This is a genomic window from Bacillus sp. ChL18 (genome assembly GCF_026241425.1).
GTDB classification, from domain to species: Bacteria; Bacillota; Bacilli; order Bacillales; family Bacillaceae; genus Bacillus; species Bacillus velezensis.
Map to the genome: position 1 here is coordinate 979237 of NZ_JAPHWE010000002.1, position 57671 is coordinate 1036907.

General features: G+C 46.5%; 57 protein-coding genes, 1 tRNA gene and 3 pseudogenes (2 of these 61 only partly in view). 33 read left to right on the forward strand and 28 right to left on the reverse strand.

Going from position 1 to position 57671, the window contains the following annotated elements; translation table 11 throughout:
- The 5 genes and pseudogenes from OQ477_RS15945 to OQ477_RS15965 all read left to right on the forward strand — a co-directional run.
- Positions 1 to 120, forward strand: partial view of a polyprenyl synthetase family protein gene (locus OQ477_RS15945; protein ID WP_265973234.1) — the 3' end only. 756 nt of this gene lie to the left of the window's left edge; the window shows 120 of its 876 coding nt (coding positions 757–876); the start codon falls outside the window, past its left edge; the stop codon is at positions 118 to 120.
- 18 nt (positions 121 to 138) lie between these two features.
- The gene (gene comX / locus OQ477_RS15950; protein ID WP_095273329.1) at positions 139 to 315 is read left to right on the forward strand and encodes a competence pheromone ComX; all 177 of its coding nucleotides are present in this window, start codon (positions 139 to 141) and stop codon (positions 313 to 315) included.
- 22 nt (positions 316 to 337) lie between these two features.
- Positions 338 to 2644: pseudogene (locus tag OQ477_RS15955) on the forward strand (sensor histidine kinase).
- Positions 2645 to 2724: 80 nt separating this feature from the next.
- Complete coding sequence (locus tag OQ477_RS15960) at positions 2725 to 3369, forward strand: response regulator transcription factor (protein WP_003152052.1); 645 nt, start codon at positions 2725 to 2727, stop codon at positions 3367 to 3369.
- Positions 3370 to 3390: 21 nt separating this feature from the next.
- Positions 3391 to 3774 (forward strand): hotdog fold thioesterase, encoded by a 384-nt coding sequence (locus OQ477_RS15965; protein ID WP_265973156.1) that lies wholly within the window; start codon positions 3391 to 3393, stop codon positions 3772 to 3774.
- Positions 3775 to 3813: 39 nt separating this feature from the next.
- On the opposite strand, the gene mnhG is transcribed toward OQ477_RS15965, so the two are convergent.
- Genes mnhG through OQ477_RS16000 form a run of 7 tightly spaced genes read right to left on the reverse strand, consistent with a single transcriptional unit; the run spans position 3814 to position 9583 of the window.
- Entirely contained in the window at positions 3814 to 4188 is a 375-nt protein-coding gene (gene mnhG / locus OQ477_RS15970; protein WP_123117416.1) for a monovalent cation/H(+) antiporter subunit G, read from the reverse strand.
- Positions 4172 to 4456: a Na(+)/H(+) antiporter subunit F1 gene (locus OQ477_RS15975; protein WP_012118311.1), complete on the reverse strand. Its 285-nt coding sequence runs from the start codon at positions 4454 to 4456 to the stop codon at positions 4172 to 4174. Before OQ477_RS15975 ends, mnhG begins: the two co-directional genes overlap by 17 nt.
- Positions 4456 to 4932: a Na+/H+ antiporter subunit E gene (locus OQ477_RS15980; RefSeq protein WP_007408672.1), complete on the reverse strand. Its 477-nt coding sequence runs from the start codon at positions 4930 to 4932 to the stop codon at positions 4456 to 4458. Before OQ477_RS15980 ends, OQ477_RS15975 begins: the two co-directional genes overlap by 1 nt.
- A 5-nt stretch (positions 4933 to 4937) precedes the next feature.
- Positions 4938 to 6419, reverse strand: a complete 1482-nt coding sequence (locus OQ477_RS15985) for a Na+/H+ antiporter subunit D (protein ID WP_038459658.1) — start codon at positions 6417 to 6419, stop codon at positions 4938 to 4940.
- On the reverse strand, positions 6412 to 6753 hold the full coding sequence (locus OQ477_RS15990) for a Na(+)/H(+) antiporter subunit C (protein ID WP_032876807.1): 342 nt from the start codon (positions 6751 to 6753) through the stop codon (positions 6412 to 6414). Before OQ477_RS15990 ends, OQ477_RS15985 begins: the two co-directional genes overlap by 8 nt.
- Entirely contained in the window at positions 6753 to 7184 is a 432-nt protein-coding gene (locus OQ477_RS15995) for a Na(+)/H(+) antiporter subunit B (protein WP_007613424.1), read from the reverse strand. The genes OQ477_RS15990 and OQ477_RS15995 overlap by 1 nt, the downstream gene beginning before the upstream one ends.
- Positions 7181 to 9583 carry a Na+/H+ antiporter subunit A gene (locus OQ477_RS16000; protein ID WP_265973157.1) on the reverse strand — a complete coding sequence of 801 codons (2403 nt, stop codon included), beginning with the start codon at positions 9581 to 9583 and terminating at the stop codon, positions 7181 to 7183. The genes OQ477_RS15995 and OQ477_RS16000 overlap by 4 nt, the downstream gene beginning before the upstream one ends.
- A 243-nt stretch (positions 9584 to 9826) precedes the next feature.
- Between OQ477_RS16000 and OQ477_RS16005 the strand changes: the two genes are divergently transcribed.
- Entirely contained in the window at positions 9827 to 10045 is a 219-nt protein-coding gene (locus tag OQ477_RS16005; RefSeq protein ID WP_265973158.1) for a hypothetical protein, read from the forward strand.
- A gap of 44 nt (positions 10046 to 10089) precedes the next feature.
- On the opposite strand, the gene nupQ is transcribed toward OQ477_RS16005, so the two are convergent.
- The 6 genes from nupQ to malK form a co-directional block, all read right to left on the reverse strand.
- Positions 10090 to 11049, reverse strand: coding sequence for a guanosine ABC transporter permease NupQ (nupQ, locus tag OQ477_RS16010; RefSeq protein ID WP_003152071.1), 960 nt, complete (start codon positions 11047 to 11049; stop codon positions 10090 to 10092).
- A complete protein-coding gene (locus OQ477_RS16015) occupies positions 11050 to 12096 on the reverse strand; it encodes an ABC transporter permease (RefSeq protein ID WP_012118308.1) in 1047 nt (348 codons plus the stop codon).
- Positions 12089 to 13621, reverse strand: a complete 1533-nt coding sequence (locus tag OQ477_RS16020; RefSeq protein ID WP_265973159.1) for an ABC transporter ATP-binding protein — start codon at positions 13619 to 13621, stop codon at positions 12089 to 12091. Before OQ477_RS16020 ends, OQ477_RS16015 begins: the two co-directional genes overlap by 8 nt.
- Positions 13622 to 13764: 143 nt before the next feature.
- Complete coding sequence (locus OQ477_RS16025) at positions 13765 to 14838, reverse strand: BMP family lipoprotein (protein WP_007408665.1); 1074 nt, start codon at positions 14836 to 14838, stop codon at positions 13765 to 13767.
- Between the two features lie 401 nt (positions 14839 to 15239).
- Complete coding sequence (locus OQ477_RS16030; RefSeq protein WP_029326021.1) at positions 15240 to 15947, reverse strand: response regulator; 708 nt, start codon at positions 15945 to 15947, stop codon at positions 15240 to 15242.
- Positions 15940 to 17541 carry a malate sensor histidine kinase MalK gene (gene malK, locus OQ477_RS16035; protein ID WP_029326022.1) on the reverse strand — a complete coding sequence of 534 codons (1602 nt, stop codon included), beginning with the start codon at positions 17539 to 17541 and terminating at the stop codon, positions 15940 to 15942. Before malK ends, OQ477_RS16030 begins: the two co-directional genes overlap by 8 nt.
- Before the next feature lie 174 nt (positions 17542 to 17715).
- On the opposite strand from malK, the gene OQ477_RS16040 reads away from it, so the two are divergent.
- Positions 17716 to 18273, forward strand: coding sequence for a YufK family protein (locus tag OQ477_RS16040; protein WP_007408662.1), 558 nt, complete (start codon positions 17716 to 17718; stop codon positions 18271 to 18273).
- A gap of 14 nt (positions 18274 to 18287) precedes the next feature.
- Here OQ477_RS16040 and OQ477_RS16045 read toward each other — a convergent pair whose 3' ends face one another.
- From OQ477_RS16045 to OQ477_RS16055, 3 genes are all read right to left on the reverse strand, one after another.
- On the reverse strand, positions 18288 to 18701 hold the full coding sequence (locus OQ477_RS16045; RefSeq protein WP_014305710.1) for a thiol-disulfide oxidoreductase DCC family protein: 414 nt from the start codon (positions 18699 to 18701) through the stop codon (positions 18288 to 18290).
- Between the two features lie 21 nt (positions 18702 to 18722).
- On the reverse strand, positions 18723 to 20597 hold the full coding sequence (locus tag OQ477_RS16050) for a transglycosylase domain-containing protein (protein WP_012118304.1): 1875 nt from the start codon (positions 20595 to 20597) through the stop codon (positions 18723 to 18725).
- 89 nt (positions 20598 to 20686) lie between these two features.
- On the reverse strand, positions 20687 to 21931 hold the full coding sequence (locus OQ477_RS16055) for a multidrug efflux MFS transporter (RefSeq protein WP_076983608.1): 1245 nt from the start codon (positions 21929 to 21931) through the stop codon (positions 20687 to 20689).
- A gap of 151 nt (positions 21932 to 22082) precedes the next feature.
- Between OQ477_RS16055 and kapD the strand changes: the two genes are divergently transcribed.
- A complete protein-coding gene (gene kapD / locus OQ477_RS16060) occupies positions 22083 to 22700 on the forward strand; it encodes a 3'-5' exonuclease KapD (protein ID WP_003152084.1) in 618 nt (205 codons plus the stop codon).
- 24 nt (positions 22701 to 22724) lie between these two features.
- Here kapD and OQ477_RS16065 read toward each other — a convergent pair whose 3' ends face one another.
- From OQ477_RS16065 to OQ477_RS16075, 3 genes and pseudogenes are all read right to left on the reverse strand, one after another.
- Positions 22725 to 23111 carry a kinase-associated lipoprotein B gene (locus tag OQ477_RS16065; RefSeq protein ID WP_015240473.1) on the reverse strand — a complete coding sequence of 129 codons (387 nt, stop codon included), beginning with the start codon at positions 23109 to 23111 and terminating at the stop codon, positions 22725 to 22727.
- 47 nt (positions 23112 to 23158) lie between these two features.
- Positions 23159 to 24442, reverse strand: coding sequence for a sensor histidine kinase (locus OQ477_RS16070; RefSeq protein WP_265973160.1), 1284 nt, complete (start codon positions 24440 to 24442; stop codon positions 23159 to 23161).
- 122 nt (positions 24443 to 24564) lie between these two features.
- Positions 24565 to 25728, reverse strand: a pseudogene (locus OQ477_RS16075) (MalY/PatB family protein).
- Between the two features lie 86 nt (positions 25729 to 25814).
- On the opposite strand from OQ477_RS16075, the gene OQ477_RS16080 reads away from it, so the two are divergent.
- Positions 25815 to 26075, forward strand: coding sequence for a DUF1871 family protein (locus OQ477_RS16080; RefSeq protein WP_182071950.1), 261 nt, complete (start codon positions 25815 to 25817; stop codon positions 26073 to 26075).
- Between the two features lie 24 nt (positions 26076 to 26099).
- Here the strand turns inward: OQ477_RS16080 and OQ477_RS16085 are convergent, their stop codons facing one another.
- The gene (locus OQ477_RS16085) at positions 26100 to 26921 is read right to left on the reverse strand and encodes an alpha/beta fold hydrolase (protein ID WP_265973161.1); all 822 of its coding nucleotides are present in this window, start codon (positions 26919 to 26921) and stop codon (positions 26100 to 26102) included.
- A 152-nt stretch (positions 26922 to 27073) separates the two neighbouring features.
- Between OQ477_RS16085 and OQ477_RS16090 the strand changes: the two genes are divergently transcribed.
- From OQ477_RS16090 to yugI, 3 genes are all read left to right on the forward strand, one after another.
- Positions 27074 to 27574: an Lrp/AsnC family transcriptional regulator gene (locus OQ477_RS16090; RefSeq protein WP_003152098.1), complete on the forward strand. Its 501-nt coding sequence runs from the start codon at positions 27074 to 27076 to the stop codon at positions 27572 to 27574.
- The gene (locus tag OQ477_RS16095) at positions 27575 to 28744 is read left to right on the forward strand and encodes an aminotransferase (protein WP_029973792.1); all 1170 of its coding nucleotides are present in this window, start codon (positions 27575 to 27577) and stop codon (positions 28742 to 28744) included.
- A gap of 196 nt (positions 28745 to 28940) precedes the next feature.
- Positions 28941 to 29333 (forward strand): S1 domain-containing post-transcriptional regulator GSP13, encoded by a 393-nt coding sequence (gene yugI, locus OQ477_RS16100; RefSeq protein WP_007408653.1) that lies wholly within the window; start codon positions 28941 to 28943, stop codon positions 29331 to 29333.
- Positions 29334 to 29384: 51 nt separating this feature from the next.
- Here yugI and OQ477_RS16105 read toward each other — a convergent pair whose 3' ends face one another.
- A complete protein-coding gene (locus tag OQ477_RS16105; protein ID WP_003152104.1) occupies positions 29385 to 29621 on the reverse strand; it encodes a DUF378 domain-containing protein in 237 nt (78 codons plus the stop codon).
- Positions 29622 to 29851: 230 nt separating this feature from the next.
- Between OQ477_RS16105 and OQ477_RS16110 the strand changes: the two genes are divergently transcribed.
- Positions 29852 to 31015 carry an iron-containing alcohol dehydrogenase gene (locus OQ477_RS16110; protein WP_265973162.1) on the forward strand — a complete coding sequence of 388 codons (1164 nt, stop codon included), beginning with the start codon at positions 29852 to 29854 and terminating at the stop codon, positions 31013 to 31015.
- 86 nt (positions 31016 to 31101) lie between these two features.
- On the forward strand, positions 31102 to 32274 hold the full coding sequence (locus OQ477_RS16115) for an iron-containing alcohol dehydrogenase (protein ID WP_265973163.1): 1173 nt from the start codon (positions 31102 to 31104) through the stop codon (positions 32272 to 32274).
- A 307-nt stretch (positions 32275 to 32581) separates the two neighbouring features.
- Here OQ477_RS16115 and ycaC read toward each other — a convergent pair whose 3' ends face one another.
- Both ycaC and OQ477_RS16125 read right to left on the reverse strand, forming a co-directional pair.
- Positions 32582 to 33226, reverse strand: a complete 645-nt coding sequence (gene ycaC / locus OQ477_RS16120; RefSeq protein WP_265973165.1) for an isochorismate family cysteine hydrolase YcaC — start codon at positions 33224 to 33226, stop codon at positions 32582 to 32584.
- 124 nt (positions 33227 to 33350) lie between these two features.
- On the reverse strand, positions 33351 to 33917 hold the full coding sequence (locus OQ477_RS16125) for an NADPH-dependent FMN reductase (protein ID WP_045208727.1): 567 nt from the start codon (positions 33915 to 33917) through the stop codon (positions 33351 to 33353).
- A gap of 390 nt (positions 33918 to 34307) precedes the next feature.
- On the opposite strand from OQ477_RS16125, the gene OQ477_RS16130 reads away from it, so the two are divergent.
- Genes OQ477_RS16130 through OQ477_RS16140 form a run of 3 tightly spaced genes read left to right on the forward strand, consistent with a single transcriptional unit; the run spans position 34308 to position 36507 of the window.
- On the forward strand, positions 34308 to 35660 hold the full coding sequence (locus OQ477_RS16130; protein ID WP_265973166.1) for a glucose-6-phosphate isomerase: 1353 nt from the start codon (positions 34308 to 34310) through the stop codon (positions 35658 to 35660).
- A gap of 21 nt (positions 35661 to 35681) precedes the next feature.
- On the forward strand, positions 35682 to 36080 hold the full coding sequence (locus OQ477_RS16135; protein WP_323054515.1) for a transporter: 399 nt from the start codon (positions 35682 to 35684) through the stop codon (positions 36078 to 36080).
- Between the two features lie 22 nt (positions 36081 to 36102).
- The gene (locus OQ477_RS16140; RefSeq protein ID WP_265973167.1) at positions 36103 to 36507 is read left to right on the forward strand and encodes a YugN-like family protein; all 405 of its coding nucleotides are present in this window, start codon (positions 36103 to 36105) and stop codon (positions 36505 to 36507) included.
- On the opposite strand, the gene OQ477_RS16145 is transcribed toward OQ477_RS16140, so the two are convergent.
- Both OQ477_RS16145 and OQ477_RS16150 read right to left on the reverse strand, forming a co-directional pair.
- On the reverse strand, positions 36504 to 37490 hold the full coding sequence (locus tag OQ477_RS16145; protein ID WP_007408644.1) for a potassium channel family protein: 987 nt from the start codon (positions 37488 to 37490) through the stop codon (positions 36504 to 36506). The genes OQ477_RS16140 and OQ477_RS16145 overlap by 4 nt on opposite strands.
- The gene (locus OQ477_RS16150) at positions 37487 to 37741 is read right to left on the reverse strand and encodes an Atypical membrane-integrating protein (protein WP_015418086.1); all 255 of its coding nucleotides are present in this window, start codon (positions 37739 to 37741) and stop codon (positions 37487 to 37489) included. Before OQ477_RS16150 ends, OQ477_RS16145 begins: the two co-directional genes overlap by 4 nt.
- Before the next feature lie 132 nt (positions 37742 to 37873).
- Between OQ477_RS16150 and OQ477_RS16155 the strand changes: the two genes are divergently transcribed.
- The 7 genes from OQ477_RS16155 to OQ477_RS16185 all read left to right on the forward strand — a co-directional run bounded on the left by OQ477_RS16155 (position 37874) and on the right by OQ477_RS16185 (position 43786).
- Positions 37874 to 38137 carry a hypothetical protein gene (locus OQ477_RS16155; RefSeq protein ID WP_015418085.1) on the forward strand — a complete coding sequence of 88 codons (264 nt, stop codon included), beginning with the start codon at positions 37874 to 37876 and terminating at the stop codon, positions 38135 to 38137.
- A 46-nt stretch (positions 38138 to 38183) separates the two neighbouring features.
- Positions 38184 to 38861, forward strand: a complete 678-nt coding sequence (locus OQ477_RS16160; RefSeq protein WP_003152125.1) for a zinc metallopeptidase — start codon at positions 38184 to 38186, stop codon at positions 38859 to 38861.
- A 42-nt stretch (positions 38862 to 38903) separates the two neighbouring features.
- Positions 38904 to 40193: a hemolysin family protein gene (locus tag OQ477_RS16165; RefSeq protein WP_038459629.1), complete on the forward strand. Its 1290-nt coding sequence runs from the start codon at positions 38904 to 38906 to the stop codon at positions 40191 to 40193.
- Between the two features lie 89 nt (positions 40194 to 40282).
- Positions 40283 to 41941: a glycoside hydrolase family 13 protein gene (locus OQ477_RS16170; RefSeq protein ID WP_265973171.1), complete on the forward strand. Its 1659-nt coding sequence runs from the start codon at positions 40283 to 40285 to the stop codon at positions 41939 to 41941.
- A gap of 121 nt (positions 41942 to 42062) precedes the next feature.
- On the forward strand, positions 42063 to 42485 hold the full coding sequence (locus tag OQ477_RS16175) for a secondary thiamine-phosphate synthase enzyme YjbQ (protein ID WP_017419405.1): 423 nt from the start codon (positions 42063 to 42065) through the stop codon (positions 42483 to 42485).
- On the forward strand, positions 42478 to 43509 hold the full coding sequence (locus OQ477_RS16180; RefSeq protein WP_265973173.1) for an NAD(P)H-dependent flavin oxidoreductase: 1032 nt from the start codon (positions 42478 to 42480) through the stop codon (positions 43507 to 43509). The genes OQ477_RS16175 and OQ477_RS16180 overlap by 8 nt, the downstream gene beginning before the upstream one ends.
- A gap of 25 nt (positions 43510 to 43534) precedes the next feature.
- Positions 43535 to 43786, forward strand: coding sequence for a hypothetical protein (locus OQ477_RS16185; protein ID WP_007408636.1), 252 nt, complete (start codon positions 43535 to 43537; stop codon positions 43784 to 43786).
- Positions 43787 to 43803: 17 nt separating this feature from the next.
- On the opposite strand, the gene OQ477_RS16190 is transcribed toward OQ477_RS16185, so the two are convergent.
- A complete protein-coding gene (locus tag OQ477_RS16190) occupies positions 43804 to 44541 on the reverse strand; it encodes a protein-glutamine gamma-glutamyltransferase (RefSeq protein WP_007408635.1) in 738 nt (245 codons plus the stop codon).
- Positions 44542 to 44684: 143 nt separating this feature from the next.
- On the opposite strand from OQ477_RS16190, the pseudogene OQ477_RS21080 reads away from it, so the two are divergent.
- The 6 genes and pseudogenes from OQ477_RS21080 to OQ477_RS16215 all read left to right on the forward strand — a co-directional run.
- Positions 44685 to 45725 (forward strand): annotated as a pseudogene (locus tag OQ477_RS21080) (cache domain-containing protein); the annotation flags it as partial.
- Between the two features lie 117 nt (positions 45726 to 45842).
- Entirely contained in the window at positions 45843 to 46670 is an 828-nt protein-coding gene (locus tag OQ477_RS21085) for a methyl-accepting chemotaxis protein (RefSeq protein WP_370530897.1), read from the forward strand.
- A gap of 183 nt (positions 46671 to 46853) precedes the next feature.
- Positions 46854 to 48842, forward strand: coding sequence for a methyl-accepting chemotaxis protein (locus tag OQ477_RS16200; RefSeq protein ID WP_045208719.1), 1989 nt, complete (start codon positions 46854 to 46856; stop codon positions 48840 to 48842).
- A gap of 127 nt (positions 48843 to 48969) precedes the next feature.
- Positions 48970 to 50955: a methyl-accepting chemotaxis protein gene (locus OQ477_RS16205; protein ID WP_265973177.1), complete on the forward strand. Its 1986-nt coding sequence runs from the start codon at positions 48970 to 48972 to the stop codon at positions 50953 to 50955.
- A gap of 115 nt (positions 50956 to 51070) precedes the next feature.
- Entirely contained in the window at positions 51071 to 53077 is a 2007-nt protein-coding gene (locus OQ477_RS16210) for a methyl-accepting chemotaxis protein (RefSeq protein ID WP_265973179.1), read from the forward strand.
- 65 nt (positions 53078 to 53142) lie between these two features.
- A complete protein-coding gene (locus tag OQ477_RS16215) occupies positions 53143 to 53667 on the forward strand; it encodes a type 1 glutamine amidotransferase domain-containing protein (protein ID WP_265973235.1) in 525 nt (174 codons plus the stop codon).
- Between the two features lie 31 nt (positions 53668 to 53698).
- Here OQ477_RS16215 and OQ477_RS16220 read toward each other — a convergent pair whose 3' ends face one another.
- Entirely contained in the window at positions 53699 to 54685 is a 987-nt protein-coding gene (locus OQ477_RS16220) for a Gfo/Idh/MocA family protein (protein WP_265973181.1), read from the reverse strand.
- A gap of 179 nt (positions 54686 to 54864) precedes the next feature.
- Here OQ477_RS16220 and OQ477_RS16225 point away from each other — a divergent pair, with 179 nt between their 5' ends.
- The 3 genes from OQ477_RS16225 to OQ477_RS16235 all read left to right on the forward strand — a co-directional run bounded on the left by OQ477_RS16225 (position 54865) and on the right by OQ477_RS16235 (position 57147).
- Positions 54865 to 56025: an AI-2E family transporter gene (locus OQ477_RS16225; protein WP_007613339.1), complete on the forward strand. Its 1161-nt coding sequence runs from the start codon at positions 54865 to 54867 to the stop codon at positions 56023 to 56025.
- Positions 56026 to 56116: 91 nt separating this feature from the next.
- Positions 56117 to 56947: an undecaprenyl-diphosphate phosphatase gene (locus tag OQ477_RS16230; protein WP_045209168.1), complete on the forward strand. Its 831-nt coding sequence runs from the start codon at positions 56117 to 56119 to the stop codon at positions 56945 to 56947.
- 127 nt (positions 56948 to 57074) lie between these two features.
- Positions 57075 to 57147, forward strand: a tRNA-Ala gene (locus OQ477_RS16235).
- A 175-nt stretch (positions 57148 to 57322) separates the two neighbouring features.
- Here the strand turns inward: OQ477_RS16235 and OQ477_RS16240 are convergent.
- A protein-coding gene (locus tag OQ477_RS16240) for a site-specific integrase (protein WP_265973182.1) crosses the window boundary here: on the reverse strand, positions 57323 to 57671 show its end. The gene runs 803 nt beyond the window's last position; 349 of the gene's 1152 nt are visible here — the last part of the coding sequence; its start codon lies beyond the right edge, outside the window — the gene reads right to left on this strand; the stop codon is at positions 57323 to 57325.

Consider the following 57671-nt stretch of genomic DNA (forward strand, 5'->3'; position numbering starts at 1 on the left):
TTTGAAGAATTGCTTTGTGAAGCAGGAATCAGACAATATGTTTTAATGTTAATTAAAATATATGAAAATGAAATTAATAACGAAATAGAAAAGTTGAACATAAGAATTAATCTATGGTGAGAATTATGGGGGAGTAATATGAAGAAACAAGACATTGTGAATTATCTTATAGAAAATCCAAGAGTTATCCATCAATTGGAAGAGGGGGAAGTTTGCTTGATCGGAATTCCGCATTCACTTATTCCTGCAATTATAGAGATATTCAGTAACAGCACTTATAAGAAAAAACCTGAATTTACATTTTGGGATCAATAATTTTTAAGAGAGTTGTGATCCATTGAGCTATTTTTATAAGCACCTTTCAATCGCACTGTTGATATTTAGTTTTTTCTATATTGCCCATATTATATACTTTACCCAGAATGGAATTTTAGTCGGAACCTATGTTGTTGAAACATCAAAACATGAGCTTGAAGTTGTTAAAATTACAAAATCCTCTTATGGGAGATACTTGAATTTAAAAGAAGGGGACAAAATTCTAGAGATAAATGGACACATGCCTTCTTCTCAAAATGTTAAAAATGGGTATTTAGCAAAGGCTAATAACTTAAAGGTTGAGAGAGGTAATCATGAAATTCAATTGCATGGTTCAGAGGATTTGTCTTTAAACAGTTCAGTCAGTTTCTTTATTTATATTGTCCCTTGTATATTATTTGCACTAAGCTTATTATGTATTTTCTATATATACAAAGTCAATCGTATAAAAAATACAGTTTCTGCTTATATTTTAATCTGCTTCTTAATTTTTATATCGATGGCTTATTTAAGTGCAGGCGGTGTAACAAGAGGATACGAGATAAATAGATACGTTAATCTTTTCACTTTTTTAAATGTGCCTGTATTATACCTGCATTTTTTGCATCAGTATTTTAAAGAATTAAAAATAAAATTTTCTGCAAAGAGTATTGTATATATTCTTTATTGTTTACCTGTCCTTAATATTGTTGCAGAATTTTTTAGATATCGATATGATTTATACTTTGTTAGAAATATGAATTTATTAACATTTTTTATCGAGATAATAATAGTGTATATGTACATTATTTATTATGGCATTATTTATAGAAAGAGAGATCATGCTTATCTATTAAAAGTGTTACTAATATCTAACACAATAGCTTTTTTGCCATTTACTGTTCTTTATCTTCTTTCTGAAATTATTTTAGGACAGTATATTTACTCAGCTATAGTAACGGCTCCGTTTCTGCTCATTATTCCGTTGGCATTGGTTTATCAATTTGTTGTCAACAAGATTTATGATATAGACTTTTTGTTAGGAAGAATTAGATACTATAGTTTTTTGTCTATTGTTCCTACAATAGGGGTTGTATGGCTGTCTATCTTATATGAAAGTAAAGGGAATCACTTTAACACCATTCAAATCACTTTATATGTGTTTTTGATTTTTTTAGCAGTCTTTTACACTAAAGAGGTATTAGACTACAAATTCCGCCTGAAACGTTTTTCAGAAAAATATAATTATCAAGACAGCATTTATAAATATACACAGCTTCTTAAAAGCGTATCAGCTTTAAATCAAGTATTTATGAATTTGAAAAAGACTATTTTGGACGTCTTGCCTGTTAGTAAAGCTTATATATTTGAAATCAATTCTGACGGAGACATTCTGTATTTTGATAAACAGAACAGTGAACCGAACTGGCAGCCGTATAAAAAAGAATTTGTTAAAGTCACATCAGAGATTGGAAAGATTATTGAAGTAAATCAAGGTTTTCTGATGAAGATTGGAGAAAGAGGGGCAAACTCATACGTTCTGCTTTGTTTATCGAGCATTAATACTCCAAGACTGACAAGAGATGAGATATCTTGGTTAAAGACATTGTCTTTTTATACAAGTGTTTCGATGGAAAACATATTGCAGATCGAAGAACTCATGAATCATTTACAAGACCTGAAACAACAAGGCTCAAACCCAGTCTGGCTCAAAAAGCTGATGTTTACGATCGAGGAAAAGCAGCGTTCGGATTTGGCCCGTGATCTGCATGATTCGGTGCTGCAGGATTTAATTTCTTTGAAGCGCCAGTGTGAGCTGTTTCTGGCCGATTTTAAGAAAGAGGAGCCTTGCCAGTTAGAGGTGCAGGACAAGCTTCATCAGATGAATGAGCAGATGTCGGATGTCATTTTGATGACCCGGGAGACGTGCCATGAGCTGCGTCCTCAGCTGCTGTATGATTTGGGTCTGGTCAAGGCGGTATCCAAGCTTGCCGCGCAGCAGCAGGAGCGTGCGCCGTTTCATATCCGTCTGAATACGGGCCGGTTTACGGCGGCTCTGGATTTGGATACGCAGCTGAATTTGTACCGCATCATTCAGGAATTTCTTTCGAACGCCATGAAGCATTCATAGGCGAATGAGGTGCTGATTATGCTGATCAGCATTCAAAATAAAGTGATTCTGCATTATGAAGATGACGGTGTCGGATGCAATCAGGAAGAAGGCGGCGGGCAGTCGATGAGCATGGGTCTTTCGGGTATTAAGGAGCGCGTCCGGGCGCTTGACGGACGGATGAAAATCGACACAAGTGAAGGAAACGGTTTTAAAGTAGATATTGAAATGGAATTGTAACCAATTTATCACCAAATCGACTTGGCAGAAGCCAAGTCTTTTTAATAAAATGGAAATGAGTGAGTAAAAGGGAGGAAACCATGAAAAAGATACTAGTGATTGATGATCATCCGGCTGTCATGGAGGGCACCAAGACGATTCTGGAAACGGACACGAATCTTTCTGTCGATTGCCTCAGTCCTGATGCCAGTGAACAATTCGTTCTCCGGCATGATTTTTCAGCTTACGATCTCATATTAATGGATTTAAATCTGGGTGATGACATCAGCGGCATAGAGCTTTCCAAGAAAATCTTAAAAGAGAATCCTCTCTGTAAAATCATTGTCTACACAGGCTATGAGGTTGAAGATTATTTTGAAGAATCCATCCGCGCGGGCCTGCATGGCGCCATCAGCAAAACCGAATCTAAAGAGAAAATCATGCAATACATATATCACGTGCTCAACGGACAGATTTTAGTTGATTTCTCCTATTTCAAACAGCTGATGACCCAGCAAAAAACAAAAACGTCTTCTTCCCCTCAAAGTGAGCAGGATCGGTTAACCCCGAGAGAGCGCCATATTCTCCAAGAGGTCGAAAAAGGTTTGACCAATCAGGAAATCGCAGATGCGCTTCACTTAAGCAAGCGGTCGATTGAATACAGCCTGACATCCATTTTTAACAAGCTGAATGTCGGCTCCCGCACTGAAGCGGTGCTGATCGCCAAGTCAGATAACGTACTATAAATCTTGAAGGGAGAATGACCTATGGATCTGAACAATACATTGCTCGGCGCACTCGGTATTGAAATCACTGAAAACACGCCGGAGAGATGCGTGGCGGTGATGCCGGTGGATAAGAGGACGGTGCAGCCTTTCGGATATCTGCATGGGGGCGCGTCAGCAGCGCTGGCGGAGACTGTTGCAAGTGTGGGGGCCCAGCATTTTATCGACCGGTCGAAACAGGCGTGTGTCGGGCTTGAGATTAATGCCAATCATTTAAAATCCGTGAAAGAGGGCGGGACGGTCACAGCGATTGCGAAACCCGTTCACACAGGCAGGGCAACCATTGTGTACGAGATTAACATTTTCGATGAAAGGGAAAGGCTGATCTGTGTTTCCCGCTGCACGCTGGCTGTTATAACAAAATAAACAAACAGCCGGAACCCTGAATCGTCCGGCTGTTTGTTTTTACAAATATGAATCTTCTTTTCGTTTGATCACAAAGTTTCTGATCCCTTTGTAATCATCCTGAACGCTTCTTTTATCAAGCGCCGCTCCCGAATTGTACGCGGCCCTGCATATGAGGTGCGCTCCGACCGGCGCCGTCAGCAGGATAAAAATGATGCCGAGCAGTATTTTTACAGAAATTTCTCCGGTCAGCATCCACAAGTAGCCTAACACCCCGAGCAATATCAAATTAACGCCGAGTGTCGAGCCTTTTGAAGAGGCGTGGGCGCGCGTATACACATCAGGAAGCCTGAGTGTGCCGATAGACGCGACCAGGCAGATCAGCGCCCCCATCAGAATACAAACGGCGACGGCCCATTTAACGATTTCGATCATTTTCGATAATCTCTCCTTTCTCTAAAAACTTAGCGAAGGCAATCGTGCCGATAAACGATAAAATGCCGAGCAGCAGAATGATGTCCAAAAAGGCCGATGTGTTTAAGAGAATGGATACAAGCGCGGTCATGGCAATCAGATTAATGCCGATCCCATCAAGCGCGACGACCCGGTCCGGTATCGTAGGCCCTTTTATGACGCGAATGACGTACAGAAGAGTCGAAACCGCCATAATGCCGAGTGATAATTGCAGAATAAACGTAAACATCAGCGGCTCACCTCCTGAATGGCTTTCTCAAAAGAGACGCGGATGTCATGGATCGCTTTCTCCGCATCTTCAATGTCCATGGCGTGTATATAGAGAATCGACCGGTCATCGGAGATATCCATCACGAGCGTACCCGGTGTTAAAGTGATTAACAGCGAGAGCAGCGTGATCTCCCAATCCTCCGTCAATTCCGTCTTAAACGCGAAAATGCCCGGGCGGATGTTCAGTTTCGGCGATATAACGGTTTTCAGCACGCTGACATTGGCCAAATATAATTCCTTTATAAAGATCAGCGCCAGTTTGATGACTGACCATATTTTCCAAATGTAAAACGGCCGCGAGAAGAAGCGCCGGAAAAAAAACAGCGCCGCCAAGCCCGCGATAAATCCGGTCATAAAACCCGCCGCGCTGAGGCTGTTTGTGAGAAACATCCAGCAAACAGCGAGAAGAACATTTAATAATAGTTGAAAAGCCATGCCATCTACTCCTTCAAAACAGCTTCAATGTATTTTTCCGGATTCAGCAGATTCTCAGCCGTCTGATTGACATACGGTGAAACCCATTCGGTTCCGAGCCCGAACAGAAGCGACAAAAGGAGAAAAGCGGCTGCCGGATAAAGAAGTCCTTTTGCGGACCGTCCGCCTGCGCCCGGAATTTCTTTTTCTTCCCCCCAAAAAGCCGTCGTGAAAACCTTCAGCACCGAATAGAGCACAAGCAGGCTTGATAAGAGAATCAATACGGAAAACAATGTTTCCCCCTTATCGAACCCGCCTTCCGCGATCTTCAGCTTGCCCACAAATCCGCTGAACGGCGGGATGCCGGCCAAAGATATGGCTGAGATAAAGAACATCCATCCCAAAACGGGATAACGGGTGATCAGTCCGCCCATTTTATGCAGGCTGGCAGTGCCTGTCAATGCGATAAGCGTGCCGGCAAGCATAAACAGCGCTCCTTTAATCAGCATATCGTGAATCAAGTAATAAACCGCTCCTTGAATGGAGGCAGGCGTGTTCATGGCAATGCCGAACAAAATCACGCCGACGGCTGTAATAATATTGTAGATGACGATTTTCATGACATCCGAAAAGGCGATAGATCCGATTACGCCGAATAGCACCGTCAGCATCGCAAGCCACATCATCAATTGGTGGGTAAAGCCCGTATCGTGAATAAAAATCAGGGTGAATACTCTTAAAATGGCATACAGGCCGACTTTCGTCAAAAGAGACCCGAATAAAGCCGAAATCGCAGCCGGCGGGGCGTAATAAGAGCCCGGCATCCAGAAATACAGCGGGAATATCCCGCCCTTTAAACCGAATACGACGAGAAACAGGACGCCGATGACGGTGATCAGCCCGGTCTGGCCCGATTCGCTTATTTTTACGCTTAGATCAGCCATATTCAGCGTGCCCGTCACCGCGTATAAGTAACCGACACCGATGACAAAAAACGCGGATGACACAATGTTAAACACGATATACTTCAATGATTCTCTTAATTGAATTTTCGTTCCGCCAAGCACGATCAGCATGTAGGACGCGATAAGCAGAAGCTCAAAAAAGACGTACATGTTGAACAGGTCACCCGTCAAAAACGCTCCGCTTACGCCGGCCAGAAGAAACTGCACTCCTGAATAATAGAAAGCGCGCTCCCTTTTTTCTCCGATGGAGCGGAAGGAGTACAGGGTGACGAGCAGCCCGATTATGGCGGTTGTCAAAACAAGCAGTGCGGCAAGCTGATCCGCGGCGAGCACAATGCCGTACGGCGCTTTCCATCCGCCGAGTGTCAGCGTCTGAATCCCGTGTGTGAAAACCGTCTGAACGAGAGCGGCGCTGATGACGATGGAGACACAGGAAGCGGCAGTGCTGAATATCCGCATCAGCATCACGCGCCTGTTCATAAAAATCAGCAGCACTGCGGCAAGCAGCGGCACCAGGATAGGCAATATCACAAAGTTATTCATGTTGATCATTTCCCCTCATTCGATCCATTTCGTCCGTTTTCAGTTCCTGATAGGCGCGAAACGCCATCACAAGCAGGAAGGACGTGACGCCGAACGAAATAACAATCGCCGTCAGTATGAGTGCCTGCGGCAGCGGATCGACAAACGACGTGCTTTTTCCGCCCAGTATGGGAGGAGCGCCTTTTTTCAGTCCGCCCATGGTCAGAAGCAGCAAATGGACGCCGTGGCTTAAAAGCGCGGTGCCGATAATCACGCGCAGCAGGCTTTTAGAAAGCAGCAGGTAGGTTGCCGCCATAAACAAAATACCGGCAATGACAGACATTAAGATTTCCATTATTCTTCCTCTCCAATCGTTTGAATAATGGTCATCGTCACGCCGACAACAACGAGATATACACCCAAATCAAACAAAGTGGCCGTCGCAAGCTCCGTATTCCCAAGCACAGGGAGATGAAAATGGCCGAATGTATGGGTGAGAAAGGGTGCTCCGAATAAGAACGAACCTGCACCCGTTGCAATCGCGATAAGCAGACCCGCGCCCGCCACATAAATAAAATTGACGGGCAAAATCGATTTGACGGTTTTTAAATCAAAGGCCAAAAGCAACAGCACGATGGCCGAAGACGTAATCAGCCCGCCGACAAATCCTCCGCCGGGAGCGTTATGCCCCGATAAAAATAAATAGAAAGAGAAAAGCAGAATGATAAAAGATACAAGCTTCGTTGCCGTCTGAAGGATGATGTCGTTTGTTTTTTGCTGTCTCAACGCTCTTCTCCCTCCTCTTTTACTTTCGTTCTGATCATGCCGTAAATCCCGAGTGCGGCAATCGACAGCACCGTGATTTCAAACATCGTATCAAATCCCCTGAAATCAACGAGGATGACGTTGACGATATTGTTTCCTCCCCCGAGCTTATGGCTGTAAGCGGTGAAAAAGGAGGAGATGCTGTCTTTTGTTTTTTCGCTGGAAGACGCGATTCCGAGCATTGTCACGATGACGCCGACACCGAGAGAAATGATAAAATTCGTCATCCGGAATGTTCTTGTCTTCTTTTTCCGCCGCATTTTCGGCAGATGGTAAAAACAAAGAAGAAACAAGGCGACGGATATCGTCTCAATGACGAGCTGCGTGAGCGCCAGATCGGGCGCTCTGAAAATCACGAAAAACAGCGCGAGTGTGTACCCGACAACACCGAGTGAGATAATGGCCGTCAGCCGCGATTTGGCGAACACAGTCGCAATCGTTGCGCTCACCATAACGAGGGACAGCACGATTTCATACAGGCCGATTTCAGCCATTCCTTTCGATGTCATGGAAAAGCCGCCTTTCATGACGAACGCCGTTCCGATAAGAATGATAAACGCCGCAAAAATATACAGCAGATAATCCCGCAAAAATCCGGTCATGTAAGATGACGTCAGCTGGTAAGACCTTTTTTCCATACTGCCCCTCACCGCATCGTAGAGCCGGTTCAGCGTCAGTTTTTTCGGAAACAGACCGTACAGCCGCTCCCATTTAGACAGCGTTACGTAACCGATCGTGCCGACAATGATGATGCCGAGGGTCATCATTAGCTCAGCCGTCACCCCGTGCCACTGGGAAATATGAACATGAAATGTATCTCCGCCGGTTAACAGAGCCGGATAAATGGAGTTCATCGCCGGTTCAATCAGGCTGTAAGACAAAACGTTCGGTGCAAAAAACAGACTGACGGCGCAAGCGGCAAGGATGACCGGCGAAATCAGCATGCCGAGCGGTGCTTCATGCGGCGTCTTTTCAAGCTGATCAGGTTTGCGCGCGCCGCTGAACGTTCTGAAAAACAGCTTCATGCTGTAGATGAAAGTGAAGACGCTCCCGATCCATGCGAGAACGGGGAACAGCACGCCCCACGTATCCAGGCTGAAAATATCTGCATGAGCAATCCGCAGCATACTTGTAAAGAACATTTCTTTACTTAAAAAGCCGTTAAACGGAGGGAGGCCGGCCATGGAAAACGTTCCGATCAGTGAAACGGTGAACGTTACCGGCATAAGCGCCATCAGGCCGCCGAGCCTGCGGATGTCCCGTGTTCCCGTTTCATGGTCGATAATGCCGACCGCCATAAATAAACTTCCTTTAAAAGTAGCATGGTTAATTAAGTGAAACACAGCCGCGGTGACAGCCGCCGTAAAATATTCTGAATGCTGGTAATGAAGCGCGGCGGCTCCTGCGCCGAGCATCGATACAATCATACCGAGCTGACTGACTGTGGAAAATGCCAGAATCGCTTTTAAATCGGTTTGTTTAATCGCATTGAAGGAAGCCCATACCATCGTGATCAGACCGACTGAGGCAACCGTCCAAAACCAGACGGGTGAAAATGCAAAAACCGGACTGAATCTGGCAATCACATAAATGCCCGCTTTCACCATTGTAGCCGAGTGCAGATAGGCGCTGACAGGAGTCGGCGCCTCCATGGCATCAGGCAGCCAGATATAAAACGGAAATTGCGCTGATTTCGTAAAGGCTCCCAATAACAGGAGAACCATCGCCGGAATAAAGAACGGATGGCCTGCGATAATATGCACCTGGTTGACCATTTCCCTGATACTGAAAGAATCCGTCATCAGATACAGCAGGATAAAGCCGCCGAGCATGCACAGCCCGCCGCCGACGGTAATCAGCAGTGACTTTTCCGCACCGTAGCGTGATTTCTTCCGCTTATGCCAATACCCGATTAATAAGAAGGATGACAGGCTTGTCAGCTCCCAGAACATATAAAGAACGATAACGTTATCGACGAGCACAACGCCGAGCATCGCGCCCATAAACATCAGCAGGTACACATAAAAGGGGCCGAGCTTTTCTTTGTCCTTCGATAAGTAAAAAATACTGTAAAGCGTCACCAAAGAGCCGATGCCCGTAATCAATAAAGCGAATAACAGCCCGAGTCCGTCAATATAAACGGTATAGTTAATACCGAGTGACGGAATCCATTCGGCCGCATACCGGACGGTTTCTCCGGCCATTGTGACAGGGAGCTTGCTGATAAAGTAAACAAACAGCACAACGGGCACTATCAGCACAAACCAGCCTGTATGGACTTGTTTTACCCGTTTATAAAGAAAGGGAACGATAAATGCAAATAAAAAAGGCGCCAAAATCGCGAAATGTAACAGCTGCAACAGAAGACCTCCTTTGCTTGTTTTTTCATCAAGCAACTGCTTTATGTAAGAGTGAATCAATCAATTCACGGTCATAGGACCCAGTACAAATTATATCGCACTTTTTTTTACCCTGCTACGGCATAATGTATTCCTTTCTGTTATTTTGTGGTCTTTTGAACCTAAAATAAATTTATCAAATATCCTGATCTTTGTATATACATTTATCTTTCAGATCAAGCTTTTAAAAAAGGAGCTGATCAGATGAAGAGAAAGGCGGCGGCCTGTATTGGAATATTTTGTTCTATTATCGCAGGAACATTCATAGCGGAAGATTTCTGCAAAGGGAGGCAGCAGACGGAGGCGGATAAATGGGAGCGTTTTTTTCTCGGTGCGGAATACGCGGAAGATAAACTGAGTGCGGCTGAATCAATGCAAACACCGTTTCAGCCGCGTGAGTATATCAGAATCGTATATAGATGAAAAGAGTTCCGGCACCGGGGTGCGGAACTCTTTTTTTGTGGCAATCAGCGTTTTCCTTTAATGTAAGGGATGCCGTTGGCCTTAGGCGCATCCGCGCGGCCGATGAAGCCGGCAAGCGCGAGAATGGTCAGAATGTAAGGAGCCATCAGCATGTATACATTCGGAATATCTTTGAACAGAGGCAAAAGCGAGCCGATAATGCTCAAACTCTGCGCAAACCCGAAGAACAGCGCCGCCCCGAGCGCGCCGATCGGATGCCATTTGCCGAAAACCAGCGCGGCGAGAGCGATAAAGCCTTGCCCGGAAATGGTGGAGTGCGTGAAATCAAGCGCGATCGTGGAAGCATACACACCGCCGCCGAGCCCGCCGAACAGTCCGCTGATCATGACGCCGATATAGCGCATGCCGAACACGTTGATTCCCATCGTATCGGCCGCCATCGGATGTTCCCCGACAGAACGGATGCGGAGGCCGAACGGCGTTTTGAATAAAATAAACCAGGAAACAAAGGCCAGTACGATGGCTAAAATCGACGTATAATATACGTCGGAAAAGAAAATCTTTCCTAAAACCGGAATATCGCTTAACCCGGGAATGTTCGTTTTGTAAAAGGGCTCCGGGATTTTATCAGTCTGGGCCTTTCCGTAGATCAGCTTGACGATAAACAGTGTCGCTCCTAACGCGAGCATATTGATCGCCACACCGGTTACCGTCTGATCGGCGCGGAAAGAAACCGCGGCGGCCGCGTGGATCAGTGAGAACAGTCCGCCGGCAATCATAGCCGCAGCCAAGGCGAGCCACGGAGCGGCGGCGCCAAGCTCGCGTCCGAAAAATAAGTTGAACATGACGCTTGTAAAGGCGCCGATAATCATCAGTCCTTCAAGACCGATGTTGACAACTCCAGATCTTTCAGAAAACACACCGCCGAGAGCAGTTAAAATAAGCGGAGCCGCATATACGAGTGTTGCCGGGACAATAATGGATAAAATCTGCAGGAAGTCCACTTACTTCGCCCCCTTTTTCTTCAATTTATCAAGGATGAGACGGATGGCGTAGCTTGATGCCACAAACAAAATAATAATGGCAATGACGATGTCAACGACTTCAGAAGGCACGCCGGATTCAATCGGCATATTTAATGCTCCGACTTTAAGGCCGCCGAGAAGACATGCCGCCAAAACAACGCCGATTGCCGTGCTGCCGCCGAGAAGCGCAACCGCAATGCCATCGAAGCCGACGCCGGTAAAGGCGCCCTTAACCGCCGCGTATTGAAAGGTTCCGAGTCCTTCCATCGCGCCGGCAAGCCCTGCGAAGGCGCCGGAAATCATCATGGCGTACATCATATTTTTTCTGACGCTCATTCCGGCGTATTGCGCGGCGTGCTGGTTAAAGCCGACAGCCCGGAATTCAAATCCGCTTTTTGTTTTATGAATAATAAACCACATGAGGACTGCCGCAAACAGAGCGATCAGAATGCCCCAGTGAAGGCGGGAGTAATCTGTCAGCTGCTCTAAAAACGGCGAGCGGAGCGACGCGCTTTCATGAATTTTGTCTGTTTTGTCCCGGTGGTCCGTCATGACATCGGAAATGAGATAATTGGTTAAATGAAGAGCGATATAATTCATCATGATCGTGACAATCACTTCGTGGACAAAAAAACGGGCTTTTAAAAATCCGGGAATCAGGCCCCAAATGCCGCCCGCAGCCGCAGCCGCCAATAACGAAAGCGGAAGGTGGATGTAAGCGGGGGCGTCAAAGGAAGCGCCGACCCACACCGCAGCGGTCCAGCCGACAAGGAGCTGTCCTTCAACCCCGATATTAAACAGGCCGGTCCGAAATGCGAATGCCACGGCCAATCCGGACAAAATATATGGCGTAATCTGCCGGATCGATTCCCCGATGTAATACACTTCACCGAAAATGCCGCTCCAAAGAGCCGAATACCCGCTTACGACATTGTAGCCGCTGGCGAGCATGATGACCGCACCCGCAGCTAATCCAAGGATGATCGCAATCAGCGGCACAGCCAGATGAGAAAGTCGATTAATCATGTGTTTTCCCCGCCTCCATTTGCTTACTTCCCGCCATTAAAAGCCCGAGCTCCTGCTCGTTTGTTTCAAGCGGATTGACGTTTGCGATGATGCTGCCTTCAAAGATGACGGCGATGCGATCGCTGAGATTCATTATTTCATCAAGTTCAAAAGATAACAGAAGCACCGCTTTACCGGCGTCACGCTGCTCAATGATCTTTTTATGGATGAATTCAATCGCGCCGACATCGAGTCCCCGCGTCGGCTGGGCCGCAATTAAAAGATCCGGATTTCTGTCCACTTCCCGGCCGATAATGGCCTTTTGCTGATTCCCTCCGGAGAGAGCGCGCGCAGGCGTATATTCATCAGGTGTTCTGACATCGTATTCTTTAATCAGGTTTCGCGCTTTGTCATAAATCGTGTGTTTATTTAATATGCCGAAAGAAGAGTAGGGCTTTTGGTAATAACTTTGCAGCACGATATTTTCTCCGATCGGAAAATCAAGGACGAGCCCGTGTTTATGCCTGTCCTGCGGAATATGCCCGATGCCGGCTTCAGTGACTTTCCGCGGCGGCATGTTTTGCAGCTGTTTGCCGTTTAACGTGATCGTGCCGGCATTCGTTTTTCTGAGACCTGTAATGGCTTCAATTAATTCAGACTGGCCGTTTCCGTCAACGCCCGCAATGCCGACGATTTCACCGGCTCTGACTGAGAGGGAGAGCTGTTTGACCGCCTCAACGCCGCGCGCGTCTTTAACCGTTACATCAGAAAGTGAAAGCACTTCTTGTTTCGGATCGGCCGCTTGTTTATCCGTCTTGAATGACACTTCGCGTCCGACCATAAGGCTTGCCAGTTCATCTTGATCCGTATGTGCGACATCGAGTGTTGTAATGCCTTTTCCTTTCCGGATGATGGTGACACGGTCGCAGACTTCCATAATCTCTTTTAATTTGTGGGTGATGAGGATGATTGATTTTCCTTCATTGACAAGATTTTTCATAATCTGAATCAGTTCTTGAATTTCGTGCGGGGTCAGCACCGCGGTCGGCTCGTCAAAAATGAGAATGTCGGCGCCCCGGTAGAGGGTCTTTAATATTTCCGCCCGCTGCTGCATACCGACGGAAATATCGGCAACTTTGGCTTCAGGATCAATGTGCAGGCCGTAACGGTCGGAAATATCGCGCACGTCCCGGTCGGCGCGCTGTCTGTCAATTCGGCCGAATGTTTTCGGCTCTTTTCCGAGAATGATATTTTCTGAGACGGTAAAGGTGTCCACAAGCATAAAATGCTGGTGCACCATCCCGATGCCGAGATCGTTGGCTTTGTTCGGGCTGTTGATGTGAACGCGTTCGCCCCGCACCCGGATCTCGCCTTTTTCCGGCTGATACAGACCGAATAAAACGTTCATGAGTGTCGATTTTCCGGCGCCGTTTTCACCGAGAAGGGCGTGTATTTCGCCTTTTTTCACTTGAAGCGTGACGTCATCATTGGCGACGATTCCGGGAAATTCCTTGCGTATATTCAGCATTTCAATGATATAATCCACCGATTTTTGTCGCTCCTTTTCAGAGATACTTTGATGAGAAAGAGCTTGGCAAAAGAAAAGCTGCAAGAGATGCAGCTTTTCCTTCACCGCTCTTTTCAAAAAAGAGAGGGGATAAGCACGGAAGTCTCCTTATCCCCTGGTTCTTACTCAGCCTTGAAGGATTTCAATTCTTTTTCAGTTGAAGGGATCTCGAGTCCGTCCGCGATTTTCTTCTTCCAATCGTCTGTTGCTTTGATGACATCGTCAGAAAGGTTCTCCTTGTGATCCGAGATGCCGACTGCATCTTGCGCCAAACCGTATGTTAATGTTTTGCCGCCCGGGAATTTCCCGTCACTTGCTTTTTTCGTTAAGTCCTCTACGGCTGTATCCACTTTTTTGACCATTGATGTGAGAGTGACATTGTCTTTTGTGCCTTTGACTTGACCTTCCGCGTACTGGTCTTTATCAACACCGATAACCCATACGTTCCGCTTCGGATCTTCTTTTTTCAGATTTTTCGCTTCTGTGAAGACGCCCGTTCCCGTTGCGCCGGCCGCGTGATAAATAACGTCAACGCCTGATTTGTACATACTTTCAGCCGTCGCCTTGCCGACATCGGCTTTGTCAAATCCGCCCGCATATTTCACTTCGACGGTCGCTTTCGGATTTGCGGCTTGTACACCCGCGCGGAAGCCGATTTCGAATTTTTTGATCAATTCAGACTCCATTCCGCCCACGAATCCGACTTTTCCCGTTTTGCTCGATAGCGCAGCGGCCGCTCCCACGAGGAATGAACCTTCCTGTTCCTTAAATGTAAGGCTCGCCACGTTGTCTTTTTTGACAACGGCGTCAATGATCGCAAAATTTGTGTCTTTGCGCTGATCGGCGATTTCGCTAATGGAATCCTGCATCAGATACCCGACGCCGTAAATCAGGTCAAAGTGTTCCCGCGCTAATTTATTTAAGTTCGTTGTATAATCTGCATCTGATTTTGATTGAAGATAGTCAAAACCGCTTTTGCCTTTTGTAAGCCCGTTGTCTTTTCCGAATGCCTGGATGCCTTCCCAGGCGGACTGGTTAAATGATTTGTCATCGACACCGCCGATATCCGTTACCATGCCGACGGTAAAGTTTTTGCTGCCGGAGCCGTTTGCTTTGTCACTTGAACCGCATGCGCTTAATATGGTTCCGGCCGCCGCGATGAGCGCCATCGCCATTCCGATTTTGCGTTTTTTCAAAGATATAACCCCCCTGTAAAATATGGCTGTGCCGTTCAATTCAGACTTGAGTCCCCGTACCGGATGCAGAATCGAAAAAACTTTCTGATAATAGTGATGAGACGTCTCTCTTTTTCCCGCCTTGAGCGGCTGTCTCTTCCGGGTTTGGGACTTATGACTTATCTGAAAAGATCTGCTAACCAATCATAATTTATCATTTTACCCGCCATAAATAAATAGAAATTTGCTTATTTTTTAAAAAATATCAATTTTATGAATCGGCTTCCTCATCTGGTTAAAACAGAGGAGGATCAGCCGGGTCATTATCCTTATATAGCATACAAAAAAGGAATCTCAAGCCTTTTGTCACGGGATATGACAGTAAAAAAGCACCGTTCACAGCGGAACGGCGCTTTTTGACATTATAAATATTGTTTGATGCTGCTGACATTGCCTGTGTTGATATGGTATTGAAAGACGGGCCTTCCGATTGTGCCGTACGCCATCTCTACATTCAGCACTTGAATGTCTTCCAGAAATTTAAGGTACTTCCGGATGGAGACTTGCGAGATCTCAGTATGCTTGGCGAGATCTTCCGTAGTAAAAGAACTGTCGCCGAAAGACTCAATGCTCGCCCAGATGAGTTTAAGCGTGCTCTTTGTCAATCCCTTCGGAAGGTGAACCTTTTCCGCCGCTTCTTTCTTTTGAAAAAGCTCGGCATCCAATTCTTTCTGTGTCATGCTTCTGTGTGATTGATAAACTTTCTGCTTGCGTCTGTAGTCGGAAAGAGCGGTTTGAAAGCGGTCAAATTCAAATGGTTTGATTAAATAATCGACGGCGCCGTACCGAAGCGTTTTTTTAATGACGTCCAGCTCGCTTGCGGCCGAAATGACGATGACATCAACCGATTCATTCTGCTTGCGGATTTCCGTTAAAAGCTCAAGCCCGTTTTTTCCCGGCATGTAAATGTCAAGAAGGATGAGATCGATATGATGCTCGCTCAGCACGTGCAGCGCGCTTTGAAAGGATGATGCGATCCCTTTCAGCTGAAATCCTTCAATCTGGCTGAGATAGCGCTTATTTAATTCACCCACCATGGGGTCGTCTTCAACTATGAGTACATTAATCATCATTTTCCTCCTTCGGTTCATACGGAATGCGAAGACTGAAAGTCGTTCCTTCATTCTTTTCACTTGTCACAATCATATGGCCTTTTAAATTTTCTGTTGCCTGCTGGGTGAAATAGAGGCCGAACCCCCGGTTTGTCCCTTTCGTGGAATAACCTTGTTCAAAAATACGGGCTTGGTCTGCCGCAGACATTCCGGCTCCCGTGTCCGTAATCTCTATATCAAGCTGGCGATCCTGAAACCGCATCGAGCACGTAATATTTTTTTTCGGCATCTGCGCCACTGCGTCGAGCGCGTTGTTTAACAGGTTTCCGATAATCGTAATGAGCTCATGGATGACGGCCGGATCCGCCGCATTCGGGATCAGGCTGCCGAGCTGAATGTCCAGATCAGCACCCTGTTCGCGTATGTAGCTTTGTTTTCCTAGAAGAAACCCTGCGAGAACCGGACTTTTGACATCACTTATAATCTCGCTTGTTTCCGTCTTCTGCTGAATGGCAATGTCTTTAATATAAGTGCCGAGATCATCGTATTCTTTTAACTGGACAAGCCCTAAAATGACATGAAGCTTATTCATGAATTCATGAGACTGGGCTCTTAATGCGTTTGCATACATTTTAACACCGGACAGCTGTTCTGCTAAATGTTTGACCTCCGTTTTGTCCCTGAACGTGGCGATCGCTCCGACGGTTTGTCCTTTCAGATGGATCGGAACCTCATTAAAGACCAGCTCAAGTCCGTTAATGCGGATATCCCTGTCCTGAAGCGGTTTTTTCGTTTCAATCACCTGTTTCAGCCGGCTTTTCGGGAGAATATCGTTCACATCTTGATCGACCGGATTAGTCGGAATACCCATTTTAATAAAAAGCCGTTTCGCCTCTGCATTGGCGAGTTTTATTTTTCCCCGCGCGTCAACCGCCAGAATGCCTTCCTTCGTTGATTCGAGCATGGCGCTCCGCTCTTCCAGGAGGGTGGCGATTTCATAAGGCTCAAGACCGTACATAATGTTTTTGACGGTGCGGGCGACAATGACGGCTCCGATGACGCCGACAAAAATACTTACGCAGATGATGAAATAAAGCGGTCTCAAACTGTGGCTGACGACATCCTGTATTTTGTTAAGCGAAATTCCGACCGAAACGACGCCCACTTGTTTTTTATCTTTTCCATAGATCGGTACGAAGGCTCTCATGGATTTTCCGAGCGTTCCCGCTGATGTGCTCGTTTTGATATGGCCGTGCATCGCCGGCTGTTCATCTCCGCCGGTGAATTTCTTCCCGATTTTATTTGCGTCGGGGTGGGTGAGGCGGATGCTGTTCATATCCATCACCACGACAAATTCGGTTCCTGTCGTATGCTGGACGTCTAATGTATAATCCCGGAGCTCTTTCAGCCCTTTTCTTGTTTGCAATGCCTGCGCGACACTCGGTGTTTCCGCGACCAGCTTTGCGGTGCGCAGCGCGGTTGTCCGTTCTTCTTCTTTCACGCGGTCTGCTGTTTGGACGCTGATCGTGAAAAAGGTGATACAAAGTGCGATAAGGACGACAATACAGACGAATATCGTTAATCGGGTTTGCAATTTTAATGTTTTTTTCATAACAGCCTTCCTTACGTTTATCATTCCCGCGTTCTACTTTACTCCGAAAAAGCCGGTTTGTGAAGATCAGGCCCTTATTTCGTAAAAGTGAGGAAAAATGGTATTTTTTATCTTGTCAATGTGTTTTAAGTCCTCCATAATAAGTGAGGTAGATTACAGAAAGGGACTTTTTATATGAAAAATACTTATTGGACGGGTTATTTTCCGCTCGTTGCGATTCTGCTTTTTAGTTCGTCATTATCCATTTCTACCTCGCTTTATGTCATGAAAATACTTCAGACGCTCGGCATGTATCAGGGGATGCTGGATTATTTCTCTGAGAAAGGGATCAGACTGGCGCTTTTTGCAGCGTTCGCCCTTGTGTATTTTATGCTTTTTTCGGCTTTGAAGCTGATTGCAAACACAGTGACAGAGCTGTCTCTTTTGTTTTTCACAAATGACCCTGAGGGGGACAATCTGAAAAAAATCAGATTAGGCTCTTTAATTTATGTAGGCGGAGGAATTCTTTCCTTTGCGCTCGTGCAGAATGGTTTTTGGATTGCGGCGTTATTTGCCGTTGTTACGCTCGTTTATTTGATTTTCATGGTGTACAGAATCTATTCGACACTCTCTATCGTTTCGCTGATCGGTTTTATATTGCTTGAAATTCTGTTTTGGTTTACTTTTGTTATCGGTATTTTGTACATCTTTATCAAGCTTTATAATAGCATAATGGCTAGCTTACCTGTGTAAGCTAGCCATTTTTGTTAAGACAGAAATCTATTTTTGATCTCAGGGGAGGGGAGCATGCATGCTTCCCTTTTTCCGAACCATTTGTAACGGCGCCGGGCGATGAAAGAATAGGCTCTGTCCCTGAGGGGGCGGGGCACTGCGAAAAAAACCGCTGACAGCCGCCAGGCTCCGCGGAGATGACGGGAAACCTTTAACACGGCTGCGGATTTTTTGTATATCCGCCCGTTTTCGATAAAAATCATGCTGTCAAATTGTTCTGTCGGAAGTCCTTCTGATGCCAAAAGCTCCCGGGCGGTATCTGATTGCAATGAAGCAAATGAGATTTTGCCGGCCGGATCGCGTTTAATGATGAATTGAACGGCGCCGCTGCATAAGTTGCAGACGCCGTCAAACAAAAGTACGCGGTCCGGAAGCTGAGCTGGTTTCAAAGCGGATCCCCTCCGTTATCTTTAATAAGCTGCCTGCAGCGTGTTTTTCCAGATCGAAAGCTGAGGGCTTGCGTCATGAAGATATTCGACGCTTGACGGTGTATCCTTGCCGACCCATACCCCCATCGTATAAGCGTCCGTCAGACCGACAAACCACATATCGTGATAGTCATTTGACGTTCCTGATTTTCCGCCGACGTACGGAGCTTTAAAGTTCGCTTTTTTTCCTGTACCGCTTTTGACGACGGCTTTCATCATTTCTTTGATCTGCATGTTGGTCCGCACGCTGAATACCTGCGTCGGCTCATCTTTCCATTTTAATATCGTTTTTCCTTTTAAATCAGTCACTTTTGTAATCGCGTGACTCGGCGTATAAACGCCGTTGTTGCCGAACGTGGTGTACGCATTGGTCATTTCAAGCGGCGTCATGCCGTTTGTAAAACCGCCAAGCGCCGCGGGCAGACGGTAATCCGCGCTGACCAGCTTCGCGAAATGAAACGGTTCAAGGTAGCTGAACGCCTTATTGACGCCGACGCGGTCCATGATTCTGATGGCCGGTGTGTTGTACGAGTATTTAAACGCCGTTTCCAGCGTGACCGTACCGTACGTGCGGTTATTGTAGTTCTGCGGGCAGTAATCCGCACTGCAGAATTTGCTTGCGTCAATCTTGCTGTGTGGCGTTGCGCCGGTCTTTTCAATGTAAGGTCCGTAATCAAGCAGCGGCTTAATGGAAGAACCGGGCTGTCTGTATGCTTGATAGGCGCGGTTGAAATCATATTTATGATAATCTTTCCCGCCTGAAAGCGCGATAATCTGATGTGTCTGATGATTAATCACGGCCGCTCCGCCCTGGACGCCTGCATACGGCAGATTTTGATTCACTTGGGCGACGACCTGGTTTTGCATATACGGATTCAGCGCCGTATAAATCTTCACGCCGTCTTTTAACAATGTGCTGACTCTGTCTGAAAGCTCACTCTGTATTTTTTGTTTCGCCTTTCCGGAAGCTTTTTCAAGACGTTTGTCATAGCCTTCAGATGATGAAACAAGCTGTGTGAATTCATCATTTACATAGGAAACATAGTCAGGATATTTATTTGTTTTTTCGTTTATATCAAGCTTGATCTTTTCCTTTTCGGCTTTTTTCAGCTGTTTCCCGGATATAACGCCTGCTTTTTTTAATCCGTTAAGCAATCTGACTTGTCGTTTTTTCGTATAATCAAAATGCTTGAGAGGATCATATAATGTAGGGTTATTAGGGATGGCGCAGATAAAGGCCATCTCTCCCAAAGTGAGAGATTTCAGCGGCTTGCTGAAATAAAATTGTGCCGCCGAACCGACACCGTATACGCCGTTATTAAAATAAATCGTATTTAAGTAGCCTTCTAAAATCTCATCTTTGCTGTATTTTTTCTCAAGCTGATAGGAATAGGCCAGCTCCGTCAGTTTTCGGCTGAAGGTGCGTTCATGGCTTAAATACACATTCCTTGCCAGCTGCTGGGTGATGGTGCTGGCGCCCTGGTCAATTTTATGATCTTTGAAATTGGAGGCGGCCGCCCTGACCATCCCCATAAAGTCAAACCCTTTATGCTCATAAAAATGACGGTCTTCAGAGGTTAAAAACAGTTGTTTTACCTCATTCGGTATTTTATTAAAGGGCACGATCACGCGGTTCTCATGATCGCTGACAATCTCAGAAACAAGGCTTCCGTCCCTGTCATACATGTAACTGTTTTGAACCAGGTTGATCGCTTTTAAATCAATATGTTTATCGAGCACCTGATCAAAAGGCTTGATTTGTTTTACCTCTTTGCCGGAAGCAATAACTGTAAATGCACACAACGGGATAATGCCGAGCAGCAAAATCCATCCGATTATTTTACGTACCATGGTCACTCTCTTTTCTCCTGATTTCTAGCCATATCGTATCATTCTTTTAAGAATACGAGAAGGTTAAATTTAGAAGAAATCGTGATCGCTGCCGGTCAGCCCGCATTTGACGCTGTATCCTTTTGCAGATGTCCCGCCATCCATAAAAGCCCCGCGCCTATTAAAAAGAGAAAGGCGGTGACGTAGAAAACAGCCGAAATGGAAAAACCGCTTGAGACCGCACCTCCGAGCAGAGGGCCGAGCACATTTCCGAGAAAACGAAAGCTGACGTTATAGCCGAGCACCTCTCCCTGGATGCTGCCCGGCGCCCTGACGCGGATCGCGGCCGTAATGCAGGGGAGCGTGCCGCCCATGACCATGCCGAACAGAAATCTGAAGACTAACAGAATGGAGAGGGAGGAGGCGAGCGCCTGCGGAATGAAAAACACCGCTGAGGCAATCAAAAGCACGATTAAGATCCGGCTGTGGCCGAAGCGGTCGCCGAAGTCCCCCCATTTCCGGGCAAGCAATAAGCTTCCGAGTCCGGTCGCTGAAAACGCCATTCCGGAGAAAAAAGCTAAATTAACAGGTCCGTGCAGCTCATTGACATATAAAGCGAGCAGCGGCTGAATACTGAAATTGCCGGTCTGCACGATCATAGTAAGCACCATCATCGCCCAAAGCGCGGGCTGGTGAAAAATATAAGAGAGCACCTGTTTTCTGGAGTAGGTTTTCCGCTTATTTTGTTTCTCGCCGAGCGGCTGCTCATTCACCTGAAATAAAACGAGAAGCACAGAAGCGAAAATGACAAAAGACGTAATAAAAAATGTGTACGTAAACCCGAAGCTGTCAGCGAGCAGCCCGCCCAGCATCGGTCCGAATAAAGTGCCTGACACCTGACCCATCTGCAGGGTGCCGAGCGTTTTCCCGGCAGTCTCTTTCGGCGTCTGCGCCGAAATCATGGCAAGCGATGTCGGAACAAAGCCTGTTACTAGACCCATAAGCAGCCGCAGGACAAACAGCTGATAAACGGATGTCACAAACCCCATCAATAAAATGCTGACGGCAATGCCGGTTCCTGTAATCAAGAGAATTTTTTTGTAGCCGCGCTTATCGCCGAATCTGCCCCAAAACGGGGAAATCACAAACGCCATTAAAAACGTGACGCCGAACACATACCCGCTCCATCTCTGCACATACCCGCCCGAATGGGGGCTGATCGTTTCGATATATAACGAAAGAAACGGAACAATCATGGTCATGCTGGCGGAAATAAAGAAATTTGTAATCCAAATGACGACGAAGTTCTTCTTACGGACAGAAATAACATCACCTTCTTTACTTTTCGTGTGTCTAATCATAAGTATATAGGAATGAATCCGGTATTTGTATTTTCGATGCGGATATAGGAAAATTCATTATTTTTAGAAAATGAAGAAAGTTTCAGAGGGGAAACTGATATACTATCATAAAATATCATTTTTGATCGGAGGAAAGGCAGGTGTAAAAAAAGTGGATCAGCGCAGTCTGCTCATTATTGATTTTGAATTTACAATGCCTGACGGAAAATACAGCCCGCAAAATTTCTTTCCCGAAATTATTGAAGCGGGAATTGTCAAGACGGTGAATGATGAAGTGACTGAAACGTTTTCGAGTTATATCAAACCGAAAAAATTTCCGAAGCTGACGAAACGATGCAAAACCTTTCTGAACATCACCCAAAAAGACGTGGACGGCGGAATCACGTTTAATGAATTCATCCGCAAATTAAATGAGCTTGATCCTGATAAAAACTGCACGATCGTCACCTGGGGCAATATGGATATGAAAGTGTTAAAGCAAAATTGCATGTTTAACCACATCCCTTTTCCGTTCAAAGGAGAACTTAGGGATCTGTCCCTTGAATACAAAAACTTCTTCGGCGACAGAACATTGACCGGCCTTTGGAAAGCGGCAGAAGAGTATGGCGATAAAGGGACGGGCACCCATCATAAAGCGCTGGATGATGCGCGGACGACATACAAATTATTCAAGCTTGTCGAGCGGGATAAACAATATCTTGAAAAACCGAAACCTCCGACGATCGGTGATCGCGTCGATCTGACTGAACTGTTTCGCCGGGCCACATAAAAAAACCCAATCATGCCGACTGGGTCAAGTTCTTTTAAAATAGTCACGCTCTAACGCGGCCAAGTTGTCGAGCGAACGTTCCGCCCATTCTGAGCCGTCCGCTGTAAGCTGATCTTTCAGCCGGGCAGACGCCGCTTGTAAGGAAGCCGTATAATCAGGCACCTCGCCATCAAACGGTTTGACCATCTGATGCGGTATGTTTGTCTGTTCCCCGAATGCAAGCGCTCTTCTTTCATGAAAAAACGGAACATCCGCCTGCTTCGGATGATGGAGGTCTCCTTGAGCGGGATGCGTCAGAACGGCTTTAATTTTCACTAAATAGTGATTGGGCCTGACGTCTGTCACTTCCCCTATGTATGCTCCTGTTTTATAAAACCCTTTTACGATTGTGCCGATTTCAAACGTATTCATAGCGTTCACCTCTCTCTAGTTATTCTATAAAAGATCAACGCGGTTGGCTAGTGAACAGCTGCCGGAAGCCTGACTGAGGCCGTTGTGCCCGAGTGCTCGCCGCTGGTGAAATAGACGGAGCCTTCATGATGCTGAATAATCGAGAATGTCACGGTAAGCCCGAGCCCGGTGCCGTTCGTTTTCAGCGTATAATACGGTTTGCCGAGTTTCTGCAGTTCTTCATCGGACATGCCGATTCCGTTATCCGTAATCTGAATGAGAATCATCTCTTCCTGTTTTTGGACGGAGACCTCGATTCGGCCGTTTTCAGAGGGCACGGCTTCAATACTGTTTTTAATCAGATTAATGAAGGCCTGTTTCAGTTTTTTTACATCGCCGCACACATATAAATCAGGCTCGCTTTGAACAGTCACGGTCACCGATTTAAAATGGGCATAAGACTCCATTAAGGAACCTGTTTCCTTTACGAGCAGAGAAATATCAAACTTTTCTTTTTCATAGTCATCCTGCTTCGCCATATCGAGATAATTCGTAATGATCGTCTGAGCCCGGTCGAGTTCGGACAGCACAAGTTTCTGATATCCGGAGTGGGATTTGTCCTGAAGCTGCTCGCCGCTGAACAGCAGCTGCACAAAACCTCTGACGACCGTAAGCGGATTGCGGACTTCATGGGCGACGCTTGCCGCAAGTTCGCTGACGACGGCCATTTTTTCTGAGTGAATCAGCCTTGCCCGCATGGATGCATTCTCATCAATGATCTCAATCAAATAAATGCACAGCAAAAGGGCGCTGACTTGAAAAAAAACAGATACTGCCGCCTCATAGTAAACGGAAGGTGGATTTTGAAAATTGAAAATATTGGTCGCGGAATAGATGAAGACAGATGCGGTTAATAAGGCGGTTTCAGTGCAGCCGATGAGAAGAGCGAAAAACAGTTTCTTCCGCTTTGAAAAAAAAGGCCATTTCGTTTGGAGCTGGATAGGGATGATGATTAAAAAAGGAATTAAGGATAAGAAAAAAAGAGCGGAAGGTTCAAACCATATGAGCTGAAAAAAAACGGATGCCGCCCCTGCGGCAAGTCCTGCGGCGGTACCGGAATAAAGCAGGCAGACGATAATGGGAATCAGCTGCAAACCGTAACGGACGGAATGAAGCTCCTCGATGGGAAAAGCCGTACATAATAAGGAAGATGACGCTGCAAATACGGCGACCAGCAGGCGGTTCGCTCTCGGCACAAGCAAATCAGGCTTGCTGAGCCAGAAGACTTGATAAAGAAAAATAGGGAATAAAATAAAAGAGAAGTGAAGCAGGTAATCCTTTACAATCTCCATTTATGCGAAATCCTTTCCTATGTAAATATGAATCTATTATAACATCTTTACCGGAAAAAAAAGTATATATTTCTCTAAAGCGAACGCCCTTATCTCATCTGATAAAGGCGTTCTTTCCGCTGCTAAGCGAGCGCTGCTTTCATTCTCTCAAGCCCTTCTTTTACGGCGGCGGCTGAACAGCCGACATTAAGTCTCATAAATCCTTCGCCGCCCGGTCCGTATTTTGTTCTCGGCTCTAATATGATTTTCCCTTTTTTGAGCATTCTTTCTTTGAGCTCGGCATCCGAAAATCCGTATTCGCTGAAATCCATCCAGATCAAATAGGAAGCGTCAGGCTTCATCATGCGGACTTTCGGCAATTCTTTTCTTAAAAAGTCCTCAGCCAATTTCATATTCCCTTCAATGTAAGGAATCAGCGCGTCAAGCCAAGGGCCTCCCTTTGTATAGGCCGCTTCGATTGCTGCAACCGCAAATGTGTTGAGGCTGGAAATCCCGTTCTGATGCAATGCGGCGGAGAATTTCGCCCGCTTATACCGATCGGGAATGATAATGGCGGATGCCTGAATGCCGGCAATATTAAACGTCTTGCTCGGCGCGACACAAGTAACGGAAATCCGCGCAAACTCCTCAGACAGAGAAGCGAAAGGCGTATGCGGCTTTCCGTACAGCATCAAGTCGGAATGTATCTCGTCAGAAACGACGGTGACGTTATGGGCGGCGCACAGCGATCCGAGCTTCATAAGCTCATCCCGGCTCCACGCTCTGCCGGACGGATTGTGGGGATTACAAAGAATCATCAGCTTGACCTCAGAATCGCTCAGCTTTTTCTCAAGATCCTCAAAATCCATGCAGTAGACGCCGTTTTCTTCCCGTAATGGGTTATGTAAAACCTGCCGTTTGTTTTCCTTGATCATCTGATAAAAAGGCGTATACACCGGTGATTGAATCAACACCGGATCGCCCGGTTCGGTAAAGGCTTGTACGGCCATGCTGATTGCCGTGACAACACCGGAACTGAACGCGATGCTTGCGGGATCGGGCCGGTAGCCGTGCCGCGTCTCAAGCCATGAAGCGACGGCTTCTCTTGTGTTTTCGTCAGGAGACGTGTAACCGAATATGCCGTGGTCAAGGCGGGCTTTTAAGGCGTCAGTGACCGCTTCGGGAGCGCGGAAATCCATATCGGCAACTCACATCGGAAGCGCATCCGATACGCCGAATAACGCTTCCGCCTTGTCCCATTTCACCGATTGTGTGCCAAGACGGTTTTCTCGAAGATCAAAGTTCATGTATGTCACTCCTGTAGTATCATTATTTTGCACAGCGTATCTATGATAAAATAGAATTGCAAACTTTATTATAAGCGGTGATGAAAATGGAAGAAAGCCAAGCGGTCATGGCAATGATGAAAATCATTGCCAAGTGGGACCCGTTTAAATATGGAGAAGATTTTTATGAGACAGAAGCTGTCGACATCGTTCAGGCCGTCTACAGTGAAGACCGTGCCGACAAGCTGGCAGCAGCCATTCAGGATATCTTTGAAGCTTCATTTGAGCAAAAGCTTCCGATCGAAGGCTGCCAAAAGGCCGCCGAGCAGCTTCTGTCCATAAAAGAAAGCAGCTCCTGCACCCCTTAAAAACCGGCGGTTCCGCCGGTTTTCTTATTGAATAAATTCAAAAATCCGCTCCGAAACAAACTCCGGGCGCTCTTCGGGTACGAGGTGCCCCGTATCCTTGAGTGAATACAGAATGGAATCCGGCAGGTCGTCATGAAGCCGTTTTCCGACTGAGACCGGAACGACACGGTCTTCTTCTCCCCAGATTAAAAGAGCGGGGTTTTGCACTTTCTTCAAATCCTCGGGCTCTAAATCGCCCTCCCTGTGTCTGATAAACCTTGTCATCGCTTTGAAAATCTGGCGGTCTGTAAATGGTTTTTCGTAACCGTCAATCATTTCCTGATCGATAAGCGTCCGGTCGTGAACGACATTTAACAGGTTGTTCAGCACGCCGTCTTTTGAAAGCCAATACTTAAGATACAGGTCAAAACAAGGGAGATGCGTCCCGAATATAATCGACGGGTGCGAGCGCTTTAAATACCCCGAGCTGCACAGCAGGATGATTTTAGAAAAAAGCTCGGGTCTGAGAAGAGACGCGGATAAGGAAATCTGGCCGCCCATTGAATGGCCGATGAGTGCGGCCCGGCTGATACCGAGCTTTTCCAGAAGTCCGATCAGAAGCTTGGCGAGGTTTGCGTAAGTATATACGAATGTCCGTGACTTTTCCGATTGCCCGAAAGGAGGCAGGTCAACGGCGATAATATCATAATGGTTTCTGAGCAGCGGGATCAGTTTTCTGAAGCTGAATGCCGAAGATAAAAAACCGTGTACGCAGACGAGTGTCTGTCTGCCGGGATTTTCATAATGCTCGTAATACAGCTCAACTCCGTCTATCGCGGCCCGTTTAATCGGTGAAACAGCTTCCATGAGAGCCTTCGCCGTCCTTTCTTTGTTGTAATGTAAAGGCTTTTTTGATTGTCAGATTTTAGCTCTGGTTTCTTTCGGGTTTTTCTTAGCATTTGTCGAAAATCGTGATATAATGTCATGAAGATTTTTGATAATGCAAAGGTGTGAAACGTATGAAGCTGACCGAAAAAGAAACAGAAATATTAGAAATTTTAGACGAAAACAGCCGCGTTGATGCGGAAACGATTGCGAAAATGGCAAACATTCCCGCTGAAGAAGTCAAAAGCATCATTGAAAAGCTTGAAAAGGAAAAAGTCATCATTGATTATGCGGCGATGATCGACTGGCGCAAAGTCGACGGTTTGGAAGGCGTCACGGCGATGATTGACGTAAAAGTCACTCCGAAACGAAATGTCGGCTTTGATGAAGTCGCTGAGCGGATATACAGATTCCAGGAAGTTGAATCAGTGTACCTGATGTCAGGGGTGTATGACTTATCCGTCGTTATTCGCGGCAATACGATGTCAGACGTGGCAAGCTTCGTGTCTGAAAAATTGTCCACCCTTGAGTCTGTCGTTTCCACGACAACGCACTTCATCCTGAAAAAATATAAGCATGACGGCAAAGTCTTTGAAAGCGGAGACGATGACAAAAGAATCGTGGTGTCTCCGTAAATGGAAACGAAGACTTCTTATTTATCTGACTACGTGCAGCAGATTAAACCGTCAGGCATCCGCAAGTTCTTTGATCTGGCCGCTACGATGGAAGGCGTCATTTCACTGGGAGTGGGAGAGCCTGACTTTGTGACAGCCTGGAACGTGAGGGAAGCGAGTATTCTTTCTTTAGAACAGGGGTATACGGCTTATACGGCAAATGCGGGTCTTTATGAACTGAGAGAAGAAATCAGCCGCTACTTAGATCAGCGGTTCGGCCTGAGTTATTCGCCTGACAGTGAACTGATCGTTACTGTAGGGGCAAGCCAGGCGCTTGATCTCGCTGTCCGCGCCATTATGAATCCTGGAGAGGAAATGTTAATTCCCGAACCATGTTTTGTCGCATATGAATCACTCGTGACGCTGACGGGGGCGAAGCCGGTGCCGATTCAGACTGTCGCTGCAAAAGGTTTCAAAGCATCCCCAGCCGATTTTGAAGCGGCCCTGACGGACAAGACAAAAGCGCTGCTTCTATGCTCGCCGTCAAATCCGACAGGTTCTGTCTATTCGAAAGAAGAGCTTGAATCCATCGCTGCTTTCGCTGAAAAACACGACTTGATCGTGCTTGCCGATGAAATTTATGCCGAGCTGACGTATGATGAGCCATTCACGAGCATGGGGGCCATCCGCGGCATGAAGGAACGCACGGTTCTCATTTCCGGCTTCTCCAAAGCATTTGCCATGACGGGATGGAGACTCGGATTTACGGCGGCGCCTCCCGTAATCAGGGATGCGATGCTCAAAATTCATCAGCACGCGATGATGTGCGCGCCTTCCATGGCACAATACGCGGCGCTTGAAGGGCTGAAAAACGGCCAGGAAGACGTCGAAAGAATGAAGAAAAGCTATCGGAGACGCCGAAACCTGATTGTGGAGACATTGAACGAAATCGGACTCGGCTGCCACCACCCCGGCGGAGCGTTTTACGCCTTTCCTTCCATTCAGTCGACCGGCATGAGTTCAGAAGAATTCGCGGAACAGCTGCTCATTGAAGAAAAAGTAGCCGTCGTTCCGGGGAATGTATTCGGCCCGAGCGGCGAAGGCTACATCAGATGTTCCTATGCGACATCCATTGAGCAGATTCAGGAAGCGCTCGTCAGAATCAAACGGTTTGTTGAAAAAAGGGCATAAAAAAAGACACGAACCCGGTTCGCATCCAAATAAAAGGGGGGAATACTAGAAAGCCTTCGTAATCATAGTATACCCCCATTTTTCTGTGCTTAAACATGATCATGTAAAAAAGTTCTCTTTGCGAAAAACAAACTTGTATGATATAATTTTAAATTGCGTATAATCTGTATTTAATTTAACTTAGGAGTTGTTATGAATGGCAGCAAAATTTGAAGTGGGCAGTGTTTACACTGGTAAAGTAACAGGATTACAAGCGTATGGTGCGTTTGTTGCATTAGATGAAGAAACTCAAGGACTTGTTCACATTTCTGAAGTCACTCACGGTTTCGTAAAAGACATTAACGAGCACCTTTCAATCGGTGACGAAGTACAAGTAAAAGTACTTGCGGTTGACGAAGAAAAAGGCAAAATCAGCCTTTCTATCCGTGCGACTCAAGCGGCGCCTGAAAGAAAAGAAAGCAAACCAAGAAAACCGAAAGCGGCTCAAGCTTCTGAAGAAACATCTGCTCCGCAAGGTTTCAACACATTGAAAGATAAGCTTGAAGAGTGGATTGAACAGTCCAACCGCAAAGACCTTATCAAAAAATAATCATCAAAAAAAGCACCGGATATGTATGTTCGGTGCTTTTTTTATGTTTGTTTATCTGACTTCCGGATTTGCCGCTTCCTCGCGGGATGTTTCTTCGTTCGGCTTAAACAGCAGGCCGAGATTGATCAGACCGGCGATGCCGACAAGACCGTAAATAATCCGCGACAGAGCTGATCCTTGGCCGCCGAAGATGGCTGCTACTAAATCAAATTGGAAAAATCCGATCAGTCCCCAGTTAATAGCGCCGATAATCGTTAATACGAGACAGATACGCTGAATAACACTCATGTAAACAACCTCCTCTATGAATTCGTGAAACAGTTATAGATTGTGACAAAGCAAAGAATCTATGCATACTACATTCTCCGCCGTGTAAATCACACACTGTCTCAAGCTGTACAAGTGCCTTTCCCGCGAAGCCGCTGCCTGTAAACCGTGTGATGTGCCGTCAAAAAAGCGGATTGCTTTACATTGAACGTCAACTTTCTGCATAATATAAATCCAAAGGAGGAGATGTCATGCAAAACTTTACATATTGGAATCCGACCAAATTGATTTTCGGAAAGGGAGAGGTCGAAAAACTTCCTGAAGAAATCAAGCCGTACGGAAAGAACGTACTGCTCGTATACGGGGGCGGCAGCATTAAGCGCAGCGGTCTTTATGATCAAGTAACCGAACTGCTGAAAAAAGCAGGAGTTACCGTACATGAATTGGCAGGCGTAGAGCCGAATCCGCGTGTCTCAACGGTGAACAAGGGTGTTGCGCTCTGTAAAGAAAACAGCATCGATTTCTTATTGGCCGTCGGCGGCGGAAGTGTCATTGACTGCACGAAAGCCATCGCGGCGGGCGCTAAATATGACGGCGACGCGTGGGATATCGTCACGAAAAAACACCAGCCGAAAGAAGCGCTGCCGTTCGGAACAGTGCTGACCCTTGCGGCAACCGGTTCAGAGATGAACTCCGGATCAGTCATCACAAACTGGGAGACACAAGAGAAATACGGATGGGGGAGCCCGCTCGTTTACCCTAAATTCTCTATTCTCGATCCGGTAAACACATTTACCGTTCCGAAAGACCACACCATTTACGGCATGGTCGATATGATGAGCCATGTGTTTGAACAATATTTCCACCACACGTCAAACACGCCGTATCAGGACCGGATGTGTGAATCGCTTCTGCGCACGGTGATTGAAACAGCGCCGAAGCTGATCGATGATCTGGAGAACTACGAGCTTCGTGAGACGATTTTATATACAGGCACGATCGCATTAAACGGAATGCTGTCAATGGGCGCAAGAGGGGATTGGGCCACACACAACATCGAGCATGCGGTATCAGCGGTTTACGATATACCGCACGCCGGAGGTTTAGCGATTCTGTTCCCGAACTGGATGAGACATGTGCTCAAAGAAAATCCGGCCCGCTTTAAACAGCTTGCCGTCCGTGTCTTTGATATTGACGAGACAGGCAAATCAGATGAAGAGATCGCACTTGAAGGAATCAGCAAGCTGTCTGATTTCTGGACGAGCCTCGGCGCTCCGAACAGACTCGCTGATTATGATATTTCTGATGAGAAGCTGGATACGATTGCAGATAAAGCGATGGCAAACGGAGCATTCGGACAGTTCAAGTCACTGCAGAAAGAAGACGTGCTTGCGATACTGAAAGCATCATTGTAATAACATAAGGGGGGCGGCCGGATTGGCAGCTCCTTTTTTTCTGTGTTATAGTAATTCCCTTACGATTTTTTTGGAGGTCATGATAAATGGAGAACTTTACGTACTACAATCCGACGAAACTGATTTTCGGAAAAGGTCAAATCGACCAATTGAAAAAAGAGCTGAAGCAATACGGGAAAAACGTGCTGCTTGTATACGGAGGCGGCAGCATTAAGCGAAACGGCCTGTATGACCAAGTAACAGGCATCTTAAAAGAAGAAGGCGCAACCGTTCATGAGCTTGCGGGCGTTGAACCGAACCCGCGTCTGGAAACGGTAAATAAAGGAATTGAGCTGTGCAGACAGCATGAGATTGATTTCCTTCTCGCAGTCGGCGGCGGAAGTGTCATTGACTGTACAAAAGCGATTGCGGCCGGTGCGAAATATGACGGTGACGCATGGGACATTTACAGCAAAAAAGTAACGGCGCAGGACGCGCTCCCGTTCGGCACGGTGCTGACGCTTGCGGCGACAGGCTCTGAAATGAACCCTGATTCCGTTATCACAAATTGGGAAACAAACGAAAAATTCGTATGGGGCAGCAATGTCACTCATCCGCGTTTCTCCATTTTAGATCCTGAGAATACTTTCAGCGTTCCGGAAAACCAAACCGTATACGGCATGGTGGATATGATGAGCCACGTATTTGAACAATACTTCCACAATGTTGAAAACACGCCGCTTCAGGACAGAATGTGTTTTGCGGTCCTTCAGACGGTAATTGAAACAGCGCCGAAACTTTTGGAAGACCTTGAGAACTATAAGCACCGTGAAACGATTTTATACGCGGGTACGATCGCATTAAACGGCACGCTGCAAATGGGCTATTTCGGCGATTGGGCTTCCCATACGATGGAGCACGCCGTATCAGCGGTTTATGACATCCCTCACGCGGGAGGACTTGCGATTCTGTTCCCGAACTGGATGAGATACACGCTTGATACAAATGTAGGCCGTTTTAAAAACCTCATGCTCAACATGTTTGACATTGATACTGAAGGCAAAACGGATAAAGAAATTGCGCTTGAAGGGATCGATAAATTGTCCGCGTTCTGGACAAGCCTCGGCGCACCGTCCCGCCTTGCGGATTATGACATCGGTGAAGACAAGCTTGAGCTGATCGCAGACATCGCCGCAAAAGAAATGGAATACGGCGGATTCGGCAATTTCCAAAAACTGAACAAAGATGACGTACTTGCCATCTTAAAGGCGTCACTGTAAGATACATTCCCGCCCGGGGTGAAGATGAAATAGATTTTCAAGCTGCAGATGTAACCGTTTTGGGAGTCCCTCTTTCCAGACTTTCATTAGTGCATCAAGAGCAAGTGAAACACCCCTTGCCATGAGACAACTATGGAAATCTCACATGATGCGGATTTGACTCCCTGTTTCTGTACATTTAGCAGAAAAGGATCAATTAACTTTGCGATGCCGATCATCTATTTACACAAAATCTAAATCATGAAGATGAAGAGCCTTGCTATACTTCGAATTTAAAAAAGGGGCGCTGATTCAATCAGCGCTCCTTTTATGCATTTTGTGTACTAAGGTCCCGCTGAGCCCCCATATAGCTTCCCATTAAGTTTTGATAACCGGGAAGATGACTGGAGATTAATGCGCCAAAACCTTCAACATCGTTGCGCCAATCACGCTGAAGCTCGCATGCTACGCTGAACCAGTTCATAAGCTGCGCGCCGCCATGAGCCATACGCGTTAATGATGCATCTGCTACTTGCTTATTAAACGTCCCCGAAGCATCTGTCACAACAAACACTTCGTAGCCTGCTTTAATGGCAGAAAGCGCAGGAAAAGCAACGCAGACGTCTGTTACCACCCCCGCGATAATCAGCTGTTTTTTGCCAGTTGCTTCAATGGCTTTAACAAAGTCTTCATTGTCCCATGCATTAATTTGTCCGGGACGGGCTATTTTTGGCGCATCAGGAAAGAGATCAACGAGTTCTTGCATGAGCGGTCCGTTGGGTCCATTTTCAAAACTCGTTGTTAAAATAACCGGTAAATCAAAGAATTTAGCTGTATCACCGAGAGCCAATACATTGTTTTTAAATTCATCAACGCCATAGTCACGCACGAGACCGGAAATAAGGCCTGTTTGATGGTCAACTAAAAGCACGGTAGCATGATCTTTTGAAAGACGGGAATAAAGATCAGACATTTTATAATCCTCCTTGAATTAAGGCAAGTAAGTTTGTGAATTGAAAACGGTGAATCATTCATATGCTGTATTTGATAGAAAGCTATTTCTGAGGTGACTTTTCGTGAGGGTGATGATCCTTCAATTAATCTGGAACGGGAACCGGAGCATGATCAATCCAATGGATGAACTGTTGTAAATAGCGTTGAAGATAACGTTTTGTTTGTTCATCCGTAAGTATGTTTTGAGCGGAATCAATTTTCTCATGGACTTGCGAAATCAGCATTTTTTGAAATGGCAAAACATTGACTTGCATAGCTTCGAGTACTTCTCTCAATTGCGTTTGACCAAAGGCAGTACCGAACCCTCCGGGGGTTGCTCCGATTAAGCCAACCGGTTTTCTGTTTAAAACAGAAGAGGTCCGCGGTCTCGATGCCCAGTCCAATGCATTTTTTAATACCCCCGGAATTCCGGAATTGTACTCTGGACTTACAATGATGACGCCGTCAACGTCTTGTATATCAGCTCTAAAGGATGTTACGGAGTCTGGTGCTCCGGAAATTTCTAAATCTTCGTTAAAAAAAGGAAGACTGTCTATTTCAACCCAGCGAAATTGAGCCGCATTATCGAAGTCAATCAATGATTGAGCAATCGCTCGATTATACGAGTTTTTTCGTAAACTTCCGCAAATAAGACCAATGGTTTTAGTCATAAAATCACCTCCCGGTATAAACTTTCATCTTACGATACCCCAAATATAGACACTATTTTTAAAAATGGACATTTATGCCTTAATATGCCTGTGCGGCAGCCTCTCAAGAGGAGTACTATATAAAAAGAACCGGCCCATCGGGATTAGCGATGGATGTCATCCTGCTCCAAAGTAAAGGTGATACGTTCCTGGATCACCAACATTCGATTCGTTATCCCTCTCACAGTTAATACAAATATAACCATCTCGAATCCGGGATATTGTATAAAAAATGAACGCATCTTTAGCGCAAATCCCGTATTCATCCGCCCTTCTTCATGACTTGATTTAGCGGGTGAGTTCATATAAAGTGAAAGAGAAAACAATTCACCGTGATGGAGGGACAAGCAAATGACGCATGTACGCTTTGATTACTCAAGAGCGTTACCTTTTTTCAATGAACATGAACTTACATACGCACGTGATTTCGTAAAAACGGCACACCATAATATCCATGAAAAAACAGGCGCCGGAAGCGACTTTTTAGGATGGGTGGACCTCCCCGAAAACTACGATAAAGAAGAATTCGCGCGCATTAAAAAAAGCGCTGAAAAAATTAAATCAGATTCAGACGTGCTTCTCGTCGTGGGTATCGGCGGTTCATACTTAGGCGCCCGCGCGGCGATCGAAGCGCTCAATCATTCTTTCTATAATGTTCTGCCGAAAGACAAGCGCAAAAACCCTCAAGTTATCTTTATCGGCAACAATATCAGCTCAACTTATATGAAAGATGTTATGGATCTTTTGGAAGACGCTGATTTCTCTATCAATGTCATTTCTAAATCAGGCACGACGACGGAACCTGCAATCGCTTTCCGGATTTTCCGCAAACTTCTTGAAGAAAAATACGGAAAAGAAGAAGCGAAAGCGCGGATTTACGCGACGACAGATAAAGAGCGCGGCGCTTTAAAAACGCTTTCTAATGAAGAAGGCTTCGAATCATTCGTTATTCCTGATGATGTCGGCGGACGTTTCTCCGTTCTGACTGCGGTAGGTCTTCTGCCGATTGCGGTAAGCGGGGCTGATATCGATGAAATGATGAAAGGCGCTCTTGATGCAAGCAAAGACTTTTCCAGCTCGGAATTAGAAGAGAACGCGGCTTACCAATACGCCGTCGTCCGCAACGTTCTGTATAATAAAGGAAGAACTGTTGAAATGCTCATCAACTATGAGCCTGCGCTGCAATACTTTGCGGAATGGTGGAAGCAGCTCTTCGGCGAAAGTGAAGGAAAAGATGAAAAAGGCATCTATCCTTCTTCCGCTAACTTCTCAACAGACCTTCACTCTCTCGGTCAATACGTGCAGGAAGGCAGACGCGATCTGTTTGAAACTGTATTAAACGTTGAAAAACCGAAGCATGAGCTGACAATTGAAGAAGCGGAAACTGATCTCGACGGCTTAAATTACTTAGCCGGCAAAACGGTCGATTTCGTCAATAAAAAAGCGTTCGAAGGCACGATGCTTGCCCATACAGACGGAAAAGTGCCGAACTTAATTGTCAATATTCCGGAGCTTAATGCATATACATTTGGATATCTCGTCTATTTCTTTGAAAAAGCGGTGGCCATGAGCGGTTATCTGCTCGGAGTCAACCCGTTTGATCAGCCGGGTGTTGAAGCCTATAAGGTGAATATGTTCGCGCTTCTCGGCAAACCGGGCTTTGAAGAGAAAAAAGCAGAGCTTGAAAAACGTCTTGAAAAATAAAAAAAAGGGCTGGCCCTCAGCATGATGGGTCAGCCTTTTTTAAACCGTGAAAGGTGTGATGATGAATTGATGCGGCTCTTATGTAAGCATGCCGTCATTTCCGTCTGTTCCGCCGCTATTGTCTATTCGGCACTAAAACTGTCTCCAGAATCCCTCTTACAAACCATCCTGTTTTTCGCTTTCCCTCTCGGCTTGTTTACGGACATGGTCCGGCTGAAACTGAAGATTGGCCGGATGCATACGCTGATCACGAAGTGCTGTCTCTATGCCGCCGTTTTCTATATTTCAACGGAAGCCGCTCTCTCCGCAATTGTGACGTATGTTCTGATTGAATGCGCCGTTACCTCTTTTCAGCGTCTGTCTGCCGCTCCCGATTCTTCCCTGACGCCGTATGAAGATACCGCAGAGCGGGGACGCTAAAGACAAAAAGGAGCATATGCACATGATCAGCATACCATCTTCACTTGAGGGGCAATCTTTTTTACTCCGCGAATTGGAACAGGTGCTGAAATCGATCGGTTATACCATCGGAGGCGGCTGGGAGTATGACCGCGGGTTCTTTGATTACAAAATTTCCGATCAGGACGGCTATGTATTTCTCCGTATCCCTGTTGAAGCAAATAAGGGACACCTGGATGAACGAGGGGCCGCCGTTACAATCGGCACACCCTTTTTGCTGAGGCACGTCTATCAGCAGGAAACGGATGATCACGCAGGCGGCGGTGTTTTTGAGTCATTATTCAACCAATTCTCCGAGCCGAAACGGCGGGATGCGGCAATTGACCGCTCATATACAGATATCGGCATCTCGCTTGTGAAAGAGCTGGAAGACGTCCTGCTGCATTAAAGAGCCAAAAACAGATCAGTATCGAGCACCTGGTATGACAGGGGAGGGGTCAGCATCGGCCCCTCTTCTTTTTGTATGCCGATGATCGTGGTATTCCGTTTAAGATAATAGAGCGCACAGTCATGATAAGATGAACCCTTTAATTCCTCGGGGACGGGAATGATGCGCACCTTTTTCTCCAGCGTCAGATCTGACAGCGTTTGCGGTTTGGCAAGCTGCAGCTTGACCCGGTAATGCTCAAACATCACCCGGCTCGACAGCCGTGATGTGCACAGGATCTTATTGGCTCCTGCGCGCTCGGCGTTTTTGACATACCGTTCCGTTAAAATTTCCACGATACAATAAACGGACGGGTGCAGCCCTTTGATGGCGAGAAGCGTTAATACCGACAGCATATCAGCTTCGGATTCATTTTTCTGCTGATCCGCTGTCAGAATGACGGTATCGGCTTCCGTAATATTCGCTTTATTGAGCGTGCTGTCATCAGCGGCATGTCCGCGGATGAAATGGACGTTTTCAATAAGCGGCCCTTCCCTTAATGAATCATCAATCAGGACGACAGTTTTTGACGGCGCGATGTGCTGCAGTTCTTTCAGCAGCATATGCGATTTTTCATTCCATCCGATAAGAATGACGTGCCCCTTGCCTTTAAAGGCGACCTTGCCTTCGACATAGCGGTGCTGTTTGCTGAACACGGCTGAAGAAAGCGTGGCGAAATAGGCGGTCACAAAACTCGCTCCGCTTAATACAAGCACCATACCGGCAATCTGCCCGAGCGGCGTCTGGGGAACGTAATCGCCGTAGCCGACTGTGGCCACCGTAATCACCGCCCACCAAACCCCTTCAAACACAGACGTGAATTGCTTCGGTTCGAGCATGTAAATGAGTTGGCCGAACAATAAAATCAAGGCGATAATGATCAGCCCGATCCGAACATATAACGGCCATCTCAGCCAGGAAATAAATAAACGGTTTGATTTCATTCGTCCGGCTCTTCTTTCGACAGAGAGATGGATAAAATCTGCTTAATAATGGTGTTTAGTTTTTCGTCCAGCTGTTCCTGGCCGTATGAGTCACGCGCATGTCTGATTAAATCGGCCGTCTCATCTTCAAACTGAATGAGAGGTTCATCGTTTTCCGCTTCATTATAGAGCTGGATGAAGGCGTCAAGCCCTTCGTTCATTCTGTCTATCGCATTGCTCAGCTGTTCTTTCTCGCCATTTGTCACTTTCATGTCGATCACACCTGTATCTTTTTTTATACAGTATGTCCCAGTTCGTTTGATGTCTTTCAAAAATCGCCGAAAACATATTCACCCTTATTTTTTCATATGATAAAGAAAGCGGACCGAAAAAGGGTGAGTCAAATGACAGTCATTCAAAAACTGCTGGCGGCGCTGGCCGGAGCGCAGCTGCTCGCTTCGGCGGCCGTATTGCTTATTTTCGATTTGAATGGATACAATCATATGTCCGGCGGATTTTCATGGCTTGTTTTTGCAAAAGAGACCGCAGGCACGTTTCCGTTTTACATCGGATTGGCCGGGTGTATCCTCATCATGCTCGGAGGATTGATTCCTGTCAGAAAAAAGAAGCGGATTTCTGTACAGGAAAGCGGACAATCATTAAAATAATATATAAGCAGATCGTACGATATAAGAGAAAAAGGAAGAGGATAATATGCTGTTTATCTTTTTAACAATTGCTGCATTGGGATTGTCGTTTTGGGCACAATTTAAAGTGAAAAGCAATTTTCAGAAATACTCAGACGTGGAAGCTTCCAGTCAGCGGACGGGGGCGGAAACGGCAAGACGGATTCTTGATATTAACGGTTTATATGATGTGCCGGTAGAACCGGTAAGAGGCACTTTAACAGACCATTACGACCCGACGGAGCGGGTGGTGCGTTTATCTGAGCCGGTATATTACGGCCGCTCCATTTCCGCCATTTCCGTCGCTTCCCATGAAGTCGGACATGCTTTGCAGCATCAGGAATCATACGGCGCGCTTGTGCTGAGGCACAAAATTTTTCCGGTCGTCAATTTTGCCTCCGGGGTTGCCCCTCTGCTTTTCTTGGGCGGGATGCTCCTGGGCAGCTTGAACTTAATCGGACTCGGCATTATTTTGTTTTCGGCCGCTGTTTTTTTCCAGCTTGTCACACTGCCTGTCGAGTTTAATGCCAGCGCGAGGGCGAAGCGGATTATCGTGTCGGAAGGATTCATTCGCAACAGTGAAGAACACGGCGTGAATAAAGTGCTGAACGCCGCCGCGCTGACGTATGTGGCTGCGGCGCTCGTTTCATTATTCGAGCTGCTTCGTTTTGTGATGATTTTCTTAAATGGTCGTGATGAGAATTAACACGAAGGAGGTGGCCCCTTACCGTTTGCGGTAGGGGTTTTTTTGCTTATATTAAAACTGGTTCTCATTATGCTGTTAATCGGATTAACGGCCATCTTTGTCGCTGCGGAATTTGCGATTGTCAAAATCCGCGGTTCAAAAATCGCGGAGCTGGTTGAAACCGGAGACAGCCGGGCGCTCGCGGCGCACAGGGTAATTTCAAATCTCGATGAATATTTATCAGCGTGCCAGCTTGGCATTACGATTACGGCGCTCGGACTCGGCTGGCTCGGTGAACCGACGATTCAGCGGCTTCTTCATCCTGTTTTCAGCCTGATCGGAATGCCGTCATCTATTACGCACGTCGTCACGTTTATTGCGGCGTTTATCGCCGTCACGTATCTGCATGTCGTCATCGGAGAGCTTGCGCCGAAAACGATATCCATTCAAAAAGCCGAAGCCGTCAGTCTGTGGACGGCGAAACCGCTCATTCTGTTTTATAAAGTGATGTATCCGTTTATTAAGCTGTTAAACGGCTCAGCCGGATTTTTGGTCAAGCTGTTCGGTTTTCATTCGGTGAAAGAACATGAGGTCGTGGTCAGTGAAGAAGAATTGCGGCTGATTTTGTCCGAGAGCTATAAAAAAGGTCAAATCAATCAATCTGAATTCCGTTACGTCAATAAGATATTTGAATTCGATAACCGGGTCGCCAGAGAAATCATGGTGCCGCGCACCGAAATCGCCGCCATCTCGCTTGAACAGTCAGTTGATGAAGCCATACATTTGATCATCAACGAACGGTATACGCGATATCCGGTTATTAAGGAAGACAAAGATCACATTCTCGGCATTATTAACAATAAGGATTTATTTAAAGCGTATTTTCTCGGCCGCTCCATTGAATTAAAAGAAATTATGCGTCCGGTCATCAGAGTCATTGAAAGCATCCCCGTTCAGGAGCTTTTGATACGGATGCAGAAGGAGCGGATTCATATGGCGATTCTCGTTGACGAATACGGCGGCACGGCGGGACTTGTGACCGTCGAAGACATATTGGAGGAAATCGTCGGGGAAATCCGTGATGAATATGACCAGGATGAAATGCCCCACATCGTCAAAAAAGGCGAACACCACTATGTGATGGACGGCAAGGCGCTCATAGAAGAGGTGAATGATCTCCTCGATATCGCCATCGAAAATGAAGACATTGACACGATTGCCGGCTGGCTCTTAACACAAAAAATGGAGCTGAAAAATGGTGATGTGTTTCATGCCGAAGGGTGTGAATTTAAGGTGCTGGAAGCGGAAGACCATCATATCCGCTTCGTTGAAATTAAAAAAACTGATTTCTGAGCCTCCTGCTTTTGCAATGAGGCTTTTTTTATGGAAAAAATGCTTCTTCGTCCCGCTCCTTCATATGATGTAAAGAAAGGAGTGTCGGTATGAAAACGGATTGGTGGAAAACGGCGGCCGTCTATCAAATTTATCCCCGAAGCTTTATGGATTCGAACGGGGACGGAATCGGCGACATGAACGGCATCAGAGCAAAGCTTCATTACATAAAAGAGTTGGGGGCGGATGTGATCTGGCTTTGTCCCGTTTTTGACTCGCCGGGCGCGGACAACGGCTACGATATTCGGAATTATAAACAAATTGCCGGCGAATTCGGGACGATGGAGGATTTTGACCGGCTCCTTGCGGATGTCCATGCGCTCGGCATGAAGCTGATTATAGACCTCGTCATCAACCATACAAGCGATGAGCACCCTTGGTTTATCGAATCACGCTCAGCGAAAGATTCCGAAAAACGGGACTGGTACATCTGGAGAGACGGAAAAAACGGCAAAGAGCCGAACAATTGGGAAAGCATTTTCGGCGGATCGGCGTGGGAATATGATCAAGAGACCGGCCAGTATTACCTGCACCTGTTTGACAAAAAACAGCCTGATTTAAATTGGGAAAACGAAGCGATGAGGCAGTCCGTTTATGAGATGGTCCGCTGGTGGCTTGATAAAGGCATAGACGGCTTCCGGGTGGATGCCATTTCTCACATTAAGAAAAAAGAAGGGCTCCCTGACATGCCGAATCCGGACGGTCTCCCGTACGTCCCGTCTTTCCCGTATCATATGAATGGGGAAGGCATAATGGATCTCTTAAAAGAGCTGAAACGGGAAACATTTTCGCGCTATCCGATCATGACGGTCGGCGAGGCGAACGGAGTGGCGGCTTGGGAGGCGGCTGATTGGGCTGGTGAAGAAAACGGCGTCTTTCAAATGATTTTTCAATTTGAACATCTCGGCCTCTGGGATACGGGAGATGATCAAAGCATCTCCATTCCGGCGCTTAAGCGCGTCTTGTCCGGCTGGCAGAACAGTCTTGAAGGAAAGGGCTGGAACGCGTTGTTTATGGAGAACCACGATCAGCCCCGTTCCGTCTCGGTATGGGGTGACGAACGGTTTTTGACAGAAAGCGCCAAGGCACTCGCCGCGATGTATATGCTGATGAAAGGCACGCCGTTTATTTACCAGGGGCAGGAGCTCGGAATGACCAATGTTTCGTTTCCATCCATTGAAGATTATGATGACGCCGCAATGAAATATCTGTATGAAAAAGAGACGTCCCGCGGCGTTCCGCATGAAAAAGTGATGAAGATCATCTGGAAGAAGGGCCGGGATAATTCACGGACACCGATGCAATGGAGCGGTGAGGCGAACGGCGGGTTTTCTGATGCTTCTCCGTGGCTCGGAGTGAATCCGAACCACACATGGCTGAATGCTGCATCACAAATGCAGGATGAAACATCCGTATACCATTTCTACAAACGGCTGCTCGCCCTCAGAAAAGAACACGGCGTATTGATCAGCGGCACATACGAATTGCTGCTTCCGAATGACCGGCAGATTTATGCCTATCTAAGAAAAAACGGAACAAAAACCGCCCTGATCATCACAAATCTGTCTCGAACCCCCGCTTTATACAGACATCCCGGTTATCCGCTTGACTCCGATTCTCTCGTGCTTGCAAACGCGGAAACAGAAGCGCATCGCCATGTGACATCCTTTCTTTTAAAGCCTTATGAGGCCCGCGTATATATATGGTGAAAAACTTCAGTCCCGAGGCTGAAGTTTTTTGTGATCTGCGTTTATCATCGCGATCCGACAGGAAAAGACAAATACAGAAACGAATATGGGAAAGGAAGAGAAAAAGAAAGGAGGCATTTATATGCTGAAAAAATTGCAGATCCAAACAAACAGACGGGATGAAATGATCGACATCACACATGAAGCTGAAGCGTTTCTCCGCAAAACAGGCGTAAAAAACGGTTTGGCGCTCATATACTGTCCCCATACAACCGCCGGCATTACCATAAATGAAAATGCCGATCCGGATGTGAAGAGGGATATGCTCAGAAGGTTTGATGAAATGTATCCGTGGGAGCACGAACTGGACCGGCATATGGAGGGAAATACGGCGGCACATATGAAAGCGAGTACAACCGGCGCCTCCCAGCATGTCATCATAGAAGACGGGCGCCTGATACTCGGAACATGGCAGGGCGTTTATTTTTGCGAATTTGACGGTCCGCGAAACAGAACCTGTTATATCAAAATACAGGCTGAAACGGAGGAAAACACAAATGAGTGAGTGGATGAGTGCATTATCATTAACAAAGCCCGTCATTCAGGCGCCGATGGCCGGCGGGCTGGTCACGCCGCGTCTGGCTTCGGCGGTATCAAATGAAGGGGCGCTCGGAAGCCTCGCTTCAGGATACGTCAGCCCGCAAGCGCTTGAAAAACAGCTTATCGAGATGAAAGACCTGACGGACCGCTCCTTTCAAGTAAATCTTTTCGTCCCGGAGGAAAGACAGATGCCTGAGGCGGAACTGGTTGAAAAATGGAAAGCCCGCATCCCAAGGGCAAAAGACGCCAAGCCGTTCTCTGATCTGAAAGAAGAATGGAATGATTTCGAGGAAAAAGCGGAGCTTCTGATCCGTTACGGAGTCAAAGCGTGTTCATTCACCTTCGGCCTGCCGCCGGAAGAAACGGCGGAAAAGCTGAAGAAAAGCGGTTGTTTCCTTTTCGGCACGGCGACAACGCCGGAGGAAGCGAAGGCCTTTGAAGAACGGGGGATGGACGCCGTTATTCTTCAGGGAATAGAAGCCGGCGGACATCGGGGGTCGTTTCTGCCGGTTAAAGGAGAACCGGCTCTCGGCCTTATGGCGCTGATTCCGCAGGCTAAAGACGCGCTGAATATCCCGGTGATTGCGGCAGGCGGCATTTTTGACCGCCGCGGCGTGCAGGCGGCCCGATGTTTGGGTGCGGACGGCGTTCAAGTAGGAACACCGTTTCTCCTTTGTGAAGAAAGCAGCGCCTCACCGGCATATCAAAAAGCCATTACCGAATCAAAAGGAGCCGACACGCGGCTGACCACCCTGTTTTCGGGAAAACAGGCGCGGGGAATCGTGAATCAGTTCATGAAAACATATGAAGCTGACGAGGGAAAAACGCTGCCTTATCCGCTGCATAATACGCTGACAAAGCCGATGCGCGGGCACGCGGCTCAATCAGGAGACGCGGAGTATATGTCTTTATGGGCCGGCCAGTCCGCCGCGAAACTTGAAGGGCCGACAGACGTGAAAACCGTTTTGGACAGATTGTGCGAATCATAATCCAGAAATCGTGAGGTGATGGATGATGAAGATTCTTCAAATGTCCTATAAAAAAAGAGGGACTATTGAGTTTGTCTTTGAAGATTTTCCGCATTCCAAAGTCACCATGGCACCGATTAAAGGGTATTACTTTGTCCGCGCCATTAAATGGAGCAGACGGGACAGAGCCGTCACCCGACATGATTTAGAGAAGTTTGAATGGGCTGCAAACCAAGCGCTCGGCACGACGGCTTTTTACCGGAAAAGAAAAGCATTCCGCATCCCATCGTCACAATGACAGACGATGGGATTGTTTTAATGCATGATCTGATAAAGCGCGGGTGCATCAAGCCTTGTTGCCTGGTTAAGCAGATAAGCCGGCTGCACGGCATTTTTTTTTCTTAAAGAATTCAATCTCTGGATGATTTGTTCAGCGGTCAGAATCCCGAGACCGTGGGCGAAATATTGATCATTCCCCATCACAATGACATTCTCTCCCCGCCACTGAGCCTTTGCAGGATTAAAATCAGGATTTTTAAAATATAAACAATCTCCCCGTAAAAAGTGGCTGCCGGTTTCCGTGTAGATCGGCAGATGCTCATAGTGCCAGTCATACAAAGTGATATCCCGGAAACGCCGGTTAAACCGTTCTTCACCGATTGTCTTTAAGACGGCCAGATAATAAATCACAACAATGGCGGTAGCGCATTCAAATGCGTAAAACGCCCCATTTTCAATAATGTCCCGAATCGCTTTTGAAGCGGGGATTCTGTACTTCAGCTCCAAGGCTCCTTCCGGCGTCACTCTCCAATAAGCCGTATTTCCGTATGTTTTGGCGAAAGTTGCAAATTTCACACCTGATCCGTGCAGTTCTCTTGCGGCTTCCACAATATGGCGGCGCAGCCGCACCTCGAACATCAGTTCAGCAATCGACCCGTAATCGAATTGTACGGGAGAATTGAGCAGTTCATTTATATACGGAACAAGGCTTTCTTCCGTCTGCCAGTTCGCGATGTCCTGAGGCCGAAGCACTTGGCCGGATATGATAATCATCTGCGCGCCCCCCTTCTCTTTTTTTATAAGATATGCAGGAAGCTTGGGCAATGAAAATCAAGTCATAAAAAAGGAGGAAATGTTAACAAAATGTGAAGACTGAGCCGATATATAAGGTATCACACTTGAGGGAGCAGCTTAATATGAAAAAATTCATCAATTGGTGCACAAAGGCATCGATTTCACGTAAATTAATCATTTCATTTATCGTGATCTTAATCATACCGATTCTCGTGTTAGAATTCAGTTCATACCATACGGCGAGCAATTCGCTGGATGATCAGATTTCAGGCAACGCGAAAAATAACATCGAATCTTTTAACACAACGATTACAAATGATATCGGCGCAAAAGCAAAGGCGATTGAATTTTTCAGTGAAACGTTAAAAGGTTCATCCTTCTCAAAGAAAAACATGTCTGCTCTTGAAGAAAAGTTCGGGCAATACACGTCTATTCATAAGGACGTAGCCCGCATTTACGGAGGAACGGAAGACGGCAGCTACGCACAGGCGCCGAAGGAGAATACTCCGGCCGATTACGATCCGAGAACACGCACTTGGTATAAAGACGCTGTGAAGGCTGGCGGCACGCTCGTTGTCACCGACCCTTACACCGCGGCAAGCGACGGCAGCATGGTCGTCACCGTGGCAAAGCAGATGCAGGACGGAACAGGCGTAGTGGCCATGGATATTACGATTGACCAGCTGCTGAAGCAGATGCAGGGAATCAAAATCGGGCAAAAAGGCTTCGTGTTTATCACGTCCAAAAATAAAACCTATGTCGCGCATAAAGATCACAAACCGGGCGATAAAGTTTCAACCCCGTGGCTGAATGAGGTATACAGCAAAGACAGCGGCATTATTTCATACAAGCTCGATGATCAAAATAAAAAAATGGCGTTTACGACAAATAAACTGACCGGATGGAAAATAGAGGGGAGCATGGAGCTCAACGAAATTAAAGACGCCTCACAACCGGTGCTGACGATGGGAATGATCGTCCTTGCAGCATCCATTATCATCGGGGGAATTTTAATTCTGTTGATTGTCAGATCCATTACGTCACCGCTGAAACGGCTTGTCCGCTCTTCTAAACAAATCAGCGGCGGAGACTTGACTGAAACCATTGATATCCGCTCGAAAGATGAATTGGGCGAACTCGGCGCGAGCTTTAATGAAATGGGAGAATCTCTGCGCGGACTGATCAGCGCGATCCAAAACTCTGTCGACAACGTGGCCGCGTCATCGGAAGAGCTGACCGCTTCAGCTTCGCAGACAAGCAAAGCGACGGAACATATTACAATGGCGATTGAGCAGTTTTCAAACGGAAACGAAGAGCAAAGCGAAAAAGTCGATTCAAGCTCAGCCAAGCTGAATCATATAAATGACGGACTCGCCGCCGTTTCCCGCACATCATCATCCATTACGGAAGCATCTAAACAATCGAAGGAAGCTGCCGGCACCGGAGAAGAATATGTGCAGCAAACCGTCGGGCAGATGAATCTCATCAATCAATCGGTCCAGCAGGCGGAAGCGGTTGTAAAAGGCCTTGAGGCCAAATCAAAAGACATCACTCATATTTTAAGAGTCATCAACGGTATTGCCGATCAGACAAACCTGCTTGCTTTAAATGCAGCCATTGAAGCGGCAAGAGCCGGTGAATACGGGCGGGGCTTCTCAGTGGTAGCCGAAGAAGTGCGCAAGCTTGCCGTCCAATCCGCCGGTTCAGCCAAAGAGATTGAAAAACTCATTCAGGAAATCACGGCTGAAATTAATACATCGCTTCACATGTTCACATCCGTTAATGAAGAAGTTCAATCCGGACTTGCCGTAACGGACCGCACGAAAGAAAGCTTCCAGAATATCTTCGGCATGACAAACGATATTGCCGAGAAGCTTCAATCGATGAACGGCACGGTTGAACAGCTGTCGGACAGCTCTCAGCACGTTTCAGCCGCGGTGACCGATATTGCGGACGTATCACGGGAAAGCGCAGCAAGCATTCAGGATATTGCCGCATCCGCAGAAGAACAGCTTGCATCAATGGAAGAAATCAGCACATCCGCCGATACTTTGGCGCAAATGGCCGAAGAACTGCGGGAATTAACGAAACAATTTAAAATCAACTAGTAAAAAAGGACGCTTTCCGGATGGAAGGCGTCTTTTTTATAGTGACATCCGGATAATTAAATAAAAAGTCTTGCATGCAAAGGGAGTACATAGAACTATTTTTCATTTATGACTTAATTTTCAATGTAATAAAAAGGGAGTTGGCCGATATAAACAGTAAATGATTGAAAGAGGTTTACAAAATTGAAAAAAACAGCAAAAAAAATCGCCAGAAAATCAATAGCAAAAAAACTTATCATTTCATTTTTACTGATCTTAATTATTCCGGTAGCAGTATTGGCTGCCGGCGCCTACCGTTCGGCGGCTTCATCCGTTGAAAAGCAAATGATGGAAAGCGCCGAAGGAAATGTGCAAATCTTAAACAATATGATTGATGACCGGATCGGAATGTTTACAAAAAGCTCAGCATATTTCAGCGAATGGGCGACAAGCGCCAAATTCAAAGAAAAAAACCAAACGGAAATGCAAGAAAGGTTCAAGCAGTTTATTGAAAGCAATGATAAAGCGTCCGCCGTATTTTCAAGCAGCAAGGAAGGAACGTTTACCCGTTATCCGCATGCCGATATGCCGGCCGATTTCAATCCGCTTGAAAGAAGCTGGTATCAGGAAGCCATGGAGAATAAAGGCCAAACCATCATCACAGACCCTTATGAGTCCATCTCAAACAAAAAGATGGTCGTCACTATGGCCCGCGCGGCGCAAGACGGATCAGGCGTCGTCGCCATTGATATAAAAATCGACGATCTCATCACGATGACAAAAGAAGTGAACATCGGAAAAGAAGGATACGCCTTTATCCTCAGCAAAAATAAAAAAGCCGTTGCCTACAGTGATGAAAAAGCCGGCTCGGCGGTATCGGGAAAATGGGTTGATACATTATACAGCGGGCAAAAAGGCGACTATGAATATACGCTGAACGGGAAAGCGAAAAAAATGGCGTACGTGACCAATGAAGCGACGGGCTGGAAGATCAGCGGAACCATGTCCGTGGATGAAATCAAGGATGCGGCAAGACCGGTTCTGACTCTGGCCGTTATCATATTGGCGATAGCCATTGCCGCAGGGATGATTTTCATTTATTTTGTCATCCGCTCAATTACCAAACCGTTAAAACGTCTCGTAGCTTCAGCGGAAAAAATCAGCAGCGGAGATCTGACGGAAACCATTGATGTCAGCTCTCAAGATGAGCTCGGCGTACTCGGTAAAAGTTTTAATCATATGACAGATTCACTCCGTTCGCTTATTCAGGGAATTCAGGACTCTGTTGAACACGTCGCTTCTTCCTCAGAGGAGCTGACGGCTTCGGCTGAGCAGACGAGCAAAGCAACGGAACATATCACCCTTGCGATTGAACAGTTTTCTAATGGAACGGAAGACCAAAGTGAGAGTATTGATAAAGCGACAGCCCAAGTGAATGAGATGAAAGACGGGCTCAGCGATCTGGCGGAAGCGGCAGCCGTGGTGACGGAAACGTCAATTGAATCGGCGGAGATATCCGGCGCCGGTGAGCGGCTTGTCAAGAAAACAGCCGGCCAGATGGGCGCCATTGACCAATCCGTAAGTAAAGCGGAGCAAGTCGTACAAGGGCTTGAACTCAAATCGCAGGACATCACCAGCATTTTGCGCGTCATTAACGGCATTGCCGATCAAACGAATCTCCTTGCTTTAAATGCAGCCATTGAAGCGGCAAGAGCGGGAGAATACGGACGCGGTTTTTCAGTCGTTGCGGAAGAAGTGAGAAAGCTTGCCGTCCAATCTGCCGATTCAGCGAAAGAAATCGAATCCTTAATTCATGAAATCGTCAAAGAAATTCATACTTCGCTCGGAATGCTGGAATCCGTCAATCACGAGGTGAAAAGCGGACTTCAGTTAACGGACGAAACGGAAAAAAGCTTCCGGGACATTTCCGTTAAAACAAATCAGATTGCCGGTGAACTGCAAAATATGAATGCAACCGTGGAACAGCTTTCTGCCGGATCTCAGGAAGTATCAAACGCTTCAGAGGATATCGCGGCCGTCTCCAGACAAAGCGCGGCCGGCATTCAGGATATCGCGGCTTCAGCTGAAGAGCAGCTTGCGTCCATGGAGGAGATCAGTTCCTCCGCCGTCACGCTGGAAAAAATGGCGGAAGAATTACGCGAACTGACAAAGCGTTTTAAGATAAACTCTTAATTAAGTCTAAAAGACTAATTTAACAATAGGTAAAAAGTATGTTTCGTTATATTTCTTCTTTTTGGATGTGTATATTTACCCATAATTGCCGATATGAAGGGTAAACACGCAAGAGGAGATATAGCAGATGAAAAAAATTGTTCAAATCATCAAGCAGAGATCGCTTACAAGAAAACTGCTCATTTCTTTTTTGGCCATTCTCATTCTTCCTATTTCAACGCTGGCTTTTATCGCCTATCAATCGGCGGTAAGCACGCTTGACAGGCAGATGATGGGAAGCGCACTAGATAATGTGCAGCAGATTAACGATATGATCAACACAAGCATCAGCCAAAAGGAAGACGGAACGGCATATTTCAGCGACTGGCTCACAAAGGATCGGTACAAGCCGAAAAACCAATCGCAAATTACCGATAAATTCACAGAGTACATGAAGATCAATAAAGACGTGGAATCCATCTATACGAGTGACACGGAAGGACATTTCACACGGTATCCGGATCTGCAGATGCCTAAAGGATATAATCCGATTGAAAGAGACTGGTATAAAAAGGCCGTGGAAAATAAGGGGAAAGTTGTTGTAACAGATCCTTACCGCACGGCTTCCACCAATACGATGGTCGTGACAGTCGTTCAGCAGACGAAAGACGGCTCAGGAGTCGTCGCCATCAATATGAAAATCGATGAGCTTCTGAAAACGACAAAGAAAGTGAACATCGGAAAATCCGGCTACGCTTTTATCCTGACGAAAGACAAAAAAGTGGTCGCCCATCCGAACCGCACGTCAGGCACAGTATTAAACGGGGAGTGGGCTGAACGGCTGTTCACCAGCAAAAAAGGTGATTTTCAATACAAATACGACGGCCAGGAAAAGAAAATGGCTTATGATACAAACGGGCTGACAGGCTGGAAGATTACCGGAACGATGTATCTGGACGAAATTCATGAAGCGGCCCTGCCGATCCTTCATCTGTCCCTGCTCGTTCTCGTATTAGCGATTGTCATCGGAACCATTGTCATGGTGCTGATTATCCGTTCAATCACAAAACCGCTCAAGCAGCTTGTGACATCATCGAAACAGATCAGTGAAGGCGATTTAACAGAAACGATCGAGATTCAGTCAAAAGATGAATTAGGCGAGCTTGGCAAAAGCTTTAACAATATGGCCGCTTCGCTAAGGTCTCTCATCCATGCCATCCAGGATTCCGTGAATAACGTCGCATCTTCCTCAGAGGAGCTGACGGCTTCAGCGGAGCAGACAAGCAAGGCAACCGAACATATCACACTGGCGATCGAACAATTTTCTAACGGAAATGAAAGCCAAAGTGAAAATATTGAAAGCGCGGCGGAACATATTTACCAAATGAACAGCGGGCTTAAAGATATGGCGAAAGCATCTGCCGTCATTACCGAATCCTCCGCCACATCAGCGGAAGTCGCCAATTCAGGCGGAAAGCTCGTCCACCAGACGGTCGGCCAAATGAACGTCATTGACCGGTCAGTGAAAGAAGCTGAACAAGTGGTGCGCGGACTTGAAACAAAATCAAAAGACATTACAAACATTCTCCGTGTCATTAACGGAATCGCTGATCAGACAAACCTTCTTGCGCTGAACGCGGCAATTGAAGCCGCGCGTGCGGGTGAATACGGCCGGGGCTTCTCAGTCGTCGCCGAAGAGGTCAGAAAACTTGCGGTCCAGTCTGCCGATTCAGCGAAAGAAATCGAAAGCTTAATTATAGAAATCGTCAACGAAATCAATACATCTCTCGGCATGTTCCAATCCGTCAACAAAGAGGTGGAGAGCGGACTGGATATTACGAATCAGACCGAAACGAGCTTCAAACGGATTTCTGAAATGACGAACCAGATCGCCGGAGAAATTCAAAATATGAATGCGACGGTAGAACAGCTGACAGCAGGATCTCAGCAGATTTCAGGAGCTTCGGAGCAAATCGCGTCCATCGCAAAAGAAAGCTCCGCCAGCATTCAGGATATCGCGGCCTCCGCCGAAGAACAGCTGGCTTCAATGGAAGAAATCAGTTCGTCTTCGGAAACGTTATCTCAAATGGCGGAAGAATTACGTGATATGACGAAACGATTTAAAATAGATTAATAGGTCATAGAACACCCAAATGTGCTGTTTGGGTGTTTTTTTTAGTTTTTTTAATAAATCTTTTGTCCTATCTGACGATATTAGATTTAGCTTTTCAAAGAAGGAGACTGAAAAAATGAAACAACTGATACATTGGATCAAACAGCCATCCATCAGCAAGCCGCTGATCGCGGCATTTTTAGCCGTATTGGTGCTTCCGGTCGGCATACTCGCCTACTTCAGCTACCAAACGGCGGGGAGTACATTAGAAAGCGAACTGACCCACAGCGCCCAGGGAAATGTCAGCGAACTGAACAGCGTGCTGGAAAACATGCTCGAAGGCAAGCTGAAAGCGATTGACTACTACAGCGAATCAATCACTAAGGAAAAACTGAACACAAAAAATAAATCAGTACTGCTCGACAATATGAAGCAGTATGTCACCGTAAATGACGATGTCGCGTCAATTTACGCCGCGTCTCGCGACAAAGCGTTCGTGAAATATCCGTCCGTTGATATGCCGTCCGATTATAATCCGCTCACGCGCGAGTGGTATACCAAAGCGGTTGAAAAAAGCGGACAGCCGGTGTTTACCGAGCCTTATAAAGACGCTGCAACCGGACAGACGGTCGTTACGATTGCCCAGCAGACAAAAGACGGATCAGGCGTTGTGGCGCTTGATATTAATCTGGGCGACCTGCTGAACGCTTCCGAACGCGTCCAGATCGGTCATAAAGGATTTGCCTTCATTACAACGGGAGATAAAAAATACATCGCCCATCCGACTATAAAAGCGGGAACGGAAGGCTCCGGAGAGTGGACGAAAGAAGTGTTTTCCAAATCAAGCGGATCGTTTGAATACATGTTTGAAGGACAGCAGAAGAAAATGGCCTTCACGACAAACAAACTGACGGGCTGGAAAATCGCCGGCACATTTTTTGTCAGTGAGATCCATGACGCAGCCTCGCCTGTCATGAAAATGGCGCTGATCATCCTGGCGGTTTCTCTTATCGTCGGCGGTATTTTAATCTTTTTTATCATTCGCTCGATTGCAAAACCGCTCAAAAAACTTGTTTCGACATCAGCTAAAATCAGTGACGGCGATTTAACGGAAGTCATTGATATCAAGTCAAAAAATGAATTCGGGCAGCTCAGCCAAAGCTTCAATGAGATGTCGGCCTCACTCCGTTCTGTCATCGGCGTCATCCAATCATCCGTCGAACATGTCGCTTCTTCATCCGAAGAGCTGACGGCATCCGCCGGACAGACAAGCAAGGCGACAGAGCATATTACACTGGCGATTGAACAATTCTCAAACGGAAACGAATCACAAAGTGAGAAATTAGAAGAAAGTGCTGATCATCTTTCCCAAATGAATGCCGGCATTGCCGAGACGGCGAATGTATCGGCGGAAATCACTGAATCCGCCATCCAAACCTCTGAAACGGCCGGAAGCGGAGAAGAATTAGTGGCGAAAACGGTAGGCCAGATGAAAACAATTGATCGTTCCGTACAGCAGGCGGAAGCGGTCGTAAAAGGGCTGGAAACGAAGTCGCACGACATTAAGAGCATTCTCAACGTCATTAACGGCATTGCCGATCAAACAAATCTGCTTGCCTTAAACGCTGCCATTGAAGCGGCCAGAGCAGGCGAATACGGGCGGGGCTTCTCCGTCGTTGCGGAAGAAGTGAGGAAGCTTGCCGTACAATCAGCCGGCTCCGCGAAGGAAATCGAAACGCTGATTCAGGAAATCGTCAAAGAAATCGCCACATCGCTTTCCGTATTCCAAGCGGTGAATCAAGATGTGAAGGAAGGCCTCGATATTACGGATCAAACGGCCGAAAGCTTCAAAAAAATCTCAGAAATGACGACTCAGATTTCAGGCGCCTTGCAGCATATGAACGGAACGCTTGAGAAGCTTGCAGCCGGGTCACAAAATGTGACAAACGCGGTGGAGGACATTACCTCAGTCGCCAAAGAAGGGTCCGCCGGCATTCAAGACATCGCCGCCTCAGCTGAAGAGCAGCTGGCCTCCATGGAAGAAATCAGTTCATCCGCCGAAACGCTTGCGCATATGGCTGAAGAACTGCAGCAGGTCACACGGAAATTTACGATTCAGTCTGAAGACGAAGAACAGCTGTAGCGAGCTGTTTCTTTTCCTCATCTGAAAAAAGCGATACACTAGTATAAAAGAAGGGAGTGGCAGTGATGAGATTAGAAGGCAAAAAAGTCATAGCGCTTGTCAGTGACGATTTTGAAGACTTAGAGCTTTGGTATCCCGTCTACCGGCTGAGAGAGGAAGGCGCGATCGTTCATTTAATAGGAGAAGAAGCGGGCCGTTCATACAAAGGAAAATACGGCGTGCCCGCGACAGCGGATTACGATTTTAAGAGCCTGATTGTTCAGGAGTATGACGCCGTGCTCGTGCCTGGCGGCTGGGCTCCTGACAAACTGCGAAGATACCCCGAAGTTTTGGAGATCATCCGTACGATGAACGAGCAGAAAAAGCCGATCGGCCAGATCTGTCATGCGGGCTGGGTGCTCATATCTGCCGGAATTCTCACAGGAAAAAAAGTAACGAGCACGCCCGGCATCAAAGACGACATGACAAATGCAGGGGCACAGTGGCTGGATGAAGCAGTCGTAACTGACGGCCACATTGTATCAAGCCGCCGCCCGCCCGACCTTCCGCAGTATGCAAAAGCGTTTGCTGACCTGTTAGCGTCCAAATAAAAAACATCCGCCCGAATCCGGGCGGATGTTTTTAGTTTTGATCGGCGGGAAAGACAATTCCGATTTGTTTTCTCGCTTCTTCCATAATGCTTGCCGTAATGAAAGAACGTTCAAATGTATTTTCGGAAGACTCCCGCTGTCCGTTTCGAAGAAGATTGATGAATTCAGCCGTTTCGTAGTACATCGACGGTTTCAGATCAGGGACTGAAATGTCTTCCGTCCGGCCGTCACGATAGCGGATTTCCGCCCGTTCCGGTCCGTGAATGCTGTCCAGCACGATCGTGCCGTCCTCACCCTGAATTTCCGCCGGGGCAAACGAATTTGAGATTTTCGAATGCATCAGCACCGCTTCAAATCCGTCGTATGACAGAATGACCGTGCCTTCGCCGTCAACGCCGGATGCTAGTTTATGACCGGTCGCAATGACGTTTTTCGGTTTGCCGAACAGGACGACGGCCGGATAAATGCAGTACACGCCGATGTCCATTAACGAACCGTTCGATAATTCAGGCTTAAACGCGTTTAGCACCGTACCGTTCTTATATGCATCATATCGTGATGAATATTGGCAGTAGCTTGCCGTGAATCTCCTGACGGGTCCGATTTTATGTAAGTGGTTTTGAAGCATGCTGAAGTTCGGCAGGAACGTTGTTTTCATGGCTTCCATCAAGAGAACGCCGTTCGTTTTGGCTGCGTGAATCATTTCATCCGTTTCCCTTGCGTTAGACGCAAACGGTTTTTCGCACAGTACATGCTTGCCGTGTTCCATAAAAAGGACCGCCTGCTCTTTGTGAAATGCATTCGGGCTGGCGAGATACACCGCGTCATAGGCTTCGCTTTCCGCCATTTCTTTCAGGCTGGTGAAATAATGAGAAGCGCCGTGTTTGCCGGCGAATTCCGCCGCACGTTCCTCAGTTCTGGAATAAACCGCCGTTAATTGAAAATCATCAATAGCAGAAGCTGCCTCCAGAAATCGTTCTGTAATCCAATTCGTTCCGACTGCTGCAAATCGAATCATTGCTATCGCTCCTTCTATGTATTGGCTTACATTATAGCTTTTTTTCTGAGAAACATAAATGGAAAAAAGGCTGGCAGCTAAAGAGATAGGAAAAATTCCCATAGAGACCGGTTATTATTTTTCATTACAGGAACGATAGTGTACAATTTAAGTAAAATACATATGATGGAGGAACAATAGTGGAAACATTGCAAACATGGGGCGGCAGATTTAAACAGTTTTTCTTAGACAATAAATTTGTCTTGTTTTTGCTTGTATTGCTGCTCATCGGTCTCAATATCCTTGTCTTTATGAAGACATCATTTATTTTCACACCCATTATCGTCCTGCTCAAAACGATTGCGCTCCCCGTCATTTTGACAGGAATCGTTTATTATCTGCTTAATCCGATCGTAGATATATTGGAAAAAATAAGAGTGAAAAGAGTCTATTCCATCCTGCTCCTTTACCTCATTATTATAGGGCTGATTACGATTACGGTCGTTTCAATTATTCCGTTTTTAAAGGAACAGATCATGAGCCTGATCGACAATCTGCCGAAATATGTGGATATTGTTGAAGATCAGACGAAAAGCCTGATCGGAAGCGATTTTGTAAATCAGGCGCAAAAGACGATGAATATCAACATTTCCGATCTTGCTAATAAAGTATCGGCGCAGGCGGCGACAATTGCAAACAGCACATTTACCGGGGTCGGGAATTTTATCGGCGCGCTGACGGAAGTAATTATTTCAATTGTGACCGTGCCGTTTATTCTGTTCTATTTGCTGAAAGACGGCAAAAAACTGCCAATCTATATCTTAAAGTTTGTGCCCACCCGTCTGAAAGAACAAACGTATACGATGCTTAGTGAAATGAACCACAGATTAAGCTCCTATATCAGAGGACAGGTCATCGTCAGCTTCTGCATCGGGTTTTTATTATTTATCGGCTATCTGATTATCGGACTTGATTATGCTTCCCTGCTTGCGGTCATTGCCGCTTGTACGAGCGTTGTTCCGTATTTAGGGCCGACCATTGCCATCACGCCGGCGATTATTATCGCGTTGGTCACTTCGCCCCTTATGCTGCTGAAGCTTGCGATTGTCTGGACCGTTGTCCAGCTCGTGGAAGGGAAATTAATTTCTCCGCAGATCATGGGGAAAAATCTTCACATTCACCCGATTACCATCATCTTTGTTCTTTTAACCGCCGGAAAGCTGTTCGGGGTTGTCGGCATTATTTTAGCCATCCCGGGGTATGCGGTCATCAAAGTGGTCACGACCCATCTGTTTGATTGGTTCAAAATGCGTTCGCATTTATATGAAGAAGAAAAAAATGATGCTGTATCGAAGTCATAAAATCGGAACGGACATGATATTTATTATAAGACAGGCTTTCCTTCAGGGGAGAGCTTCTCTTTTGTAAATGATGAATGAAGGGAAGAATGGGATGACACTATGGGAGATGTTCACAGCAGCCGTTTTGGGAATCGTGGAAGGGCTGACGGAGTACGCGCCGGTTTCTTCCACGGGACATATGATCATAGCGGATGACATCTGGCTGAAATCCGGAAGCCTGATGAATCCAGAAGCCGCCAATTCCTTCAAAGTGGTGATTCAGCTCGGTTCGATTCTGGCGGTGGCCATTGTGTTTAAGGATCGGATATTACATTTACTCGGCCTCAAAAAAAACGTCACGCGCGATCAGCAGAAGGGATACAGGCTGACCATCGCGCAAATCGCCGTCGGTCTTGTTCCGGCAGCGGTGCTCGGCTTTTTATTTGAGGATTTCATTGACCGCTATTTATTCTCCGTCAGAACGGTCGCTTACGGATTAATTGCCGGAGCCGTGCTTATGCTTGTAGCGGACTGGATCAATAAAAGGAAAGAAACGATCGATACGGTGGACAGAATCACCTACAAACAGGCTTTCTGTGTCGGATTATTCCAGTGTCTCGCTTTATGGCCCGGATTTTCCCGCTCAGGCTCAACGATTGCCGGAGGTGTCATTGTCGGCTTGAATCACCGGGCAGCCGCAGACTTCACATTTATTATGGCTATTCCGATTATGGCGGGCGCAAGCCTTCTGAAGCTGGTGAAATACTGGAGCAGTCTTTCTTATGACATGATTCCGTTTTTTCTTGTCGGCTTTATCTGCGCCTTTGTCGTCGCCCTCTTAGTCGTCAAGTTTTTTCTTCGGCTCATCAATCGGATTAAGCTTGTCCCGTTCGCCATTTACCGTGTCATCCTCGGCATCATTTTAATCATGCTCGTGCGATAAACGAAGAGGCCCCTAGAGGGTCTTCTTTTTATGTTCGAAAAACGTCTCAGGAAAATATGAGCAAACTGAATTTTCTGCTTGAAATTCATAGAAGACTCGTCTATAATAAAACATGACGTTACAGCACGGGGCCATAGCTCAGCTGGGAGAGCGCTACGCTGGCAGCGTAGAGGTCAGGGGTTCGAGCCCCCTTGGCTCCATACTAATAAAGCTTGATCTAAAGCCATTCTTGAGACTTTCAAGGATGGTTTTTTATTTGCTCTAATCTCTATTGGCAACAAAACGGCAACATTTGTATCTGAGTTTTTAAAGTGGCAACACGGTATCTTATTTTAAGAAAAGAAAACGAAAAAAAATAACCCCCGTCATAGGAGGTCACAGTTTTATTGAACGCTGCAGGTTATCAATAAGCTTCTTTTTAGTTTTAGACATAATGTGTACATAGGTGTCATAAGTAAAGCTCGATTTTGCATGTCCAAGTCTTTCGGATATCTCTTTAATATCATGTCCGAAATAAAGCATTAGGGAGGCGTGCACGTGTCTTAAATCATGGAAGGTTATCTTAGGAACCCCAGCCTTCTTCATTAGCTTAGCTTGCTTTCTAAGAACGTTTCTTGCGTTAATTGGATTACCGAGCTCTGTACATATTACTAAGTCCTGATCCTGATAATCGTCTCCAAACTTTTCTTTCTCACTTTCAATTATTTTTTTCTGCTCTCTAAAT

Excerpts from the sequence above, each read along its gene's own strand:
- comX (WP_095273329.1), top strand. The coding sequence starts at position 139 with ATGAAGAAACAAGACATTGTGAATTATCTTATAGAAAATCCAAGAGTT.
- OQ477_RS15960 (WP_003152052.1), top strand. The coding sequence starts at position 2,725 with ATGAAAAAGATACTAGTGATTGATGATCATCCGGCTGTCATGGAGGGC.
- OQ477_RS15965 (WP_265973156.1), top strand. The coding sequence starts at position 3,391 with ATGGATCTGAACAATACATTGCTCGGCGCACTCGGTATTGAAATCACT.
- mnhG (WP_123117416.1), bottom strand. The coding sequence starts at position 4,188 with ATGATCGAAATCGTTAAATGGGCCGTCGCCGTTTGTATTCTGATGGGG.
- OQ477_RS15975 (WP_012118311.1), bottom strand. The coding sequence starts at position 4,456 with ATGTTTACGTTTATTCTGCAATTATCACTCGGCATTATGGCGGTTTCG.
- OQ477_RS15980 (WP_007408672.1), bottom strand. The coding sequence starts at position 4,932 with ATGGCTTTTCAACTATTATTAAATGTTCTTCTCGCTGTTTGCTGGATG.
- OQ477_RS15985 (WP_038459658.1), bottom strand. The coding sequence starts at position 6,419 with ATGAATAACTTTGTGATATTGCCTATCCTGGTGCCGCTGCTTGCCGCA.
- OQ477_RS15990 (WP_032876807.1), bottom strand. The coding sequence starts at position 6,753 with ATGGAAATCTTAATGTCTGTCATTGCCGGTATTTTGTTTATGGCGGCA.
- OQ477_RS16005 (WP_265973158.1), top strand. The coding sequence starts at position 9,827 with ATGAAGAGAAAGGCGGCGGCCTGTATTGGAATATTTTGTTCTATTATC.
- OQ477_RS16015 (WP_012118308.1), bottom strand. The coding sequence starts at position 12,096 with ATGATTAATCGACTTTCTCATCTGGCTGTGCCGCTGATTGCGATCATC.
- OQ477_RS16030 (WP_029326021.1), bottom strand. The coding sequence starts at position 15,947 with ATGATTAATGTACTCATAGTTGAAGACGACCCCATGGTGGGTGAATTA.
- malK (WP_029326022.1), bottom strand. The coding sequence starts at position 17,541 with ATGAAAAAAACATTAAAATTGCAAACCCGATTAACGATATTCGTCTGT.
- OQ477_RS16040 (WP_007408662.1), top strand. The coding sequence starts at position 17,716 with ATGAAAAATACTTATTGGACGGGTTATTTTCCGCTCGTTGCGATTCTG.
- OQ477_RS16055 (WP_076983608.1), bottom strand. The coding sequence starts at position 21,931 with ATGATTAGACACACGAAAAGTAAAGAAGGTGATGTTATTTCTGTCCGT.
- OQ477_RS16065 (WP_015240473.1), bottom strand. The coding sequence starts at position 23,111 with ATGAATACGTTTGAAATCGGCACAATCGTAAAAGGGTTTTATAAAACA.
- OQ477_RS16070 (WP_265973160.1), bottom strand. The coding sequence starts at position 24,442 with ATGGAGATTGTAAAGGATTACCTGCTTCACTTCTCTTTTATTTTATTC.
- OQ477_RS16080 (WP_182071950.1), top strand. The coding sequence starts at position 25,815 with ATGGAAGAAAGCCAAGCGGTCATGGCAATGATGAAAATCATTGCCAAG.
- OQ477_RS16085 (WP_265973161.1), bottom strand. The coding sequence starts at position 26,921 with ATGGAAGCTGTTTCACCGATTAAACGGGCCGCGATAGACGGAGTTGAG.
- OQ477_RS16090 (WP_003152098.1), top strand. The coding sequence starts at position 27,074 with ATGAAGCTGACCGAAAAAGAAACAGAAATATTAGAAATTTTAGACGAA.
- OQ477_RS16095 (WP_029973792.1), top strand. The coding sequence starts at position 27,575 with ATGGAAACGAAGACTTCTTATTTATCTGACTACGTGCAGCAGATTAAA.
- yugI (WP_007408653.1), top strand. The coding sequence starts at position 28,941 with ATGGCAGCAAAATTTGAAGTGGGCAGTGTTTACACTGGTAAAGTAACA.
- OQ477_RS16105 (WP_003152104.1), bottom strand. The coding sequence starts at position 29,621 with ATGAGTGTTATTCAGCGTATCTGTCTCGTATTAACGATTATCGGCGCT.
- OQ477_RS16110 (WP_265973162.1), top strand. The coding sequence starts at position 29,852 with ATGCAAAACTTTACATATTGGAATCCGACCAAATTGATTTTCGGAAAG.
- OQ477_RS16115 (WP_265973163.1), top strand. The coding sequence starts at position 31,102 with ATGGAGAACTTTACGTACTACAATCCGACGAAACTGATTTTCGGAAAA.
- ycaC (WP_265973165.1), bottom strand. The coding sequence starts at position 33,226 with ATGTCTGATCTTTATTCCCGTCTTTCAAAAGATCATGCTACCGTGCTT.
- OQ477_RS16125 (WP_045208727.1), bottom strand. The coding sequence starts at position 33,917 with ATGACTAAAACCATTGGTCTTATTTGCGGAAGTTTACGAAAAAACTCG.
- OQ477_RS16130 (WP_265973166.1), top strand. The coding sequence starts at position 34,308 with ATGACGCATGTACGCTTTGATTACTCAAGAGCGTTACCTTTTTTCAAT.
- OQ477_RS16135 (WP_323054515.1), top strand. The coding sequence starts at position 35,682 with ATGATGGGTCAGCCTTTTTTAAACCGTGAAAGGTGTGATGATGAATTG.
- OQ477_RS16140 (WP_265973167.1), top strand. The coding sequence starts at position 36,103 with ATGATCAGCATACCATCTTCACTTGAGGGGCAATCTTTTTTACTCCGC.
- OQ477_RS16145 (WP_007408644.1), bottom strand. The coding sequence starts at position 37,490 with ATGAAATCAAACCGTTTATTTATTTCCTGGCTGAGATGGCCGTTATAT.
- OQ477_RS16150 (WP_015418086.1), bottom strand. The coding sequence starts at position 37,741 with ATGAAAGTGACAAATGGCGAGAAAGAACAGCTGAGCAATGCGATAGAC.
- OQ477_RS16155 (WP_015418085.1), top strand. The coding sequence starts at position 37,874 with ATGACAGTCATTCAAAAACTGCTGGCGGCGCTGGCCGGAGCGCAGCTG.
- OQ477_RS16160 (WP_003152125.1), top strand. The coding sequence starts at position 38,184 with ATGCTGTTTATCTTTTTAACAATTGCTGCATTGGGATTGTCGTTTTGG.
- OQ477_RS16170 (WP_265973171.1), top strand. The coding sequence starts at position 40,283 with ATGAAAACGGATTGGTGGAAAACGGCGGCCGTCTATCAAATTTATCCC.
- OQ477_RS16175 (WP_017419405.1), top strand. The coding sequence starts at position 42,063 with ATGCTGAAAAAATTGCAGATCCAAACAAACAGACGGGATGAAATGATC.
- OQ477_RS16180 (WP_265973173.1), top strand. The coding sequence starts at position 42,478 with ATGAGTGAGTGGATGAGTGCATTATCATTAACAAAGCCCGTCATTCAG.
- OQ477_RS16185 (WP_007408636.1), top strand. The coding sequence starts at position 43,535 with ATGAAGATTCTTCAAATGTCCTATAAAAAAAGAGGGACTATTGAGTTT.
- OQ477_RS16190 (WP_007408635.1), bottom strand. The coding sequence starts at position 44,541 with ATGATTATCATATCCGGCCAAGTGCTTCGGCCTCAGGACATCGCGAAC.
- OQ477_RS21085 (WP_370530897.1), top strand. The coding sequence starts at position 45,843 with ATGGCGATTGAGCAGTTTTCAAACGGAAACGAAGAGCAAAGCGAAAAA.
- OQ477_RS16205 (WP_265973177.1), top strand. The coding sequence starts at position 48,970 with ATGAAAAAAATTGTTCAAATCATCAAGCAGAGATCGCTTACAAGAAAA.
- OQ477_RS16210 (WP_265973179.1), top strand. The coding sequence starts at position 51,071 with ATGAAACAACTGATACATTGGATCAAACAGCCATCCATCAGCAAGCCG.
- OQ477_RS16215 (WP_265973235.1), top strand. The coding sequence starts at position 53,143 with ATGAGATTAGAAGGCAAAAAAGTCATAGCGCTTGTCAGTGACGATTTT.
- OQ477_RS16220 (WP_265973181.1), bottom strand. The coding sequence starts at position 54,685 with ATGATTCGATTTGCAGCAGTCGGAACGAATTGGATTACAGAACGATTT.
- OQ477_RS16230 (WP_045209168.1), top strand. The coding sequence starts at position 56,117 with ATGACACTATGGGAGATGTTCACAGCAGCCGTTTTGGGAATCGTGGAA.